Origin of the sequence: Allobosea sp. 117, assembly GCF_000702305.1 — a bacterium.
Lineage (GTDB): Bacteria > Pseudomonadota > Alphaproteobacteria > Rhizobiales > Xanthobacteraceae > Ancylobacter.
The window spans coordinates 846,635-904,069 of the sequence record NZ_JNLC01000010.1; the positions used below are offsets into that span (position 1 = coordinate 846,635).

Below are 57,435 nucleotides of genomic sequence, written 5' to 3' on the forward strand. Positions count from 1 at the left end.
GAGGTCGACGGCGCGCAGCGCCTCCACCTCGCCATAGATCTTGGAGATGCCGCGCACCTCGACGGCGGCCTCGTTCTCCGCCTCGGGACGGGCGATGGCGGCCTGCGCTGCGGCGGTGATGTTGCGCATCTTCAGCCTCTCCTCTTCTCGGGACGCAGCACGCGAAGCTCGAAGGCCTCCAGCGCGGCGAGCGTCAGTGTGGACACGACGATGATGGAGACGACCGCGGCGTACATTTCCGGGTAGTCCGCCACCGAGCGGTGATAGGTGATGAGGTCGCCGATCCCGGTAGGCGTGATCAGCAGCTCGGCGAGGATGACACCGATGAAGCCGGCAGCGAGCCCGAGCCGGAGCCCCGCGAAGATCACCGGACTGGCGTCCGGGATGATGACCTTGACGATCTGCTGCCAGCGCGTGCCCTGGAAGGAGCGGCACATGTCCACCAGCGAGGGATTGGCGTTGCGCACCGCCTTGTAGCCGTTGAGCACGATCACCGGCAAAGCGAGCATGATCACGGCCAGCGTCTTCGCCACCAGGCCGATGCCATAGGCGAAGGTGATGAGCGGGATCAGCGCCGCCATCGGCGCCGCCTGCAGCACGATGAACACCGGCGCGGCGAGCCATTCGACCTTGCGCGACAGCCCCATCACCACGCCGAGCCCGACGCCCAGCACCGCCGAGATGCCGATGCCGATGACGAGCGGCTGCAGCGTCGAGGCGTAGGCGGTGGCGAAGGAGCCGTCGAGCGTCATCCGCACGAAAGCTCGTAGCGTTTCGAGGAAGGTGGGAAAGGCGAAGCTGATCGGAATGCGCCCCGCGATCTCCCAGACGAGGAAGAACAGGCCGAGCGAGGCGAGGCGCCACAGGGAAGGGTGATCCGCCAGCAGCTTGCGCAGCGAGCCGCGCGAGCCGCCGTCGGAGTGAACGGCCCGCGAGGAGCCGTTCACGTGAGCGGGTGCCGACATCCGCCCTGCCTCAATTCGTGCCGATCTTGCCGAGCGCTTCGTTCAGCGGCCCGAGCTCCCAGAAATCGGTGACCTTCAGGCTGCCCGGCTCGCCCTGGAGCTGGCCGGAGAGCGTGTAGAAGGCGAAGTCGTCTTTCGCAGCCGCCTCGCCGCCGCCATTCATCGGGAAGGCCTTCGCCTTGGCCTGCTCGGTGAAGTAGGGCGTGATCTCGGCGACCTGGTCGGCCGGCAGGTCGGGCAGCAGCTTGTACTTGGTGCGCCATTCGGCGACGACCGCCGGATTGCCCTGCACCTCGCGCCAGGTCTGCAGCACCGACTCGGTGATGACGTTCACCTCCTTGGCGTTGCTCTTGAGGAGGTCCTCGCGGGCGAACAGCGCCTCGTCGGTGGCGGCGACGCCTTCCAGCGGCAGGATGATGAACTTGCCGGGGGCCTTGGCCTCGAGCATGCGGCGGCCGGCGGCATCGACGATGCTGGCCTTTACATTGCCCTGAAGCAGGGCGCCGGCGCGCACCTCCGAGCCGGGGATGTAGCTGATCTTGGAGAACTTGATGCCCTGCTTGGTCTCCATCAGCCGCATGATGGCCTCGGTGCCGGAGCCGCGCGAATGCACCGCGATCTCCTGGCCGTTGAGGTCCTTCCACGTCTTGTAGAACTCGGCGTTGACGACCGGATAGAAGCGCAACGTGGAGAGCTGAAGGAAGATGCGCACCGGCACCTTCACCTTCTGAATCAGCGCATAGGGGCCGCCGACGCCGATGTCGGCCTGCCCGCTGACCACCGCCTGCGCGGCGATGTCCTCGGACTTCAGATAGGTCATCTCGATCTCGACGCCCTTCTCCTTGGCGCGCTCCAGCGCGGCGAGGAGATGCAGCGTCTCGACGCTGGCGATGTCGCCGAAGACGACACGCACCTTGGCCTCGGCCTGCGAGGCGAGGCCGAGCGTCGCCGCGAGCGCGAATGCGGCGCCGGCGGCGAGGGGGGACAGTCGGCGGGATAGCGAGAATGAGGGCATTTCCAACTCCCATTGGAACGGGGCGGTTGACCGCCTCCGAGGTTGCACGATCAATGCAAAACCAATTTGTTCTTGGTTGTACATTGGCCGAATTCGCCGAGTCAAGGACGGCCTTCCGCAAAGGGAGAGGGAAATACGCTCTTGGGCACGAAGATGTGACAAATCCTTGCATATGTGTGCATTGCACATGTGGCGTTGACCGATGTCACGCTCATGGATAGATTCAACCAATTCGTATTTTGGTTGGAACCTTCCGATGCTCTCGACGAATGGCTCCGCCACCGATTCCGGTGTGCTGACCCAGCTCCGCGCCTTCCTCGCCCAGACCCGGCTGCCGGATGACGGGCGCCTGCCGCCCGAGCGCGAACTCGCCGGCACGCTCGGCGTCTCGCGCGCCGAGCTGCGCAAGGCGCTCGACGTGCTGGAGGCGGAAGGCGAGCTGTGGCGCCATGTCGGCAAGGGCACCTTCATCGGTGGGCGGCCGCTCGACACCTTCGCCGACATCGGCGCGCTGGCCCGGCGCAGCAATCCGGCGGAAGTGATGCGCGCGCGCCTCGCCATCGAGCCCGAGCTCGCCCGCAGCGCCGCCTTCATGGCGAGCCCGGACGACATCTCCGAGATGCGCTTCTGCCTCGCCCGCTCGCGGCAGGCCGAGACGTGGCGGCAATATGAGGGCTGGGACGCGCGCCTGCACCGCACCATCGCCGAGGCGACGCACAACAGCCTGCTGGTCGGCCTGTTCGACACGCTGAACGCGGTGCGCCGCGCCGTCACCTGGGGGCGGCTGCGCGCCAATCCGGTGCGGCCGGCGCCCGACCACCACAGCTTCGCCGAGCACGAGCGCATTGTGAGCCTGATCGAGGAACGCGACATGGCCGGCGCCGCCGAGGCGATGCGCGGTCATCTCTCGACCGTCGAGCGCAAGCTGCTCGCCCATCACGACCGCGTGGCGGGGTAGGGAGTCGGGGCGCCTGGATCCGGCGGTCCGGCCCGGGGCTTTTCCTCATCGCGCAACGTCATCCTGAGGCGCCCGGCCAACGGCCGAGCCTCGAAGGATGCTCGTATCGCGCGCGCGGGGGATGAGCATCCTTCGAGGCTCGCTGCGCGAGCGCCTCAGGATGACGTCGTTCTTACTCCCGCGATCGTTCCTGGCCGAGCTCCGCCTCTTGCGGCCCGTTAGTCCCGCGGAGATCCACCTTTGCCCGGTCGTCCCACCGAGCGGAGCAGGACCAGCTCGCCTTCCGTCCCACCACAAAGCTTCGACGCGATTCCGGTTCGGCCAGCGTCCGCCGGTCATGATGTGACGGCCAGTCGCAGCATTGGAACCGCCGACTTGCCATGACTCATCATGTGGTATAATGACTATATCAACAGATGAGCGGAACCCTGAAGTCCGCCGTTGGGAAACGCGTCGAGGGAAGCTGTCCTGGCCTGACGGAGCACCGCTCCGTTCGGGGTAGGTTCGCCGGCGCCAGCGATTGAGCAGGAACCGCGCGCAATGGCCCTTTCCGCCGCCCCCTCCCGTATCGAGGCCGACTACGTCATCGAGACCGCCTTCGACCCGCGCCTCGCCGCCGAGGCGATGGCCGGCGAGCAGTCGAGCGGAACCTTCGTGGCGATCCCCGGCGAGACGCCGGAACTGAAGGAGCGCTCCGCCGCCCGCATCGAGGCGCTGGAGGTGATCTGCACTGCGGATGAGCCTTCTCTACCCGGCGCCGGCAGGCCGAAGACCGGCGACGCCACAATCCGCCGCGCCCGCGTCACGCTCTCCTGGCCGATCGAGAACATCGGCCCTTCGCTGCCGAACCTGATGGCGACCGTCGCCGGCAACCTCTTCGAGCTGAAGCAATTCTCCGGGCTGCGCCTTACCGACATCCGCCTGCCGGAGGTGTTTGCGGAGGCCTATCCCGGCCCGAAATTCGGCGTGCCCGGCACCCGCCGCCTCGCCGGCGTCGAGGGGCGCCCGATCATCGGCACCATCGTCAAACCGAGCGTCGGCTTCGGCCCGAGGGAGACGGCCGATCTCGCGAAGCTGCTCTGCGAGGCCGGCATCGACTTCATCAAGGACGACGAGCTGCAGTCCGACGGCCCCGCCTGCCCGTTCGACGAGCGGGTGCGGGCGGTGATGCGTGTCATCAACGACCACGCCGACCGCACCGGCAAGAAGGTGATGTTCGCCTTCAACCTCACCGGCGAGTTCGACCAGATGCGCCGCCGCCACGACCTCGTGCTGGAGCAGGGCGGCACCTGCATCATGGCGAGCCTGAACTCGGTCGGCCTCGTCGGCATGATCGAGCTGGCGCGCTTCGCCGATTTGCCGATCCACGCCCACCGCAACGGCTGGGGCTATCTATCCCGCGCGCCGATGCTCGGCTGGTCCTATGTCGCCTGGCAGAAGCTCTGGCGCCTCGCCGGCGCCGACCACATGCACGTCAACGGCCTGTCCAACAAGTTCTCGGAAGCCGATGACAGTGTCATCGCCTCGGCCCGCGAGTGCCTGACCCCGATGTTCGCGGACAAGCCCTGCATCGCCATGCCGGTATTCTCCTCCGGCCAGTCGGCCAAGCAGGCGCCAGGCACCTATGCCGCGCTCGGCTCGGCCGACCTGATCTTTGCGGCCGGCGGCGGCATCATGGCCCACCCGGACGGCCCGGCGGCCGGCGTCGCGTCGCTGCGCGAGGCGTGGGAAGCGGCGATCGCCCGCGTGCCGCTCGCCGATTACGCCAGGGATCACCATGCGCTCGCCAAGGCGCTGGAGACCTATTCCTCATGAACGCCCCGGCGGCAAAGGACGGGGCATTGCCCGAGGGCCGGCTCGTCGCCTTCTATGGCGACGACTACACCGGCTCCTCGGCGGTGATGGAGGTGCTGAGCTTCGCCGGCATTCCCACCGTCCTGTTCCTCGGCCTGCCGACGCCCGGGCAGATCGCCCGCTTTCCCGAGGCGCGCGCCTTCGGCATCGCCGGGGTGGCCCGCTCGCAGTCGCCGGAATGGATGGAGGCGAACCTGCCGGCGGTGTTCCGCACGCTCGCCGCGCTGGATGCCCCGCTGTCGCATTACAAGGTCTGCTCGACCTTCGATTCCGCCCCGCATGTCGGCTCCATCGGCAAGGCCATTGAGCTCGCCGAGCCGATCCTCGGCGGCGCCTGGCATCCGCTGGTGGTCGGCGCGCCGGCGATCGCCCGCTATCAGGCCTTCGGCAATCTGTTCGCCGCCATCGAGGGCAACGGCTACCGGCTCGACCGCCATCCGGTGATGGCCCGTCACCCGGTCACGCCGATGCACGAGGCGGATGTGCGCCTGCATCTCGGAAAGCAGACCGACATCCCGATCGGTCTCGTCGATTTCGTCGCGCTGAAGAAGGGCGAGGGCGACATCCGCCTCGCCCGCGAGCACGCCGCCGGCGCGCGCATCCTCGCCATCGACGTGCTCGACGACGAGACGCTTGTCGAGGCCGGTCGGCTGATCTGGGAGCATCGCGGGAACCGGCTGTTCACGGTCGGCTCGCAGGGCGTCGAATATGCGCTGGTCGCCCATTGGCGGCAGGCCGGGCTCCTGCCCGCCGCCGGGCAGGACATCGCCGCCCCGGAGCGCGAGCGCATCGCTGTGGTCTCCGGCTCCTGCTCGCCGATCACCGCCGGCCAGATCGCCTTCGCGCTTGGCCACGGCTTCGAGGGCATCCGTCTCGACGCCACCCGCGCGGTGGACGCCTTGGCTTGGCAGAGCGAACTCGAGCGCGGCGCCCGCGAGGCGCTGCGGGCGCTGGGAGAGGGCCACGATCCGCTCGTCTTCACCGCCAGCGGCCCGGACGATCCGGCGGTACCGGCGCTGGGCGAGGCCATCGTGGCGAGCGGCGCCGAGGTCGGCGAGGTCAATGCCCGCATCGGCGACGGTCTCGGCAAGGTGCTCGACCGGCTGGTGCGCGACGCCCGCCTCAAGCGCGCGGTGATCTCCGGCGGCGACACCTCGGGCCATGCCGGCATGGCGCTCGGCATCTATGCGGTCACCGCACTGGCGCCGCTGGCGCCCGGCTCGCCGCTGTGCCGCGCCTATGCGGACGACGCTCATGACGGGCTCGAGATCGCGTTCAAGGGCGGCCAGATGGGCAGGCCGGATTTCTTTTTCGCCGCCAAGGCCGGCGGCGCCAATAGCCACTGACGAAGGGAGAGTGCCTCAATGAAGAAGATCGCCCTGCTGGGCGCCGGCGGCAAGATGGGCGTCCGCCTCGCCACCAATCTGAAGGACTCGCCCTACGAGGTCATGCATGTCGAGCCGACCGAGGAAGGCCGCAAGCGCCTGAAGGACCGCACCGGCCTCGACTGCGTCGACGGCGACAACGCGCTCGCCGACGCCGACGCGGTGCTGATGGCGGTTCCCGACCGGCTGATCGGCAAGATCGCCCACACCTTCATCGAGAAGGTGAAGCCCGGCACCGCCATCATCATGCTCGACGCGGCCGCCCCGCAGGCCGGCGAGCTGCCGAAGCGCGACGACGTCACCTATTTCGTCACGCACCCCTGCCACCCGCCGATCTTCAACGACGAGGTGACCGAGGAGGCGAAGAAGGACTTCTTCGGCGGCGTGCACGCCAAGCAGCACATCGTCTGCGCGCTAATGCAGGGCCCCGAGGAGCACTACGCCCAGTGCGAGCAGATCGCCCGCACCATCTACAAGCCGGTGATGCGCGCCCATCGCTGCACGGTCGAGCAGATCGCCATCATGGAGCCGGCGCTGGCCGAGACCATCGGCGCCACGCTCTGCCTCGCTCTGCGTGAGGCGACCGACGAGGCGGTGCGCCGCGGCGTGCCGCGCCAGGCGGCGACCGACTTCCTGCTCGGCCACCTCACCATCGAGCTCGCCATCGCCTTCGAGATTTTCCCGGAAGGCAAGTTCTCCGACGGCGCGCTCTACGCCATCGACCAGGCCCGCCCGCAGATCTTCAAGGATGGATGGCTCGACCGCATCTTCGATCCGAAGGCCGTGCAGCGCTCGGTCGAGGAAATCTGCAATCCCCCGAAGGCCGCCTGAAAGGGGAGGCGGGGCGACCCGCCTCCCTCCTTTTCGTCGCGCCGAAGAGCCGGAACGGCCGCGGCATCAACGCACCCATGAGGAAACGCCAATGACCATGACCACCGGTGCGCGCATCTGTGCCGCGCTCGTCGCCTCGCTGCTCGTCTCCACCGCCGCTTTTGCGCAGGATGTGCAGGAGCGCACCCTGAAATTCGGCTACTCGACCTTCGAGGCCCATCCGCTCGGGCAGGGCGCCAACAAGTTCGTCGCGCTCGTCGCCGAGAAGAGCGGCGGCAAGATCAAGATGAAGGTCTATCCGGCGACCCAGCTCGGCTCGGAGACTCAGACCATCTCGGCGACGCAGGGCGGCGTGCAGGACATCGTCGGCACCTCGACGGCGCCGCTGGTCGGCCTCGTCAAGGAATACGCGATCTTCGACTTCCCCTTCCTGTTCGCCAATGAGAAGCAGGCGGACGCGGTGGTCGACGGCCCGGTCGGCCAGACCCTGCTCGCCAAGCTCTCCGAGAAGGGCCTCGTCGGCCTGTGCTTCTTCGAGAACGGCTTCCGCAACGTGACGAACAGCAAGCGTCCGATCACCACCGCGGCGGATGTCGAGGGCCTGAAGATCCGCACCATGCAGAATCCGGTCTATCTCGACGCCTTCAAGACGCTCGGCGCCAATGCCGTGCCGATGCCCTGGCCGGAGGTCTATACCGCGCTCGAGAGCGGGGCGATCGACGCGCAGGAGAACCCCTACGGCATCATCTATGTGAACAAGCTGAACGAGGTTCAGAAATACGTCAGCGTGACCAAGCACGCCTATTCGCCCTGGGCGATGATCATGAGCAAGAAGCTCTGGGACAAGCTCTCGCCCGACGAGCAGAAGATCTTCGTCGATAGCTGCAACGAGGCGAAGGTTTACCAGCGCCAGGTCAGCCGGGCCGAGGACGCCAAGATCGTCGCCGATCTGAAGGCGAAGGGCATGCAGATCAACGAGCTCGCGCCCGAGGAGATCGCCAAGATCAAGGCGAAGCTGCAGCCGGTCGTCGACAAGTACACGCCGTCCGTCGGCGAGGACCTGGTCCGCCAGGCCAACCAGTCGATCGCCGCCACGCAGTGAGCGTGGGCGATGTCGTCTTCGGCCTCGTGCCGGGGACGACGATCATCGACGGCCGGGTCCGGCCCGGCCACGATGGAGCGTTATCCTCGCTCGCGCCGTCATCCTGAGGCGCGAGCGAGGCGAGCCTCGAAGGATGCTCAAGCAGAATACGGCCATCGGGGATGATCCTTCGAGGCCCGGCAGGCGCCGGGCACCTCAGGATGACGTTGTCCTGTATGCCGGCCAGACTCTGGAGGAAACGCCGTGACGCGTGTCGTCGATGCCTATTTCACGCTGCTGAAGGTGCTCATCGCGCTGCTGCTCGCCGCGATGGTGGTGCTGGTCTTCGGCAATGTCGTGCTGCGCTACGGCTTCAATTCCGGCATCACCCTCTCCGAGGAGGTGTCGCGCTGGATGTTCGTCTGGCTGACCTTCCTCGGCGCCATCGTGGCGGTGCGCGAGCATGGCCATCTCGGCGTCGATTCGCTGGTGCGCCGCCTGCCGCTGTGGGCCAAGAGGGCCTGCTTCATCCTCAGCCATGGCCTGATGCTCTACGCCACCGTGTTGCTGCTGATTGGAAGCTGGCAACAGTCGCTGATTAACTGGGACGTGGTGGCGCCGGCCTCCGGGCTCTCGGTCGCCGTCTTCTACGGCGTCGGTCTCGTCTTCGGCGTCTCGACCATCCCGATCCTCGCCATTGAACTGCTCAACGTGCTGCTCGGCCGCGCCCGCGAGGAGGACCTCGTCGCCATCCGCGAGTCGGAGGAGGAGGACGTTGACGAGATCCAGCGCCGGCATCTCGCTGCGCCGGAGGGCTTCGCCGCTGCCGCCCCGAGCCGGGCGGGAGGTGCGGCATGACCCTCGTCGTCTTCGCCGGATCGCTTCTCGGCTCCATGGCTATCGGCATGCCGATAGCCTTCGCGCTGCTGCTCTCGGGCGTGGCGCTGATGCACTATCTCGACATCTTCGACCCGCAGATCATCGCCCAGAACATCATCAACGGTGCCGACAGCTTCCCGCTGATGGCGGTTCCGTTCTTCATGCTCGCCGGCGAGCTGATGAACACCGGCGGGCTGTCGAAGCGCATCGTCAATGTCGCGCTCGCCGCGGTCGGCCATGTGAAGGGCGGGCTCGGCTATGTCGCCATCCTCGCCGCCTGCGTGATCTCTGCGCTGTCCGGCTCGGCGGTGGCCGACGCCGCCGCGCTCTCGGCGCTCTTGGTGCCAATGATGGTGCGTGCCGGACATTCCAAGGCGCGTTCCGCCGGCCTCATCGCCGCCTCCAGCGTCATCGGCCCGATCATCCCGCCGAGCATCGGCTTCGTGATCTTCGGCGTGATCGGCGGCGTGTCGATCACCAAGCTGTTCCTCGCCGGCCTGGTGCCGGGGCTGATCATCGGCCTCGCGCTCGCCGTCGCCTGGTGGTGGGAGGTGCGCAAGGAGAACGTCGCCCCGCCGCCGAAGCAGAGCGCGCGCGAGCTGTGGCGCGCGCTGGTCGACGGCGTCTGGGCGCTGATGCTGCCCGTCATCATCATCGTCGGGCTGAAGATGGGCGTGTTCACGCCGACCGAATCAGCCGTGGTGGCCGCCGTCTACTCTCTGTTCGTCGCCACCTGCGTCTATCGCGAGCTGAAGTTCTCCGAGCTGTTCGGCGTGTTCGTCACCGCCGCCCGGATGACGGCGGTGGTTATGTTCCTGGTCGCCGCGGCGCTGGTCTCGTCCTGGCTGATCACCGTCTCGGACATCGCCAACGATCTCGTCGCCATGCTCGAGCCGCTGATGGGCAACCAGACGCTGCTGCTGCTCGCCATCATGGCGGTGGTGATCATCGTCGGCACCGCCATGGACATGACGCCGACCATATTGGTGCTCACCCCGGTGCTGATGCCGATCATCAAGGCCGCGGGCATCGACCCGGTCTATTTCGGCGTGCTGTTCATCGTGAACAACTCGATCGGCCTGATCACCCCGCCGGTCGGCACGGTGCTGAACGTCGTCTCCGGCGTCGCCCGCATCAGCATGGAAGACCTGATGAAGGCCGTCTGGCCCTTCATGTTCGTGCAGTTCGTGGCGCTGCTGCTGATGGTGCTGTTTCCGCAACTGGTCATGTGGCCGCTCAGGCTGATGGGCCATTGACCGGTGCGGCCCGTCAAAGGGCGTGGTATGCTGAATGTACCATGCGAGGGCATGCGCCAGCATGCCCGGAGATGGCGGTTGGGACGGTGAAGGAGCGTGCGGATGGCGAATGCTTCGGAGACCATAGTTCGCAGGAAGCTGTCCCACGAGGTCTTCGATCGGCTGAAGGCCATGATCACTGGCGGCGAGCTGGGGCCTGGCGACGCCATGCCCTCCGAGCGCGACCTGATGGACCGCTTCGGCGTCGGCCGCCCGGCGATCCGCGAGGCGATGCAGGCGCTCGCCAATATGGGGCTCATCTCGATCACCCATGGCGAGCGGGCGCGCGTGCAGCAGCTCACCGCGCGCTCGATCTTCCAGCAGGTCGACCTCACGGCGAACATCCTGCTCTCCGCCTCGCCGGACAGCCTAGAGCACCTGAAGCAGGCGCGCCGCTTCTTCGAGCGCGGCATGGTGCGCGAGGCGGCGCTGCGCGCCACGCCCGAGGACATCGTCCGGCTCCGTGCCACGCTGGAGCAGCAGGCGAGGGGCGTCGGCGATCCGAACGCCTTCATCTCCGCCGACATGCGCTTCCACACCCAGATCGCGGCGATCTCCGGCAATCCGATCTTCGAGGCGGTGAGCGAGGCGATGCTGAGCTGGCTGCGCCAGTATCACACCGAGATGCTGCTGTGGTCCGGCAAGGAGAATCTGACGCTGGTCGAGCACAACCAGATCGTCGACCACATCGAGCGCCACGAGCCGGATGAGGCCGAGGCGGTGATGGTGAAGCATCTCGACCGTTCGAGCGTGCTCTACACCCACGGCTGAGGGTGGGCTGGAAGCGGTTTCATCCCGGCAACCAAAAAGCAGCGCCGTCATCCTGAGGTGCATCGTGAGCTGGACAGCTTGCGCCGCCGTTCAGCCCGTCACCCGCGCTATCGCATAGGGCCTCAGCTCCAGCGGCCCGTCGAGCGGCGCCTCTGCCGGCAGCGCGCCGCCGCGTGCACCGGCAAGCGTGGTCTCGTCGAGCACGGCGGCGCGGACCCCGAAGGGCAGGCGCACTGCCTGCGTTTCGCCGGTGATGTTGGCGAGGAGCAGCGCCCGCTCGCCATCCGGGCCGCGTGCGGCCAGCGCCAGCACACGGTCCTCGGCGCTGGAGCGGCAGTCGAGCGCGTCCCAGCCCGCCATCGCGGCGAGCATCCGCGCGGCGTGGAAGGCGGGGCGCACGGCGCCGTCCGCCTCGATCAGCCCGAAATCCCCGGTCAGCGCCGCTCCGGTGAAGCTCGCGACGCCCGCCGCCGCCAGCCGCGCCGCGTAGCCGATCATCCATGCCGCCGCGAACAGGCCACGCTGGCGCGGATCGCGCCCCGTCATGGTGATGCGCCGCTCATAGGGGTTCGGCATGGTGCGCGAGCCATAGGGGTTATGGCGCATGCCGATGGTCGAGGGGCCGACGCGGTAGGGCTTGTCCGCACCGATGATGGCGCGCGCCGAGCGCAGCACGAAGGGCAGCGCCTCCAGCGACTGCATCACGCTGCGGTCGTCCGCGTCATGCACGATCGGGCAGGTGCAGTGGGTGACGAAATCGAGCTTTTCGGTCGGCGGACGCTTGCGGTTCAGCTCGGTGAAATAGCTGAACATGCCGCCGCCGAGGGCGAGCGAGGGGAAGGCGCGCCGCGCGGCGACATAGACCTCGTCCAGCGGCGGGCAGTCCGGCCAGACGCTGCCGGGCGGCGTCGAGCCGCGGTCGACCGAGGGGCTCACCGCGATGGCATCGAGCACGAGGCCCGCCTGCGCCACCTGTTCGGCGAGCTCGGCGAACTCGTCGGCGAGCGGCCGCTCGCAGGGCGCCACGCATTCGAGCGCGACCTCCGCCGGCTGCTGGCGGGCGATGCGGGCGAGCGCGACCAGCTCGGCGGCGCCGTGGCCGGCGGTCGGGTCGAAAGGACAGAGCAGGAGCTGCGGCGCGATCTCCGTCAGCCGTCCGATATGCGCCAGCGTCGCCTCCGCTTCGCCTGGCGCGAGGACGAGGCCGAAGCGCGGCACCGCGCCGATCGCCTCGCCGATCTGGATGCTCACCTCCGGGCTCGCCTCTGCGGCGACGGCGACGGCACCCGGCGCGGCCTCGATGCTCAGCCGCACCGCCTGCCGGTTCATGACACCTGCCGGCATCGCATAGGGCCAGGGCAGGGCGAGCGGGCGGACATAGGTCTTGTAGGAGGCGTCGGTCCAGTTGCGCTGGTCCTCCATCTCGAAGCTGTCGCCCTCCATGCGGCAGGTCGCGGTGACACCCGGCATCACCTCATGGGTGATCGCGCGCATCGCCTTGAAGGGCTGGTACGGGTCGATCAGGTCCGGCAGCACCGCATGCTCGACGCTGCCGTCGACATGCTCGACCTCGACCGCCCGGCCCGCCACCCCGACGATCGGGTGCAGGATTGTGAAGCCGCAGCGATTGGTAAGGAAGTCCTGCTCGGGCACCGCCTCGGCCTCGAAGGAGAGCCCGTCACCGGTGGCGCGGATCGTGGCGCGGTAGGCCAGCCGCTCGCCTTTCGCCCCGTGGCAGGTCGCGTCATAGGAGACCGTGAAGCCGTCCGCGTCCTCGGCCACGGCGAGATTTTCGAGCCGCGGCGCATAGGTGCCCCAGTCCTTGTCGCGCACCACATAGGAGACGGCGCGGATCACCTCGCGCCCGGCGAAGCGGATGTTGCGCAGATTGCCGCCGATCAGCTCGGCGCTGAGCGGACCCGCGGTCAGTCGGCGCGGCGCCGGCACCTCCTCGTCGGTGCCGAACAGCGCGAGGCACCGCTCGATCTCCGAGGCGGGCCGGTCAAGCACGGCCGGCACCCAGAGCGGCAGCCGGGGGTACTGCCGCGCGGCGGCGACGCACCGCGCCCCCACCGGCCAGCGCCAGCACGGCGATCACTGCGAGGCCCTGCACGATGTCCTGCGTGCCCGGCGGTAGGCCGGCGATCTGCATGGTGGTGACGATCAGCACCAGCAAAAGGCTGCCGAAGAAGGTTCCGAGCGCGGTGGAGGAGCCGCCGAAGATCAGCGAGCCGCCGAGCACCACCGCGCCGACCGATTGCAGCAGATAGGGCGTGCCCATCTCCAGGAAGGCGCCGCCGACATAGGCGCCGAGCAGCAGGCCGGTCAGCGCTGCCAGCACGGAGGAGGCGAGGAAGGCGGCGGTGATCACACGCCCCGTCCTTATCCCGGCGAGCTCGGCCGCCCGCTCGTTCTGCCCGACCGCCGAGAGCCGGCGGCCATAGACGGTGCGGCGGAGCAGGAAGCCGGCACCCGCCACGGCGATGAGAGCGATGATCAGCATGATCGGCACGCCCTCGACGCGCCCGGCTGTCAGCGTCTTCAGGAGCGGGCTCACCGAGAAGCCGGCTGCCCAGCGATTGGCGATCAGCGTGCCGGTGGCGAGGATGTAGCCGGTGGCAAGCGTCGCGATGATCGCCGGTATGCGCACCGCCACCACCAGCAGCGCGTTCACCGCGCCGGTGACGAGACCGATGCCGACGACGGTGGCAAGCGCCAGCGGCAGCCGGCCGTCGACGCCCTGCGTGACGACGATGCTGGCATAGGCCGAGAGCGTCAGCACGCTGGCGATGGAGAGGTCGATATTGCCGCGCCCGGTCGTCACCACCAGCATCTGGCCGAGTGCCACGATGGTGAGGAAGCTCGCCGAGACCGCGACGCCGGAGAGCGAGTGCAGGCTGAAGCGGCTGGTGAGCGCCGAGAGGATCGCCCACAGCACCAGCACGCCGATGAGCGACCAGACCCAGCGGTTGCGCTCCAGCCAGTCGGAGAGCTTCATCGCGCATCCTCCCGGCGGGCGGCGGCCGCCCGCAGCACCAGCATGCCGATCAGCAGGCAGCCCTGAACCGCCGCATTGTAATCGGTGCTGACGTTGAGCGCGCCGAGCAGCGCGCCGATCAGGGCCAGCGTTAGCGCGCCGGCCACCACGCCGAGCGGCGAGATCAGCCCGCCGAGCAGCGCGCAGCCGCCCATCACCACGGCGGCGACGCTGATCAGCGTGAAGGGACCGCCGGCATTGATGTCGCTCGCCGTGTTGATGGCGGTGAGCGCGAGGCCTGCCGCCATGGCGAACAGCCCGGCGATCATATAGCGCGCCACCGCGTAGCGCAGCGGCGACCAGCCGCCGAGCTTCATCGCATTGGCGTTGTTGCCGAAGCCGCGCAGCGTGACGCCGAGCGGCGAGCGGTCGATGGCGAGCGCTACAAGCCCCGCCACGCCGATCAGCACCAGCGCCGCCGGCACGCCGAAAAGCTGCCAGCCGAACAGCGCGGTGAGCCATTCCGGGCTCGACCCGCCGGGGGTCGGCTGCAGCGTGTAGCCGATGCCGATCCAAATGAAGGAAGCGCCCAGCGTCACCACGATCGCCGGAATCCGGCGGACCTGGATGGTGGCGCCGATCAGCCCGTAGGCGGCGATGCCGGCCAGCAGGCAGAGCAGGCCGAGCGCGGGACTGTCGACGAGCAGCGTTGCGCTGACGACATTGACCAGCCCTGCGAAGGCACCGACCCCGAGGTCGATCTCGCTGCCGCCGACCACGAACATCTGCGCGAGCGCCACCAGCACCAGCGCGATGGCCGGCCCGAGCAGCAGGTCGAGCCCGAACAGCGAGACGACGAGCGGATTCACATAGGCCATCAGCGCGAAGACGGCGGCCAGGCTCGCGAAGGGCGCGAGGTCGACGATCCATTCGGCGAGGCCTCGCCCGCCCGCGGTGGCGTCGCGCTCCAGTGCGCCGGCATGGGCGAAGGAGGCGTCGACGATCGCCTTTTCGCTGATCTGATCGCCCGTCAGCTCACGCACGATCTTCCCGCCGGAGAACACCAGCACGCGGTCGCATTCGAGGAACTCGATGTCCTCGGTCGAGTGCCACACCACGAGCCGCCCGGCGCGGGCGACGTCGGAGACGAGGGCGTAGAAGTCCTCCTTCGCCGCCACGTCGACGCCGCGCGTCGGGTCGTCGAACAGGATGGTGGCGGCGTCGCCGACCAGGGCGCGGGCGACCAGCGCCTTCTGCTGGTTGCCGCCGGAGAGATCGAGGATCGGGGAATCGAAGCGTGCCGGGTCGAGCTTCAGCCGCTCCGCCGCCCCGCGCGCTGCCGATCGCTCGGCGGGCTCGGAGACGAGACCGAGCGGGGGCCGCCCGCTCTGGCGCCCGAGCGCAATGTTGTTGAGCACGCTCCACAGCGGGAAGACGCCTTCCTTCTGCCGGTCGCCGGAGACGAAGCTCGCCTTGCCCTGCCGCGCGATGCCGTCCTGCACGCGCCCGAACAGACGATGCAGCAGCTCGCGCTGGCCGGAGCCCTCCAGCCCCGCGAGCCCGACCACCTCGCCGGCGCGCAGCACCACGTCGCGGCCGAGCGGGGCGACCACATCGCCGGAGATGCGCACGATCCCGGCGGCGTCGGCGGCGACCGCCGGCCGCGCGGCGCGCCGGCTCCTCAGCGCGCCCTCGGTCGGCCCGCCCATGGCGGCGACCAGCGCGGCGACCGAGGCCTCGGCGCTCGATCCGGTCCAGGCGACGCGCCCGTTGCGCAGCACCAGTATGGCGGTAGCGATCTCCACCACCTCCTGCAGCTTGTGGCTGATGAAGATGAAGGCGAGGCCGGCGGCCGCGCGCGCCCTGATGAAGGCGCGAAGCTGGCGCGAGCGCTCCAGCCCGAGCGAGGACGTGGGTTCGTCGAGGATGATGAGGCGCACCTTCGGCGCGGTGACAGCGCGGGCGATCTCCACCATCTGCCGCTGGCCGATCTGCAGGTGGCCGACCGGCGCGTCCACATCGATGCCGTGGCCGGGAAACACCTCGTCGAGCGCGGCATGCGCCCGCGCGCGGTAGATGCGGCGCCAGCCGGGCAGGGGCTGCGCCGCCTCCGGCGCTTCGAGGAAGAAGTTCTCCGCCACCGAGAGGTTGTCGCACAGCGACAACTCCTGATGGACGATGCGGATGCCGCCGGCCTGCGCCAGCCGCGTGTCGTAGAGCCCGGTGTCGATGCCGACGCCGCCGATCTCGATGGTTCCGGCGTCGGCGCGGGTGACGCCGCACAATATGCGCATCAGCGTCGACTTGCCGGCGCCGTTGCCGCCGACGAGGCCGAGCACGTCGCTGGCCTCCACCACGAGATCGATGCGGTCATTCGCCTGCGTCGGGCCGAACGCCTTCGAGATGCCGCCGAGCCGGGCGACCGCCGTGCCGGCGCTGCGCGTGGCGGGCTCGGTGTCGGCTTCGGTGGGAAGTGCGATCGCGTCCATGGCATCTCCCGCCGGACGGGCATCAGGGATCGACATGCCAGGATCGCGCCCCGGCATGTCGCGGCTCGGACGAAAGGCGGCGGTCATCGTCGGCGCTCCGACGGGTCAATTGCCGGCCTTGGCCTTGATCAGATTATCGACAACCCACTGCTGGGAGTAGCTCGGGCTGACGATGACGCCGGCCGGCAGGCTGGCATAGTCCTTGAGGTTGTCGTCGGTCACGGTGGCGACGGGCATGATCATCAGCTTGGGCGGGTTGGCGCCCTTGACGATCTCATAGGCCAGCCAGAACGCCGCGCCGCCGATGCCGGGCGTGGTGTTCATCGAGATGGTGGAATAGTTGTTCGCTTCGCGCTGCTTGGCCCACCACTGGATGAAGTTCGACGAGCCGCCGCCCTCGATGACCGGCATCTTCTTGGCGTAGTCGCCGCCATACTGCTCGAAAGCCTGCGCGATGCCGGTGTCGTCCGAGCCGCCCTGGCCGAGCACGGCGTCGACGCGCGGCAGGCTGGGTAGCGCGTTGGCCACCGCCGACTGCGCCACCGAGGCGGTCGCCTGTCCGTAGACGGTCGCGACCACCTTCACGTCCGGATAGTTCTTCAGCACCGCTTCCTGCGCGCCATACATGTCGGCGTCCGGCGCCGAGCCCTTCACGCCGCGCACGACGATGACGTTGCCCTTGCCGCCGATCTTCTTCAGCACCCACTCGGCCTGGTCGCGCTTGTAGCCCTTGAAGTCGAAGTTGAGCTGGTAGTTGCAGGGCGCTGAGGCGATGGAGTCGAACGAGACGACCTTGATGCCGGCCTTGCACGCCTTCTCGATGATGCCGTTCACGGCGGTCTCGGAGGCGGCGTCGACGGCGATGGCGTCGACCTTCTTCAGGATCAGCTCGGCGATCTGCGCGTTCTGCTGCGCGACCGTGCCGTCGCCGTTCAGGATGATGTAGTCGGCGATCCTGCCTTCCGCCTTGGCCTTCTCGGCTTCCGCCTTGAAGGCGTCGACCATCTGGTGGCGCCAGGTATTGCCGAAATAGGCGTTGGCGAGGGCGATCACCGGCTTGTCGGGCGTCGCGGCCGCGGGCGCGATGGCCGAGGCGGTCATCAGGGCGGCGGCCGCGCAGGCAAGCGCAAGGGTCTTCACATTCATCGGTTTCCTCCCATGGCGGCCCGGTTTCCGGGCTCTTGCTGTGGCGATGCGGGCGGGTGGGCCCGCTGCACGATGAGGATCACATTATCTCATTATACCAGTTGCGCAAGCCTCCCCGCCGGAGCATCGTCCGATCCATCACAAGGCCGCATGAACGGCCAAGAGGAAACGATGGGGTGGAACGCCATGGCCTATGCCGATCCGTTCGAGATCGTCGACCCGCGCTTTCGCGCCTATGCCATTCCCATCGCCGGGCTGGAGACGCTGCACACCGGCATGCGCTGGGCCGAGGGGCCGGTCTATTTTGCCGATATGCGCTGCCTGATCTGGAGCGACATCCCCAATAATCGTCTCATGCGCTGGTGCGAGGAGACCGGCGCGGTCAGCGTCTTCCGCGCCGATTCCAACTTCGCCAACGGCAATGCGCGCGATCCTCAGGGCCGCCTCGTCACCTGCGAACATCGCACCCGCCGCGTCACCCGCACCGAACCGGACGGCACGATCACCGTGCTGGCGGACAGCTATCGGGGAAAGCGGCTGAACTCGCCCAACGACGTGGTGGTGAAGTCGGACGGCACCGTCTGGTTCACCGATCCGACCTACGGCATCAGCGCCGATTACGAAGGCGGCAAGGCGACGAGCGAACTCGACGGGCGCTACGTCTTCCGCCTCGACCCGCGCGACGGCACGCTCACCGTGGTCGCCGATGATTTCGTGCAGCCGAACGGGCTCGCCTTCTCCCCCGACGAGAGCCGGCTCTACATCGCCGATTCCGGCTGGATCGGGGTCGGCGAGGGGCCGCGCCACATCCGCGCCTTCGAGGTGCGCGCGGACAACACGCTTGCCGGCGGCGCGGTGGTCACGCAGGTGTCCCCGCACGCACCGGACGGCTTCCGCGTCGATGGCGACGGCAACATCTGGTCGAGCGCCGGCGACGGCGTGCACTGCTACACACCGTCGGGCGATCTCATCGGCAAGATCCTGGTGCCGGAACGGGTCGGCAATGTCGCTTTTGGCGGCCCCGCCCGCAACCGGCTGTTCATCTGCGGCCACACCTCGCTCTACGCGGTGTTCCTCAACACGCGCGGCGCGGTGCGGCCGTGATGGCGAGCGCGATCAGCTCCGGATCGCGCGTGCGCCCCAGATGAGGATGCAGGCCCCGATGATGCCGGCGACGAGATAGCCGAGCCAGCCGCCGAAACCGATGCCGAGAAAGCTGAAGATGAAGCTTGCCACCGCGGCGCCGATGATGCCGAGCACGATGTTCATGAAGAGGCCGGTGTCGCTCTTCATGACCCCCGAAGCGATCCAGCCCGCGAGGCCGCCGATGATGATGGCGGCGATCCAGCCGATCTGAGCGTCTTCCATGCGAATCCCCCGTATGGTCGATGTGCTCCCACGCCGGGAGCCTATGCCGGTGGCGGGATAACGCAACCGGCATAGGCTCTAACGCCGAGGTGGATTGTTTGTGCCGCAGTGGAGAGGGCCTTTGCGCGAATTGACAGTCCCGCGACACGGTACGATCCTCGCTTGAAGCCTAGGGTTGTTGCGCGGGAAGGGATTGAAGTTGAGTCCGCAGCGGTTTGTGATCGATACGGCAGCCGTGGCGGCCGAGAAGTTCGACGACGAGACGGTGGTCCTGCATTTCGAGAGCGGACGGTATTTCAGTCTGGGCGGCGCGGCGTCGTGGATCTGGCAGGCATTCGAGCAGCCGAACGACGTTGCAACGCTCGCGACCGCCGCGCCGGGCGGCGCCTTGGGGCCGGCGCTCGCGGACATCGAGCGCTTCGTCGCGGAACTGGAGGCACTGAAGCTCCTGCTGCCTGTCTCCGGCGGCGCCGCATCCGCTCCGCTCGCGCCCGCGCCCGAGCTGTGGGCCGCGCCGTCGCTCGAGGTGTTCTCCGATCTCTCGGACCTCATCGCGCTTGATCCCGTCCACGAGGTCGACGCGATGATGGGCTGGCCGCGCCGTCCCGATCCGGGCATCGGCTAGTACCGTGTCGTGACCGCACTCACCGCACGGACGACGCATCCGACCGCACTCAACGCACAGCCTCCTTTCGATCTCCTGCCGGAAGGCGTGTTGGACACGCTGCTCGCCGGTCCGCCGGCGCTCCGCGCCGCGATCGGGCCGCTGTTGCTGGACATCCACGCCTCGGACGCAGAGACCGCGCGGCTCGCCACCCGCGCGCTCGCCCATGCGCGGGTCGAGCGGCATCATGATGGCCCCGACCGCCAGCATGTCCGCGTCGCCTTCATCGACTGCGCCCGTGCCGGCCTGCCGCCGCCGCGCGGGGTGCCCGGCACCGAGCATCTGCTGGCCCCGCATGACGAGGTGAACCTGCGCGAGGGAAATCGCATCGTCGCCATCCACCAGGCGGAGTCCCGTACCTGGGAAGGCTTCGATCCCCCTCGCGGAATCGGGGTGGTCTACACCGCCGACGCCGGCCGCATCGCGCCATGGGAATGGGCCTCGCCGGCCAAGCGCATCATCGAATGGGCGACCTTGGATCGTCCCTACGGGCTGCTGCACGGCGCGGTGCTGGCACGCGGCGGCGAGGGCTTCCTGCTCGCCGGCAATTCCGGGGTCGGCAAGTCGACCACCACCGCCGCCGCCATGCTGCGGGGCATCCAGACGGCCGGCGACGACGTCTCGCTGCTCGAATGGCGCTCCGATGGCGGGGTGACGGCGCATGCGGCCTATGACTCGCTGAAAGTCGGCGAGGCCTCGCTGGCGCTGCTCGGCGGCCGGATCGCGGCGGCCGGCGAGGCGGTCGGCCCCGGCATCGCCAAGCACATGCTGCGCATCACCGACATCGCGCCCGAAACTCTCGTGCAATCGGTCGATCTGAAGGCGATTCTCCTGCCGCGCCTGGCCGGTCTCGCGCGCACCGCGATCCGCCCCGCCGAGCACGGCGCGGCGCTGCGCGCGCTCGGTCCGGTGTCCAGCTTCGTGATGCGGGTGGCGCCCGAGGCGACCTTCGCCCGCGCCTCCCGGCTGGTGCGCAGCCTGCCGTGCTATGCTCTCGACCTGTCGGTCGATCCGCTGGAGGTCGCCGACACAATCGGCGATCTGCTGGAGCGCCCCGGGAGCCTTCCATGAGCCTGCAGCCGGGCGTGCCGCGTGGCGGCTGCCGGATATCCGCAGTCGTCACCGCCTACCGCTTCGAGCGCTTCATCCGGGCCGCCATCGCCTCGATCCAGCGCCAGAGCCGGCCAGTCGACGAGATCGTCGTGGTCGACAACCAGTCGGACGACGCGACCCCGGTGATCCTCGCCGAGCTCGCGGCGCAGGATGCGCGCATCGTGCTCGTCGACGTGCCCCCGCGCGGTCCCGCCGCCGCCCGCAACCGCGGCCTCGCTGCGGCTCGCGGCGACATTATCGCCATGCTGGACGGCGACGACGCCTGGCCGGCGGACAAGATCGCCCGGCAGATGGCGCGTCTCGAAGCCGAACCCGTCATCGACATGGTCACCGGCCCGACCAGCTTCACCGACGCCATCGACGACCACACGCTGGCCCCGCCGCCCGGCGCGCGCGTCGAGACCGTGCTGCAGCCGAACATCGGCGCCTGCCTCTATTGCCGCGCGGTGTTCGAGCGCCTCGGCGGCTTCGACGAGAGCTACCGCTACGCCGACGATCTCGACCTGCTGCTGCGCTTGCGCGATGCCGGCATCGCCTTCGACACGCTGCCGGAGGTCGCGTTGTATCACCGCCGCTATCCCGGCTCGCTGCTGACCACCGTGGACCCCCGGCGCTCGCAGGAGTTCGTCCGCGCGGTCGCCGCATCGCGGCGCCGGCGGCGCGAGCGCGGTTTGCCGCCGGCCGAGCCGCTGCTGGCGGGAGGCGTCGCATGAGCGGCATCTCGGTCGTCATCCCGGCCTTCAACGCATCGGCGACCATCCTGGAGACCCTTGCCAGCGTCGCCGCCCAGAGCCTGCCGCCGGACGAGGTGATCCTGATCGACGACGGCTCGACCGACGGCACCGCCGATCTGGTGCGCCGGTCCTTTCCGTCGGTCGCGGTGATCGCCCAGCCGAATGCCGGCGCCGCCGCCGCGAGCAATGCCGGTGTGCGACGGGCGCGCGGCGCCCTGATCGCGCTGCTCGATTCGGACGATCTGTGGCCGGCCGGGCGGCTGGAGCGGCAACAGGCGGCGCTCGCCGCCGCACCGGGGCTGGCGGGTGTCGGCGGCCATGTCGAGAGTTTCGTCTGCCCGAGCCTCGGACCCGAGGAGGCGGCGCGCTTCCACGTGCCCGACGTGCCGCAGCCCTCGCTGCTCTCCACCGCGCTGCTGCTGCGGCGCGAGGCCTTCGACGCGGTCGGACCCTATGCGGAGGACCTGCGCGTCGGCTTCGCCATCGATTGGATGCACCGGGCGCAGAAAGCCGGGCTCGGCTTCCTCACCTTGCCGGATGTCGTGCTGAGGCGGCGGTTGCGCCCCGGCTCGCTCTCCCGGCGCACCCCGGCGCGTGACAGCGGTTATCTCGAAATGGCGCGCCGCGCCATCGCCCGTGCGCGCTCGGCCGAGGGGCGGTCATGAGCCTGCCGGTCGAGCGCTACTGGCCCCCGCACGCCACCGCCCTTCTGCTGGCGGCGGCGCTGCACCCCTCGTCCGAGGCCGCCCGCGCAGCCTGGAGCGATTGGGAGGCGCTGCAGATATTCGAGGACGGGAACTGGGCCGAGCTGCGCATCTTCCCGACCGTGGCGCGGCGGCTGACGCAGCTCGGCATCGAGAGCTCGCTGGTGCCGCGCCTCGTCGGCGTGCGGCGCTTCATGTGGTCGAAGATGCAGAACCGCATCGTCGCGGTGCGGCCCTATCTCGCCGCCCTCGCCGAGGCCGGCATCGTGCCGATGCTGACCAAGGGTGCCGCGCGGGTGGCGCTCGACCCGCGCGAGGCGGCCGAGCGCTACAGCCACGACATCGACACGGTGATACCGCCCGGCCGATGGGCGGAGGCGGTCGACATCCTCGTCGGGCGCGGCCTCGTCTGCGAGTATGACTGGTCGCGCGACCGGCTGGTGAACCGCATGCGCGAGGCCCGCCATGCGCTGTCCTTCCGCATGGGCGAGGCCGATATCGATCTTCACCAGTCGGCGCTGATGCCCAACCGCCTGATCGGCGACGACGACGCGTTGTGGGCGCGCGCGGTTCCGGCGAGCTTCGCCGGCGTCCCGGTGGTGGCGCCATGCGCTCCCGACCGTTTGATGATGTCGCTCGCCCATGGCCTGCTCTACGACCCGGCGCGGCCGGGCGACTGGGCGCTCGACGCGGTCTCCGCCCTGCGCGCCCCGGCGTTTGACTGGACCGTGTTCGAGCGCGAGGTCCGCGCCCGCGGCCTTTCCGCCTTCGCCGATGCCGGCCTTTCCTTCCTCGTGGATGGGCTCGGGCAGGAGGTGCCGCCGGAGGTGCGCTCCCGCCTCGCGCAGGATGCGACGCCGGCTTTCCGCGAGGAGCTGGAATCGCTCTTCCACAGCCATCATCCGCGCACCGAGCGCGAGGAGGGCGCGCTCTGTTTCGCGCAGCTCGAACGGCTACGCGGCTCCGTGGAGCGTTCTTCGCCGAAGGGCGGCATCATGGTCGTGCAACGGGAATGGCGGCCGGCCCGTCCGACCAGCCTGCGTGACGCGCACATCCCTGTTCCCGCCGATCTCTCCGCCGTCGGCGAACTGCGGCTGCACCTACGCCTGCCGGCGAAGCTGCTCGCCGGCGATGGACCGCAGCGCTTCCGGCTGTTCGCGCTGGCCATCGTCGAGATCGTGCTCGCAGACTGGTTCGAGCCGCCCCTCCAGCCCGATGCGCCGCCCCGCGATGTGTGGATCGGCATTCCCGCCGCATTGCTCGCCCTGCACGAGGCGGGCGAGCTGCGCCTCTATCTCGCCGGTTCACTCCCCGCCGATCCCGAGGTGCCCGAATATCGCTGGGAGCAGATCCCCGCGTCGCCCGATGCGCCGGCGCTGGCGGTGCCGGCGCCCCCGCACGTCGAACCTCTGCAGGCCGCGGGGCCGGTGCGCGCGCTCCGCCGGCACGTGAAGGTCATGCTGCCGATCCTGAACCACCCGCTGCTGCGTCATCCCCGGCGCCTGCTGCCGCGGCTGGGCGACCGGCGTCCGACGCCATCGGAAAGAAGCTAGCGCTTCAGTCGCCTGGCGACGCCGCTCGCCTTCACGCCTTCCAGCGCGACCAGCAGCGCCGCATTGACGCCGAGCGCCAGCGCGATGCCCTCGAGGCCCAGCGGTCCGAAGCGGAACAGCGCCGCTGCCTGCGGCACGCCCAGCACGATCAGCAGCATGGCGAGCACGAAGGCCATCACCAGCGTCAATGCGAGGTTCGGCCGCGTCAGCGCGGTGACGAGCGAGGAGGAGAAGGAGCGGTCGACGACGATCAGCCCGACGCTGGCCAGCACCAGCGTCAGGAAGGTGCGGCTGCGCACCACCTCCGCCGGCAGCCCCTCGTGCAGCGAATAGAGATAGACGCCGGCGACCACCGCCAGGGCGGCGAAGCCCTGCACCACGCTCCAGCCCATCAGGCTCCCCGGCAGCAGGGGATCGCTGGGCTGGCGCGGCGGGCGGCGCATCAGGTCCGGCTCTTCCGGCTCCGCCTCGAAGGCGATCGAGCAGGCCGGATCGATGACCATTTCGAGGAACGCGATGTGCAGCGGCCCGAGCAGCGGCGGCAGGCCGAGCAGCAGCGGCAGGAAGGCGAGGCCGGCGATTGGCACGTGCATCGCCAGCACATAGCTCATCGCCTTGCGCAGATTGTCGAAGGTGCGCCGGCCGAGCCGCATGGTGCGCACGATCGAGTTGAAGTCGTCGTCGAGCAGCACCATCGCCGCCGCCTCGCGCGCCACGTCGGTGCCGCGCCCGCCCATGGCGATGCCGATATGCGCCGCCTTGAGGGCCGGGGCGTCGTTCACCCCGTCGCCGGTCATGGCGACGATGGCGCCGTCCGCCTTCAGCGCCTCGACGATGCGCAGTTTCTGCTCGGGCAGGATGCGCGCGAAGATCGCCGCCTCGCGGACCATGCGCCTGAAGCCGGCCTCGTCGAGGCCGGCGAGCTCGCTCCCGGTCACCGCTGGCGCGTCGTCGAGCCCGGCGTCGCGGGCGATGGCGGCGGCGGTCGCCGGATGGTCGCCGGTGATCATGGCGATGCGGATGCCGGCGGTCCGGCAGTCGGCGACCGCCTCGCGCACACCGGGGCGCAGCGGGTCGGCGAGTCCGACCAGCCCGGCGAAGGCGAGCGATTGGTCTTCCAGCCGCCCGGTCGGCGTGGGTGAGAGCACGCCCTCCGCCAGCCCCAGCACGCGCAGCCCGCGCGCCGCCATGTCCGCCGCCGCCGCGAGAACGGCCTCGGTGCGCGCCGGCGGCAGGCGGCAGAGCCGCACGATGGCTTCCGGCGCGCCCTTGGCGGCGAGCCACGGCGGCCGGTCGCCGGCCCCGGCATCCCAGGCGCGGGCCATCGCCGGCAGGTCGTCCCGCAGGCTGAACTCGTGGAGTGCCGTGCCGGTCCAGCCATCAGCCGGCAGCTCGGTGGCGAGCGCATGCAGCGCCCGCTCCATCGGGTCGAAGGTCTCGTCGCGGCTGGCCCGGCTCGCCAGCATCGCGAGCGCGGCGGCTGCGCCGTCCCTTGCCTTGCCGTCTGGCAGCGCTACCGGCGTACCTTCGGCGTCGCGCAGTTCGATCACCGTCATGCGGTTCTGTGTCAGCGTGCCGGTCTTGTCGGTGCAGAGCACAGTAGCCGCGCCCAGCGCCTCGATGGCGGCGGCGCGGCGCGTCAGCACGCGGGCGCGGGCGATGCGCACCGCCCCCATCACGGTGAACACGGTGAGGATGAGCGGGAACTCCTCCGGCAGCATCGCCATGGCGAGCGCGATGGCGCCCAAAGTCGCCTGCCACCAGTCGCCGCCTATGAAGCCGTACAGCAGGCCGGCCAGCACGGAGATGCCGATGCCGACCACGGCGAAGACCCGCACCATCTGGCGGGTCTGCGCGCGCAGGCGCGGCGGCTCGCGCTCGATGTCGCCGAGGTTCTGGCCGATGCGCCCCATCTCGCTGCGCGGGCCGGTGGCGAGCACCAGCGCGCGGCCTTGTCCGCGCACGATCAGCGAGCCGGAGAACAGCGCGGTCGCATCCTCCGCGCCGGCATGCACCTCCCGTCGGCCGGCAATGGTAGCGGCCGCCGCCTTGGCGACGGGCACGGATTCGCCGGTGAGCAGGGATTCGTCCGCTTCGAGCCCGCTGGCGGCGAACAGCACGCCGTCCGCCGGCACGCGGTCGCCCTCGCCGACCAGCATGACGTCACCGCACACCACCTCGCGGCCGGGAATGCGCCGCGCCTCGCCGTCGCGCAGCACCAGCGCGCGCGGGCTTGAGAGGTCGCGCAGCGCCTCGAGCGCCCGTTCGGTGCGCAGCTCCTGCACCACGGCGATGGCGACGGAGAGCGTGGCGAAGCCGAACAGGATCGCCGCTTCCGCCGGGTCGCCGAGCAGGAAATAGAGGAAGCCGGCGGCCAGCAGCAGCGCGAACATCGGCTCGCGCATGGTGTCGAGCACGATGCGCAGCGCCGAGCGGTGCTCGCCGCGCGGCAGCTCGTTCGGCCCTTCCCGCTTCAGCCGCAGAGCCGCCTCGCGCGACGAGAGACCGGTTTCCGCAAAGCTCGAATCCGGCGCGGTCTTCGGCGCCGTTCGCTCGATCAGGGCCATCGTTCCACAGGTCTCCGCCGCAGACTGCTCACTCTAGGGAAGCGGGCGGCCATAGGCATCCGTGGAACAGCGCATTGGGGCGCGGCAGCGCCCGGCATATATCGGCCGACCCGAGGCCGAGATCGGCATCCCGCTCGCGCCGCGAGGTCAGATGATGCCCGCGGCCCTCAGCCTCGCGCGTTCCTCAGTGGGGAGGCCGAGCACGGCCTCCAGCACCGAATCCGTGTGCTCGCCGAGCATAGGCGGGGCGAGTGCCGCGCCGGGGGGAGAGCCGCTCAGCCGCAGCGGGCTGCGCACGCCCGGCGCCGTCCCGCCGAGCGCGTGCGGAAGTGCGAGCGCGAGGCCACGCGCCAGCGCCTGCGGCTCGGCGAAGGTCTGCTCGATGCTGTTGATCGGCCCCGCCGGTATTCCCGCCGCATCCAGCATGGCGAGCCACGCCGCGGTGGTCTGCCGCTTCAGCGCCGCAGCAAGCACGGGAACAAGCGCCTCGCGATGGGCGACACGGCCGGCATTGGTGCCGAAGCGCGCATCGGCCGCGATCTCCGGCAGCTCGGCGATGCGGCAGAAGCGGGAAAACTGCCCGTCATTGCCGACCGCGAGGATGAGGTGCCCGTCCGCCGTCTCGAACACCTGATAGGGCACGATGTTGGGGTGGGCGTTGCCGAGCCGGCGCGGCGCCGTCCCGCCGACCAGATAATTCAGCGCCTGATTGGCGAGGCTCGCCACCGCGACGTCGAACAGCGCGATGTCGATATGCTGACCCCGCCCGGTCCGGTGGCGCTGCTCGAGCGCGGCCAGCACTGCGATGACGGCGTGCAGCCCGGTCAGCACATCGACGAGGGCGACGCCGATCTTCTGCGGCTCGGTCTCCGGGCTGCCGGTCACCGACATCAGCCCAGACATGCCCTGGATCATGAAGTCGTAGCCGGCCCGGCCGGCTTCCGGCCCGTCCTGCCCGAAGCCAGTGATCGAGCAATAGACGAGGCGTGGATTGAGCGCTGCGAGGCTCTCATGGTCGAGCCCGTAGCGCTTCAGCCCGCCCACCTTGAAGTTCTCGATGACGACGTCGCTGGTCGCGGCGAGGCGGCGGATCAGCGCCTGCCCCTCCGGCTGCGCCATGTCGATGGTCACCGAGCGCTTGTTGCGGTTGGCGGACAGGAAATAGGCGCTCTCGCGCGTCTCGCGGCCCTCACCGTCCTTCAGCCAGGGCGGTCCCCAGCCGCGCGTGTCGTCGCCGGCGCCGGGCTTCTCGATCTTGATGATCTCGGCGCCGAGATCGCCCAGCATCTGCGTCGCCCACGGCCCGGCCAGCACGCGCGAGAGGTCCAGCACCCGGATTCCGGTCAGCGCCTGCGCCGCCGGTGTTTTGGCATCGTCATCAGTCATGGAACGCGTCTTCCCCGTCACGCGGCGCAAGCTAGCCGGCGCGCGCCGCGTGGCAATCGGAAAATGGAACGGATCAGCGCAGCAGCCGGCGCCGGCGCAGATAGTCCGCTGCCACGCTGCGCGGGTCCTCGTTCGCGAACTGCACGCGCGCGTTCAACTCCTGCAGCGTCTCGACGGTGAGCGTCTCGAAGGTCGGCGCCAGCATCTTGGGCAGGTCGGGATAGGCTTCCAGCACCGCCGCCCGGACCACCGGCGTCGGCTGGTAGACCGGCTGCACGCCCTTGGTGTCGCGCAGCACCTTCAGCCCGGCGGCGGCGATGGCGCCGTCGGTGGCGTAGACCATGGCGGCGTTGACGCCGTATTTGCCAACCGCCGCCGCCTTGATGGTGTCGGCCGTGTCGCCGCCGGAGACCAGCAGAATCTGCTTCGACGAGAGGGTGAAGCCGTAGGCCTTCTGGAAGGCCGGCAAGGCGGCCGGACTGGAGACGAACTCCGGCGAGGCGGCGAGCCGCACCCGCCCGCCGCCGGAGACCCAGCGTGCGAAGTCGTCGAGCGTCGGCGACTTGTTGGAACCGGCCACCTCTTGGCGCACCGCCACCGCCCAGGTGTTGTTGGCCGGCGCCGGCGTCAGCCAGACGATCCCGTTCGGCGCGTCGAGCGCGCGCGCCTTGGCGATGGCGCGGCCGGGATCGCGCCACGCCGGATCGTCGGGGAGGTTGAAGAACAGCGCCGCGTTGCCGGTATATTCCGGGTAGATGTCGAGGTCGCCGACGGTGATGGCCTGGCGCACCGCCGGGGTCGGCCCGAAATAGAGCCGGTACTGCACGGGAATGCCGGCGCGTTCCAGAATGAGGCCGATCATGCTGCCGAGCAGCGCGCCCTCGGTGTCGCTCTTGGAGCCGACCTTGACAATGGGAGGGGGACGCTCGGCGCGCGTAGCCCCGCCCTCTCCGCTCGCTGTGCCGGCGAGGGAAAGCGAAACAAGCGTCGAGAAGGCCGCGATGACGGCCAGAACACCCCAGGGCCGTTGGCCCTTGTTGCGCCGGTTCATGTTGCCCCGCCGGCGTTTATCGGCATGCCTCCCCACAAGGCACGCTGACTAAAGACAATCATAGCACGAAAGGTCAGGCCTTGCCGCCACCTCTGAGACGGGCCAGCACCGAGGCGGCATCCGCGCCCCTCGGCACCACCAGCCATTCGCCCGGCGCGTCCGCGGCAAGCGCGACGACCGCGTTCTTCGGACAGACGTCGAGGCAACCGACTTCGATGACGGCGGTCCGCGTACCCCTGCGCTTCGGCTTGCCCGAGCTCGCCTCGCGCCGCAGCGCCTTGGCGAGCGGAAGTCCGCCGTCCTCGCCGAAGCCGCCCTTCATGCGGCGTGAGCATTTGCGGCAGACGAGGATGACCTCCGTCCAGTCGGACCTGACACGCTTCATCCCGGCAAGCGCGGCTATTCCGCCGCCGCGCGGCCGTGGCCAAGGCGCTTGCCGATCTTGGCGATCAGTTCCTCGGCGGCGTCGGCGATCACCGTGCCGGGCGGATAGATCGCCTCGGCGCCGGCAGCCCGCACCGCCTCGTAATCCTGCGGCGGCACCACCCCGCCGACCACGATCATGATGTCCGGCCGGCCCTGCGCGGCGAGCGCGGCGCGCACCTGCGGCACCAGAGTGAGATGGCCGGCGGCGAGCGAGGAGATCCCGATCACGTGCACGTCGTTCTCCACCGCCTGCCGCGCCGCCTCCTCGGGGGTGGCGAAGAGCGGGCCGATGTCGACGTCGAAGCCGAGGTCGGCGAAGGCCGAGGCGATCACCTTCTGGCCGCGGTCATGACCGTCCTGCCCGACCTTGGCGACGAGGATGCGCGGGCGCCGGCCTTCCTCGGCCTCGAAGGCCTCGATCGCCGCGCGCACGCGGCCGAGCTTGTCGGTCATGGCTCCCGCCTCCCGCCTGTAGACGCCGGAGATCGCCCGGATCTCCGCCTTGTGCCGGCCGAACACGCGCTCCAGCGCCGAGGATATCTCGCCGACCGTCGCCTTGGCACGCGCCGCGTCGATGGCGAGCGCCAGGAGATTGCCGTTCCCCGCCGCGCCCTTCTCGAGCGCGTCGAGCGCCGCCTCGACGCGCGCGGGGTCGCGCTCCGCCTTCAGGCGCGTGAGCTTGTCGATCTGCGCCGCGCGGACGGCGGAATTGTCGACCTTGAGCACGTCGATCGGCATTTCGCGCTCGGGCTTGAACTTGTTGACGCCGACCACCGTCTGCGCACCCGCATCGATCCGCGCCTGCGCGGTGGCGGCCGCCTCCTCGATCCTGAGCTTCGGAATGCCCGCCTCGATCGCCTTGGCCATGCCGCCGAGCTTCTCGACCTCGGCGATATGCGTGAGCGCGCGGGCCGCGAGGTCGGCGGTGAGCTTCTCGACATAGAAGGAGCCGCCCCACGGGTCGATCGCCCGGGTGGTGCCGCTCTCCTGCTGCAGCACGATCTGCGTGTTGCGGGCGATGCGGGCGGAGAAGTCGGTCGGCAGCGCCAGCGCCTCGTCGAGAGCGTTGGTATGCAGCGACTGGGTGTGGCCTTGCGTCGCCGCCATCGCCTCGATCGCGGTGCGGATCACGTTGTTGAACACGTCCTGCGCGGTGAGGCTCCAGCCGGAGGTCTGCGAATGGGTGCGCAGCGGCAGCGACTTCGGGTTCTTCGCGCCGAGATCGGCCATCAGCTTCGCCCAGATCAGGCGGGCGGCGCGTAGCTTTGCGACCTCCATGAAGAAGTTCATGCCGATCGCCCAGAAGAAGGACAGACGCGGCGCAAACGCGTCGATGTCGAGCCCGGCCTGCATGCCGGCGCGCACATATTCGACGCCGTCGGCGAGCGTATAGGCGAGCTCCAGGTCCTGCGTCGCCCCCGCCTCCTGCATGTGATAGCCGGAGATCGAGATCGAGTTGAACTTCGGCATCTCCTTGGAGGTGAAGGCGAAGATGTCGGAGATGATCCGCATCGAGGGGCGGGGCGGGTAGATGTAGGTGTTGCGGACCATGAACTCCTTGAGGATGTCGTTCTGGATGGTCCCCGAAAGCTGGCGCGGCGAGACGCCCTGCTCCTCGGCCGCCACCACGAACAAAGCGAGGATCGGCAGCACCGCGCCGTTCATGGTCATCGACACGCTCATCTGGTCGAGCGGAATGCCCGAGAACAGGGTGCGCATGTCGTAGATCGAGTCGATCGCCACGCCCGCCATGCCGACGTCGCCGGCGACGCGCGGATGGTCGCTGTCGTAGCCGCGATGGGTGGCGAGGTCGAAGGCGACCGAGAGCCCCTTCTGCCCGGCGGCGAGGTTGCGCCGGTAGAAGGCGTTGGAATCCTCCGCCGTGGAGAAGCCGGCATATTGCCGGATGGTCCAGGGCTGGGTGACGTACATGGTCGGATACGGCCCGCGCAGGAACGGCGCGATACCGGGATAGCTGTCGACGATGCTGAGGCCGGCGATGTCCTCCGCACCATAGACTGGCTTCACCCGCAACCCCTCGGGCGTGAGCCAGTCGGCGGCCGCATGTCCTGCAGCCCCATCTCCCGCGACGGCCGGCGCCGGGGTCGCCGGTGCGAAGGCGAGGGATGCGAAATCGGGAATGCGGCTCATCGCTTCGTCTCCATTCACGTCGCGCGGACCCCGTTCAGGCCCGCCGCGCCACCCACGAGCCCGAGCAGGCCGGTTGGGGCGAGGTCCAGTCGCCCGAGGCGCTATCGCCCCGCACGAGGCCGGTGGCGGTGACGCGCCGGCTGCCATGCGAGATGTCCATATTGATCAACCCGACGGCGTTGACGCCGCCCTTGGCCTTCACCGGCCACATGCCGGCATAGGAGACCTTGCCGTTCTTCACCGCCAGCTTCAGCTCGTAGTTCGTCGCGCACTGGCCCGTCTCGGCCGAGGTCTTGACCGACCACGTGCCGTCATGCGTCGAGGCCGCTGCGGCGGGAAGCGTCGCGGCGCCGGCGACAGTCGCGGCAGCGATGGCGGCAAGGGCCGCCCTGTGTAGCAAAGCCGTCATGTCTCCCTCTCGTTCCACGTAAGGGTTACGGAGACCGATCAACTTACCCGGTCCTGTTCCGGCCCGCGGCGCGAATGCCCAGGACGGAATGAACCTCTTCAAGCACCTGCAAGGCATCGCAGCCGGCGAAGACAAGGCCGTCGACGCCCGCCGCGCGCAGCTCCGTCTCGTTCTCCGGCCGTCCGGCGAGATAGACCGCCGTGGCGCCGGCGGCCTTCAGCACCCGCGCGGCCGTCGCGCCGACTTCCGCATAGAGTGCATCCGACGCGCACAGGCACGCAATGCGCGCGCCGGAGGCGTGGAAGCCGGTGTCGAGCGCGCCGGCATCGCCGTAGCCGTCATTGGTCGGCGCGGCGATGCCGCCGGCCTCGAACAGCGAGGTGGCGAAGCCGGCGCGTGCCGTGAAGTCCGCCGCCGTGCCGAGATTGGCGAGGAAGACGCGTGCCCCGCCGGCTCGTATGGCCGCATCGCGCAGCCGTTCGAAGGGCTCGGCGAGGCGCTGCGGCTCCAGCGGCTCGCAGGCGATGGCGCCTTCCGCCGGCACGACGGGGGCAGGGGCCGGCGCGGGGGCCAGTACGGCCACCGGCGTCTCGGCCAGCAGCGGATAGTCGGAGGTGCCGGTGATCGGCAGGCGCCGGGTGGCGACGTCGCGGGCGCGGGCCTCGCGGGCGCTCGCGATCCTCGCCTGCCATGCGCCGGCGAGCAGTGCCTCGACCATACCGCCCGTGCGCTCGATCTCGCGGAACAGCTCCCAGGCCGCTTCGGCGAGCTTCTCGGTGCGCTCCTCGATGGCGCCGGCACCCGCCGCCGGATCGGCGACGCGGTGGACGTTGGATTCCTCGATCAGGATGACTTGTGTGTTGCGTGCGAGCCGCCGCGCGAAGCTGTCCGGCAGGCCGAGCGCCTGTGTGAAGGGCAGCACCGTCACGCTGTCGGCGCCGCCCACCCCGGCGGCGAAGGCGGCGATGGTGCCGCGCAGCAGGTTCACATGCGGATCGTGGCGCGTCAGCGCGCGCCAGGCGGTCTCCATGTGCAGCTTCAGCGGCGCAGGGCCCGCGAGCCCGCAATGGCGCAGCGCCTCGGACCAGAGCAGCCGGATGGCGCGTGCCTTCGCGGTGGTGGCGAACTGGTCGACATCGGCGGCGAGCGTCGCCTCGATGCTGCCGGCGGCCTCCTCGATGGAGAGGCCGGCCGCCTCCAGCGCCCGCAGATAGGCTACCATGGTGGCCAGCACCGCCGCGAGCTCCTGCGCATCCGTCGCGCCGGCCGCGTGATGGATGCGCCCGTCGGCGCGGGCGAGCGGCGCGGTGAAGCCGCGCGAACGCAGCGTCGTCGCGGTCTGGCCGAGGCGGGCGGACAACGCGTCCCATTCGATCGGGGCAGCGCCGGAAGCCGCGAAATCGCCGATCGGGTCGAGGCCGAAGCGGATGTCGAGGCTTGCCGGATCGAACTTCTCATAGAGCCGGGCGATCGCCAGCGCGATGTCGCGGGCCTGATAGGCGCCGGCCTCGATGCGCAGCATCACCAGCTCCGGCATCACCCCGTCGAGCACCGCAACCAGTTCCTCGAACCGGTTCGGCAGGCCGAATCCGCGCGCCGAGGCGGCCGAGGCGAAGACCAGTGCCGCGCCGTCGGCACCGCCATCGAGGTCCTGCAGGAGCTGCGCATTGGCGGCGGCCGGATCGTTGTGTTCGATGCGCTGGATCACCCGCCACGGCGCGCCCGCTGTGCGCCCTGCCACCGGCTGCGCCTCCGGCCGGCGGGCGGGCAGCGCGTCGAAGATGAGGCCGTCGAGCGTCCGCGCCACCATGCGCTTGTCGTAGGGCGCGCCCTTCAGCACGCCCTCGACCAGCTTCAGCCAGTCCTCGCGGCTCGCGCGGGGGAAGGCGGCGAGATCGATGCTCATCAGGCGAATTCCAGGATCACGGCGTCCACCGCGAGGCTGTCGCCGGGCTTGGCCAGCACCTTCTTCACCGTCGCGTCGCGCTCGGCGCGCAGCACATTCTCCATCTTCATCGCCTCGACCACGGCGAGCGTCTCGCCGGCCTTCACCTCCTGCCCCTCGGAGACGGCGATCGAGACCACGAGGCCCGGCATCGGGCAGACCAGATGCTTGCCGCTGCCCGACGCCTGCTTCTCCGGCATCAGCGCGGCGAGCACCGCCTCGCGCTCGGTGTAGACGACCGCCCCGACGGAGACGCCGCGATGGCCGAGCGTCACCCCGTTGGGACGCGGGCGCACCTGCACATGGATCAGCTCGTCGTCATAGGCGCCCTGCCACACCGGCTCGCCGGGGTGCCAGCCGGAACGCAGCTCATGCGTGCCGAGTGGGGCACCGGTCTCGTCCAGGAACGTGACGATGTAGCCGCCGGCCGCCCGGTCCACCTCGCAGGTCAGCGTCGCGGCGCCGATGCGCACGACGCGCCGATGCTCGAACACCACCGGCCGTCCGGCGAGCTGCTGGCTGATCTTGCGCTTGCGGGCATTGCCGACATTGTCGATCACCGCCGCCACCGCCGCGAGCTTGCGGGCTATGGCGGGCTCCAGCGGCGCGCCGTGGAAGCCGTCCGGATATTCCTCGGCGATGAAGCCTGTGGAGAGCTTACCCGAGCGCCAGCGCTCATGGCCCATCAGCGCCGAGAGGAAGGGGATGTTGTGCTGGATGCCGTCGAGCGCGAAGGCGTCGAGCGCGTCCACCTGCGCATCGATCGCCTGAAGCCGCGTAGGCGCATGCGTCACCAGCTTGGCGATCATCGGGTCGTAATAGAGCGAGATTTCCCCGCCCTCGAACACGCCGGTGTCGTTGCGCACGGTGACGCCGTCCTGCTCGCCTTCCGCCGGCGGGCGGTAGCGCGACAGCCGGCCGATTGAGGGCAGGAAGTTGCGATAGGGGTCCTCGGCATAGATGCGGCTCTCCACCGCCCAGCCGTTCAGCTTGACGTCGACCTGGCGGATGGCGAGCGTCTCGCCCGCCGCGACGCGGATCATCTGCTCGACGAGGTCGATGCCGGTGACGAGCTCGGTCACCGGGTGCTCGACCTGCAGGCGCGTGTTCATCTCGAGGAAGTAGAAGGACTTGTCCTGCCCGGCGACGAATTCCACCGTGCCGGCGCTGTCGTAGTTCACCGCCTTGGCCAACGCGACGGCCTGCTCGCCCATCTTCCGGCGGGTGGCCTCGTCGAGAAGCGGCGAGGGCGCCTCCTCGATGACCTTCTGGTTGCGACGCTGGATCGAGCATTCGCGCTCGCCGAGATAGATGACGTTGCCGTGCTTGTCGCCGAGCACCTGAATCTCGATGTGGCGCGGCTGGACGATGAACTTCTCGACGAAGACGCGATCGTCGCCGAAGGAGGACCTGGCCTCTGAAGTTGCGCGCTCGAAGCCTTCCTTCACCTCCTCGCGCGAATTGGCGACGCGCATGCCCTTGCCACCGCCGCCGGCCGAGGCCTTGATCATCACCGGATAGCCGATCTCGTCGGCGATCTTTGCTGCGTGCTCGGCATTCTCGATGACGCCGAGGAAGCCGGGCACGGTCGAGACCTTGGCGGCCGCCGCCGCCTTCTTGGATTCGATCTTGTCGCCCATCGCCTCGATGGCCCCCGGATTGGGGCCGATGAAGACGATGCCCTCGGCGGCGAGCGCGGCGGGGAAGGCGGCGCGCTCGGAGAGGAAGCCGTAGCCGGGATGCACCGCCTCGGCGCCGGTTTGCTTGCAGGCGGCGATAATCTTGTCGATCAGCAGGTAGGACTGTGCGGCGGCCGGCGGGCCGATATGCACCGCCTCGTCCGCCATGGCGACGTGCAGCGCGTCCTTGTCGGCGTCGGAGAACACGGCGACGGTCTTGATGCCCATCTTCCGGGCGGTCTTGATGACCCGGCAGGCGATCTCGCCACGGTTCGCGATGAGGATCTTGGAGAACATCTTTGTTGGCCTTGGGTTCAGGGCCGCGTCAACAATCTGCGCCGGGCTCTTTTGGACACGTTCTTTAATGAAGTCGTCGCTAACCCTATGTGATCGGAGTCCCCAGAATCCGTACCCAAGGTGTACGAATAGATCATCATATTTAAAGACGTCGGAATTTGATGAGTGCTCTTCGATGTTTCGTCTGATAATTGCTTGCCAACTGGGGGGTAGGTCTCTATCGGTTGTCCTCTCGAAGAATTCATAAAGATCAGGATATCGCGCGGCGCCACCGAGTGCGTGCATTGCTTGAACGATTTCGTCTATCCAGCGCATCGCAGTTGCTCACTTACAGCGGCAGATTGTCGTGCTTCTTGAGCGGCGCCTCGATCTTCTTCGAGCGCAGCATGGCGAAGGCGCGGGCGATGCGCTTGCGGGTCGAGCGCGGCGTGATGACCTCGTCGATATAGCCGCGCTCGGCCGCCACGAAGGGCGAGAGGAAGCGCGCCTCGTATTCCTTGGTCTTCGCCGCGATTTTTTCCGGATCGTCGATGTCGGCGCGGAAGATGATCTCCACCGCCCCCTTGGCGCCCATCACCGCGATCTGCGCGGTCGGCCAGGCATAGTTCACGTCGCCGCCGACATGCTTGGAGGCCATCACGTCATAGGCGCCGCCGAAGGCCTTGCGGGTGATGACGGTGACGAGGGGCACAGTGGCCTGCGAATAGGCGAACAGCAGCTTGGCGCCGTGCTTGATCAGGCCGCCATATTCCTGCGCGGTACCGGGCAGGAAGCCGGGCACGTCGACGAGGGTGAGGATCGGGATCTCGAAGGCGTCGCAGAACCGCACGAAGCGCGCCGCCTTGCGCGAGGCGTCGCTGTCCAGCACGCCGGCCAGCACCATCGGCTGGTTGGCGACGATGCCGACCGTGCGCCCCTCGACGCGGGCGAAGCCGGTGATGATGTTCCCGGCGAAGCCCTGCTGGATCTCGAAGAAGTCGCCCTCGTCGACGATCTTCAGGATCAGCTCCTTCATGTCGTAGGGCTTGTTCGGATTGTCCGGCACCAGGGTGTCGAGCGAGGCGTCGAGCCGCTCGCCGTCGTCGAAGGACGGCCATTCCGGCACGCCGGAGATGTTGTTGGCGGGCAGGAAGTCGATCAGCCGGCGCATCTGCAGGAGCGCCTCGACATCGTTGTCGAAGGCGCCGTCGGCGACCGAGGACTTGGTGGTGTGCACCCGCGCGCCGCCGAGCTCCTCCGAGGTGACGGTCTCGTTGGTCACCGTCTTCACCACGTCCGGGCCGGTGACGAACATGTAGGAGGTGTCGCGCACCATGAAGATGAAGTCGGTCATCGCCGGCGAATAGACGTCGCCGCCCGCGCACGGCCCCATGATCAGCGAGATCTGCGGGATGACGCCGGACGCCGCGACGTTGCGCCGGAACACCTCGCCATAGCCGCCGAGCGCGGCGACGCCCTCCTGGATACGCGCGCCGCCGGCATCGAACAGGCCGATGATCGGCGCCCGGGTGCGGATGGCGAGGTCCTGGATCTTCACGATCTTCTCGGCATGCGCCTCGGAGAGCGAGCCGCCGAACACGGTGAAGTCCTTGGCGAAGACGAACACCTTGCGTCCGTTCACCGTGCCCCAGCCGGTGATCACGCCGTCGCCGGGGATCTTGGTCTTCTCCATGCCGAAGTCGGTGCAGCGGTGCTGCACGAAGGTGTCGAACTCCTCGAAGGAGCCGGTGTCGAGCAGGAGCTCGATGCGCTCGCGGGCGGTGAGCTTGCCGCGCCTGTGCTGGGCCTCGATGCGGCGCTCGCCGCCGCCGAGCCGGGCATCGGCCCGGCGCTGTTCGAGTTCGTCGAGTATGTGCTTCATCTGTCGCCGTCCCGAGAGCTGGCTGTCACCGCCATGTTGCACTGCTTCTAGGAGCTTGCCCGAGAAAAGATAAGCTGTGAAAATGCGGATCGTGAAATTGTAAAAAATTCACAACTTCGAAGCGCAAGAGTCTTTCGGTCGTCCACGCAGCCCGCCGTCATCCTGAGGTGCCCGGCGCTGGCCGGGCCTCGAAGGATGTTCGCAGCAGCGCGCATTGTTTCAGCATCCTTCGAGGCTCGCTTCGCTCGCGCCTCAGGATGACGAGGCGGAATGGGATTGGCCGGAGAGGCAGTATGTCCAAGAAAATCTATGCCGGCCACGCCGTGCGCAATGTCCGCGAGCGTCTCGGCCTCACGCAGATCGATTTCGCCCGGCGCCTGTCGCTCTCGCCGAGCTACATCAACCAGATCGAGAGCAACCAGCGCCCGGTCACCGCCGCCGTGCTGCTCGCCATCGGCCGCACCTTCGACCTCGACATCACCCGCTTCGGCGCCGACGACCTCGACCGCATCGTCGCCGACCTGCGCGAGGCGCTGGCCGATCCGGTGTTCCGCGGCCTCGAGCCGAGCCTGCAGGACCTGAAGAACGCCACCACCCATGCGCCGAGCTTCGCCCATGCCTTCCTGCGCCTGCACGGGGCGATGCGCCGGCTGATGGAGCGCAGCGTGGCGTTGGACGACGCCGTAACCTCCGTCGCCAGGGAAGTGGACGGCGAGGCGCGCAACCTCGCGCCCTATGAGGAGGTACGCGATCATTTCCACTACATCGACAATTACGTAGACGGCCTCGACCGCGCCGCCGAGGCGCGCAGCGCCGCGCTCGACCTGTTCGGCCGGTCGGACGGGGCGCGGGTGCTGGCGCGCTACCTCAAGGAACAGCACGACATCGCCGTCGACATCGCCCCGAACACCCTCGCGCCGGAGGGCGCGGGGCAGGGCGGGACAGCCGAGTCAGCCGAGCCGCTGCTCCATTACGACGCGCGCCGGCGCACCGTGACGCTCTCCCCCGCGCTCGATCCGGCGGCCCAGCTCTTCCGCCTCGGCACGCTGCTCGCCCGCTTCGAGCAGGCGGAGATGGTCGGCCAGCATGTGCGCGACGCCGGATTCCGCAGTGCCGCCGCCGGCGAGGTGTGCCGCCTCGCCTTGCAGAATTACTATGCCGGGGCGCTGATGCTGCCCTATCGCCGCTTCGCCCGCCTCGCCCGCGAACGGCGGCACGATCTCGACCTCCTGGCGACGCTGGCCGGCGCCAGCCTGGAACAGGTCTGCCACCGCCTCTCGACGTTGCAGCGGCCCGGCGAGAAGGGCGTGCCGTTCTATTTCCTGAAAGTCGACCGCGCCGGCAACGTCATCAAGCGCCATAGCGCGACGCGCTTCCAGTTCGCCCGCTATGGCGGCGCCTGCCCGGTGTGGAACGTGCACGAGGCCTTTGAGCAGCCGCTGCGCATGCTGGTGCAGGTCGGTGAGATGCCGGACGGCGTGCGCTATCTGTGTCTCGCGCGCGGCGCGGTGACGCCGCCGCAGGGCTTCGGCCAGCGCGAGCGGCGCTTCGCGCTCGGCATAGGCTGCGAGATCTCCTATGCCGGCGAGCTCGTCTATGCGGACGGGCTGGACCTGAAGGCGGCGAACGTCGCGCGGCTCGGCGTCAATTGCCGCATCTGCCCGCGCACCGCCTGCCCCGAGCGGGCCTTCCCGCCGCTCGACCGCGACATCGTGCTCGACCCCGACCGGCGCGGCGTCGTACCCTTCACCGTGCGGGAGTGACGAGGCGGTTCCGGTTGATCGTCATCCCGCCCGCAGCCGAAGGCGGAGAACCGGGATCGCGTGCCATATGTTTCCCCGATCCCGGATACGGCCTGACGGCCGTTCCGGGATGACATCTGGGGGTGGGCGAAACGCCCTCAGATATCCAGCGTATTGTCGCGCTCCCACTGGGTGAGGTGGCGCGAATAGGCATTCCATTCCTCGTGCTTGAGCTTGAGGAAGCCGTCCACGAAGGGGTTGCCCAGCGCGCTGCGCAGGATCGAGGACTTGTCGAGCGCGCGCAGCGCGTCGAGCAGGTTCAGCGGCAGCTTCTTGGCGCCGCGCACCTTGTGCCCGTCGGTGTACATGTTGATGTCGAGCCGCTTGCCCGGGTCGCGCTGGTTCTGCACGCCGTCGAGGCCGGCCGCCAGCACCGCCGCCGGCAGCAGATACGGGTTCGCCGCGCCGTCGGCGAGGCGGAACTCGAAGCGCCCGGCATCCGGGATGCGGATCATGTGGGTACGGTTGTTGCCGGTATAGGTCACCGTGTTCGGCGCCCAGGTGGCGCCCGAGATGGTGCGCGGCGCGTTGATGCGCTTGTAGGAGTTCACCGTCGGGTTGGTGATGGCGCAGACGGCGTCGGCCGAGTGGATCAGGCCGCCGATGAAGTTGTAGCCCAGCGCCGAGACGCCGAGTTCGCCCTTGGGGTCGGCGAAGACGTTGGTCTTGCCCTGCCACAGCGAGGTGTGCACGTGGCAGCCCGAGCCGGTCAGGTCGATGAAGGGCTTGGGCATGAAGGTCGCGCGAAGGCCGTGCTTCTCGGCGATCGAGCGGACCATGTATTTGAAGAAGACGTGCCGGTCCGCGGTGATGAGGGCGTCGTCATAGTTCCAGTTCATCTCGAACTGGCCGTTGGCGTCCTCATGGTCGTTCTGGTAGCCGGCCCAGCCGAGCGTCAGCATGGAATCGCAGATTTCCTTGATGACGTCGTAGCGGCGCATCAAGGCGGACTGGTCGTAGCAGGGCTTGATCGCGTTGTCGGCCGGGTCGGAGATCTTCGAGCCATCCGGCGTGGTGAGGAAATACTCGCACTCGACGCCGGTCTTCATCTGGTAGCCGATCGAATCGGCGCCGAGCATGATGTTCTTCAGCACGTTGCGCGGGGCCTGCGCGACCAGTTCGTCGTTCATCACCAGGTCCGAGGCGAGCCAGCCGATCTCCGGCTTCCAGGGAAGCTGGATGAGGCTTTCCGGGTCCGGCACCGCGAACAGGTCCGGATCGGCGGGGGTCATGTCGAGCCAGGTGGCGAAGCCGGCAAAGCCCGCTCCCGCCTTCTGCATCTCGCCGATCGCCGGCGCCGGCACCAGCTTTGCGCGCAGCGCGCCGAACAGGTCGACATAGGAGATGAGGAAATACTTGATGCCGAGCTCTTTGGCGGCATGAGCGAGATCGTTTGCCATATGCATCCGGTTCCGTGCTGTTCCCCCGGCCCGTTCGGGCTCGTTGGTCTCAAGATGTGCAAATGCCGCGCCGAGGCGCGGCATCTGGTTCAGAAATTCCCGTTGCGGCCCGGGATCCAGTCGGTGCCGGCGAGCGGCACGTTGGCCATCGCCGCCGCCTCGATGGTGAGGGCCACGAGGTCCTCGGGCTCAAGGTTGTGGACATGGCTCTTGCCACAGGCGCGGGCGATGGTCTGCGTCTCCAGCGTCAGCACCGCGAGGTAGTTGGCGAGGCGGCGGCCGGCCGCGACCGGGTCGAGCCGCGCCATCAGCGCCGGGTCCTGCGTGGTGATGCCGGCCGGATCGCGCCCCTCGTGCCAGTCGTCATAGGCGCCGGCGGTGGTGCCGAGCTTCTCGTATTCGCCCTGCCAGTGCGGGTCGTTGTCGCCGAGCGCCACCAGCGCGGCCGTGCCGATGGCGACCGCATCGGCGCCGAGCGCCAGCGCCTTCGCCACATCGGCGCCGTTGCGGATGCCGCCGGAGACGATGAGCTGCACCTTGCGGTGCATGCCGAGATCCTGCAGCGCTTTGACCGCCTGCCGCACCGCCGCCAGAGTCGGGATGCCGACATTCTCGATGAACACTTCCTGCGTCGCCGCGGTGCCGCCCTGCATGCCGTCGACGACCACCACGTCGGCGCCCGACTTCACCGCCAGCGCGGTGTCGTAATAGGGGCGCGCGGCGCCGACCTTCACATAGATCGGCTTCTCCCAGTCGGTGATCTCGCGCAGCTCCTCGATCTTGATCTCGAGGTCGTCCGGCCCGGTCCAGTCCGGGTGGCGGCAGGCGGAGCGCTGGTCGATGCCGGCGGGCAGGGTGCGCATCCTGGCGACGCGCTCGGTGATCTTCTGGCCGAGCAGCATGCCGCCACCGCCCGGCTTGGCGCCCTGGCCGACAACCACCTCGATGGCGTCGGCCTTGCGCAGGTCGTCCGGGTTCATGCCGTAGCGCGAGGGCAGGTACTGATAGACGAGCGTCTTGGAATGCCCGCGCTCCTCCTGCGTCATGCCGCCGTCGCCGGTGGTGGTGGAGGTGCCCATCGCCGAGGCGCCGCGTCCGAGCGCTTCCTTGGCGTTGGCCGAGAGCGAGCCGAAGCTCATGCCGGCGATGGTGATCGGGATCTTCAGCTCGATCGGCTTCTTGGCGAAGCGGGTGCCGAGCACGATCTCGGTCGAGCACTTCTCGCGATAGCCTTCGAGCGGGTAGCGGGAGATCGAGGCGCCGAGGAAGAGCAGGTCGTCGAAATGCGGCACCTTGCGCTTCGCGCCGGCCCCGCGGATGTCGTAGATGCCGGTCGCCGCCGCGCGGCGGATCTCCGAGAGCGTATATTCGTCGAAGGTCGCCGAGACGCGGGGCAGGGTGCGCGGCGTGTTGGTCAGGTCGTTCATCGCACGCCTCAGTAGCTGGACACGTTGTCGACGTGGAAATGGTAGAGCGTGCGGGCCGAGCCGTAGCGGCGGAATTCGCCGATATCGACCTCGCCGAGGATGCCGACGGCCGTGAGCTTCTCGGCCAGCAGCGCCTTGTGCTCCTCGCGCATCTCCTTCTCGATGCAGTCGGCCCCGAGGCTCGCCACCGAACCGCGCACGAACAGCTTAGCCTCGTAGAGGCTGTCACCGAGCGCATCGCCGGCATCGCCCAGCACGACGAGGGCGCCGGCCTGCGCCATGAAGGCGCTCATATGGCCGACCGAGCCCTTCACCACGATGTCGATGCCCTTCATCGAGATGCCGCAGCGGGCCGAGGCGTTGCCGTCGATGACCAGGAGGCCGCCGCAGCCGGTGGCGCCGGCCGCCTGGCTGGCGTCGCCCTTCACATGGACAAGGCCGCTCATCATGTTCTCGGCGACGCCGACGCCGGCATTGCCCTCGACGATCACGCTGGCCTGCTTGTTCATGCCGCCGCAGTAGTAGCCGACATTGCCCTCCACCTCGATCGTCACCGGAGCGTCGACGCCGGCGGCGATGGCGTGCAGGCCGCGCGGGTTGATGACCCGCCACAGCGTGGCGTTGGTGTCCGGGGGGAGCGCGTGCAGCGCTGCGTTCAGTTCGCGCACCGGCGCGGCGGAAAGGTCGAACACGCGCGCGCCGGCGTCGGCCGAGGCGGTGCTTCTCATCTGAAGGCTCATGCTGCGCGATCCCAGAAATAGACCTTCGCCGGCTCCGGCTCCCACACCCGCGCGGCGTCGATGCCGGGCAGGTCGACGAGGGCGCGGTATTCCGAACCGAAGGCGACGTAGCGGTCGGTCTCGGCCATCACGGCCGGCTTGCAGGCGATCGGATCGCGCAGCACGCCGAAGCCGCTCTCGGTGCCGACGACGAAGGTGTAGAAGCCGTCAAGGTCCTTCAGCGAATGGTCGAGCGCCGCGCCGAGGCTCTCGCCCTCGCGCATGCGATGGGTGAGATAGGCGGCCGCCACCTCGCTGTCGTTGTCGGTCTTGAGCTGCAGCCCCTCGCGCTCCAGCTCGCGGCGCACGCCGGCATGGTTGGAGAGCGAGCCGTTGTGCACCAGGCACTGGTCGAGGCCGGTCGAGAAGGGATGCGCGCCAGCGGTGGTCACCGCGCTCTCGGTCGCCATGCGGGTGTGGCCGATGGCGTGGGTGCCGCGCATGGTCTCCAGCTTGAAGCGGCGGGCGACGTCGACCGGCAGGCCGACCTCCTTGTAGAGCTCCATGCGGGTGCCGGCACCGACCACGGCGATCTCGGGGGCGATCGCCGCGAGCCTGGCGCGCACCGCGGCTTCCTCCGCCGCCGGCACCGCGAGCACCGCATGGGTGTCGCGCGGGACGACGGGATGGCCGAGCTTTGCGCCGAGCACGGCGAAATCGGTGCCGGCAGGGCCGCGCAGGGTGAGCTTCACCAGGCCGGGCGTGCCCTCGCCATAGACCGCGAAGCCCGCCGAATCCGGGCCACGGTCGCACATCACGCCGAGCATGACCGAGAGGAGACCGCCCAGTTCCGGCTCCAGCTTCGGGTCCTTGAGGAACAGGCCGACGATGCCGCACATGGGGCCGTGTCTCCTTCCGTGAGAGGGTGCCGTCGAAGGCGTGCGTTCCTCTTACGACCGTCCCGGATGGGCGTCAATCAGGAGAATATATTTTTCTTGAGGAGAAAATATCGCAGTCGTCGGATTCGACATCCCGGGATGAGCAACCCGGGACGCGCCTTCGCGCTCAGCGCGGATCGCGCGGATACATGATGATCGACAGATAGGTCATCGGCCGCACCACCAGCTCCGCCGGCCCGTGAGGGGCGGCGCTGTCGAACAGCAGCGAGTCGCCGGGCTTCAGGCGATAGGTGCTGTCGCCGTGGCGATAGACCACCTCGCCGGTGAGCATGTGGATGAACTCGACCCCGGCGTGGCGGAAGCCGGTATAGGGCACCGCCTCCTCGCTCAGCGTGATGAGATAGGGCTCCACCGCCACCTCGCCGCCGATGGCATGGCCGAGCAGCTCGTATTGGTGGCCGACCTTGGTGCCGCGCCGCTCGATGTGCACGCCCTGTCCGGCCGGCACATAGGAGCAGTCGCGCTTCTCCTCGAAACCGGCGAACAGGTTGGAGAGCGGCACGTTGAGCGCGGTGCCGATCGCCTGCAGCGTGCCGAGCGAGGGCGATATCAGCCCGTTCTCGATCTTCGACAGCATGCCGACCGAGATACCGGCGGCGCTCGCGAGGTCGGATACGGTCAGGTCCAGCTCGCGGCGGATGGCGCGCACCTGCTGGCCGAGGGCCTGCTCCAGCGTGCGCTCCGGCAGCGAGGGCGCGCCGGACCCGGTGCTCAGCTCCTCCGCCGTGGCGGCCGTCTCCGCCCCGCCCGACCCCTTCTCGCTCCCGTCGCGTTCCGCCACCCGCCCGTCTCCCTGTTCCCCGCCGCAGTCTAGGGCTCAATCGCTCGTGCCGATATGGCGTCGGCGGGACGCGTTGTCACGCTGTCATGTCACGCGGCTTTGGCATTCATCGTGCATCGAACCGTGATGGCGCACCGCGCCGGACCCTTCGCACAGACGGCGTGAACACCCCCATGTATGACTACGACATGATCGTTATCGGCAGCGGCCCCTCAGGTCGCCGCGCCGCAGTGCAGTCCGCCAAGATCGGCAAGTCGGTGCTGGTGGTCGAGAAGGGCCGTCGCGTCGGCGGCGTCTCGGTGCACACCGGCACCATTCCCTCCAAGACGCTGCGCGAGACCGTGCTGAACCTCTCCGGCTGGCGCGAGCGCGGCTTCTATGGCCGCTCCTACCGGGTGAAGCAGGACATCGGCGCCGCCGACCTGATGGCCCGGCTGCACAAGACGCTCGATCACGAGGTCGAGGTGCTGGAGCATCAGTTCAGCCGCAACGCGGTGAGGACCGCGCGCGGCGAGGCGCGCTTCGTCTCGCCGCACACCATCGAGATCCTCGCCGAGGGCGGCGAGCTGTCCAGCGTCACCGCCGCGCATGTCCTCATCGCCTGCGGCACGCGCCCGTTCCGGCCGGACTATGTGCCGTTCAACGGCACCAATGTCTTCGACAGCGACGAGATCGTCGAATTGCCCAAGCTGCCGCGCAGCCTCGCGGTGATCGGCGCCGGCGTCATCGGCGTCGAATACGCCACCATCTTCTCGGCGCTCGACGTCGCGGTGACGCTGATCGAGCCGCGCCCGAGCTTCCTCGATTTCATCGACAAGGAGCTGATCGAGGAGTTCACCCACGAGCTGCGCGACCGCAACGTCGCGCTGCGGCTCGGCTCGGCGGTGTCCTCCATCCATCTCGGCAATGACGGGCGGCCGACCTGCAAGCTCGCCGACGGGCGCACCGTCGCCTCCGACATGCTGCTCTTCGCCGCCGGCCGTGTCGGCGCCACCGACCGGCTGAACCTCGACGCGGCGGGGCTCAAGGTCGACCATCGCGGGCGCATCGCGGTCGATCCCAAGACGCTGCAGACCGCCGTGCCGCACATCTATGCCGCCGGCGACGTCATCGGCTTTCCGAGTCTCGCCTCCACCTCGATGGAGCAGGGGCGGGTCGCCGCCTGCCACGCCTTCGGGCTCGAGCCGCCACCGCCGCCGGAATTCTTCCCCTATGGCATCTATTCGGTGCCGGAGATCTCCACCGTCGGCATGACCGAGGAGGAGGTGCGCAAGCGCGAGATTCCCTACGAGTGCGGCATCGCCCGCTTCCGCGAGACCTCGCGCGGCCACATCATGGGGCTCAACACCGGCATGATGAAGATGATCTTCTCGGTGAAGACGCGCCGCCTGCTCGGCGTGCACATCGTCGGCGAGGGCGCCACCGAGCTGATCCACATCGGCCAGGCGGTGCTGAACCTCAAGGGCACGATCGACTATTTCATCGAGAACACCTTCAACTATCCGACGCTCGCCGAGGCCTACAAGATCGCCGGCCTCGACGCCTGGAACCGCATGGTGCGGGCGTGAAGCCAGCTGCCTCCTAGCCACATGTCGTGTCGTGCCCGGCCTTGAGCGGGACGACGGGCAAGTCCGCGCAATCTTCTGTCGTCGCGGCTCCTACTTTGGCCATAGAATTATCAGCCATGCGCTGAGCGCGGTTCATTCCGCCGGAAGGTCGGTATATGACGGCGCCGATCGCGCGGGGTGCGGGCCGTCAGGCTCCGCCCCGCTTTCGTCTGGCGCGAGGCCCGGCATGGGCGCGCGCCGCCTACGGAGCCTTTGTTACGATGTCCTTCGCCGCCACCGCGCCGGGCCCGGGCGCGTCCGTCGCCAATCCGCGCTCGCGCGTCATCCTCGCCAGCCTCGTGGGCACCACCATCGAGTTCTACGACTTCTACGTCTACGCCACCGCAGCGGTGCTGGTGTTCCCGCATCTGTTCTTCCCGGCCGGCAACGACACCGTGGCGCTGCTCGCCTCGCTCGCCGTGTTCGGCGCGGCGATGGTGGCGCGCCCGCTCGGGGCGATCTTCTTCGGCCATCTCGGCGACAAGCGCGGCCGCAAGGCGACCCTCGTCGGCGCGCTGCTCACCATGGGCATCGCCACCTTCGCCATCGGCCTGCTGCCCACCTACGAGATGGCCGGTTGGCTGGCCCCGGCGCTGCTGACGCTGTTGCGTCTCGCTCAGGGCTTCGCGCTCGGCGGCGAATGGAGCGGCGCGGCGCTGGTCGCCACCGAGAACGCCCCGCCCGGCAAGCGCGCCGTTTACGGCACCTTCCCGCAGCTCGGCGCGCCGATCGGCTTCATCATCGCCAACGGCCTGTTCCTGATCATCGCCGCGATGATGCCGTCCGGCGATCCCTCGCGCCCCTCCGAAGGCTTCCTCGACTGGGGCTGGCGCATCCCGTTCCTGTTCTCGGCGGTGATGGTCATCGTCGGCCTGTGGGTGCGCCTCAACCTCGTCGAGAGCAGCGCCTTCGCCAAGACCGTGAAGCGCGGCGAGGTGAAGCGGGTGCCGCTGGCGGCCGCCTTCCGCGACCACTGGAGGGAGCTGATCCTCGGCACCTTCTACATGCTCGCGACCTATGTTCTGTTCTACCTGATGACCACCTTCTCGCTGAGCTATGGCCGCGCCGCGCCGACCGCTGCGGTGCCGGGTCTCGGCTACGACTACCGTACCTTCGTGCTGATGATGATCGTCGGCGTCGTCTTCTTCGGCATCTTCACCATGCTCTCCGGCCCGTGGGCGGATCGCTGGGGGCGCCGGCGCACGCTGATCGTCATCACGCTTGGCATCATCGCCTTCGGCCTCTGCTGGGTGCCGATGCTGGCGGCCGGCCCGGTCGGCGTCATGGCGTGGCTGATCCTCGGCTTCAGCCTGATGGGCATGACCTTCGGCCCGATGGGCGCGCTGCTGCCGGAGCTGTTCCCGGCCAGCGTGCGCTACACCGGCTCGGGCATCTCCTACAACGTCTCCTCGATCCTCGGCGCGGCGGTGGCGCCCTTCATCGCGGTCGAGCTGTGGCGGGTCGGCGGCGGCAGCCCATTCTGGGTCGGCGTCTATCTCTCGGCCATGGCCGGGCTGACGCTGATCGCGCTGCTGCTCGGCAAGGAAACCCAGCACGTCGACATTGAGGCGTGAGGGGCCGCTGCCCCCCGGCGTCATCCCGGGTGGCCCGTGGCCGTCCGGGGGTGACGGCCACCGCTTTACTCGAAGACGCTGAGCCGCATCTGGTCGATCAGGTGCTCGACCGGCTGCTCGCCGGCGATGACGTCGATGAATATCTCGGCATAGTACGGGTGATCCTGGTTCTCCAGCGCGAGGCCGTTCAGTGCGAAGAAGGCCAGCATGGCGGCCCACGCGGTCTGTTCGTTGCCTTGCGCGAAGGGATGGTTGCGGGCGATCGCCATAGCCAAAGCGAGCCCCAGGATTCCGGGGTCGTCCAGCCGCTCAGTGCGCCAGCGGTCCCGCGGCGCCATGGCCGCGGATTCGAGCACGCCACGGTCGCGCAGCAGGAAAGGCCCGCCGGAATGAAGGGCGAACCGTTCGTTCAGTTCCATGATGAAGGCGGGTTCTACCCAGACAGGCTCTGTCACTCGCCGAGCTTCGCCATCACGCGCGGCCAGCGCTTCAGCGCGGCATCGGCGAATGCCTCGGCATCGAACGGTCCGTTCGGCCCGACCTGATAGCCGAGACCGCCGGCGCGCAACGCGGCGTTGGTACGCTCCACCTCGCGGATGCGCGGGCCGGCACCGCTCTCCTGCCCACCCGCTGTCTTCGACGCCCGAGCCATGGTTTCACCTCTCGGCAGGAAGGTAGCGCCCGCAGCCTCCGGCTTCAACGCACCGCCGGTTTACATCCCCACTTGTCGCCGCGCGGCGGTCAGCGTGTTCTGCAGCAGGCAGGCGATGGTCATCGGGCCGACGCCGCCGGGCACCGGGGTGATCAGCCCGGCGACCCCTTGCGCCTCCGCGAAGGCGACGTCGCCGACGAGGCGCGACCTGCCGTCCGTGCCCGGCACGCGGTTGATGCCGACATCGATCACCGTCGCGCCGGGCTTGATCCAGTCGCCGCGCACCATCTCCGGCCGGCCGACCGCCGCGATCAGTATGTCCGCCTGCCGGCATTCGGCCGGCAGGTCGCGGGTGCGCGAATGCGCGATGGTCACCGTGCAGTCCTCGCGCAGCAGGAGCTGGGCGATCGGCTTGCCGACGATGTTCGAGCGCCCGACCACCACCGCCTTCGCACCGGCGAGACTACCGAGATGGTGCTTCAGCAGCATCACGCAGCCGAGCGGCGTGCAGGGCACCAGCGCGTCGAGCCCGACCGCGAGGCGCCCGGCATTCACTACATGGAAGCCGTCGACGTCCTTGGCCGGGTCGATGGTGGCGAGCACCTTCTGCGCATCGATGTGGCCGGGTAAGGGAAGCTGCACGAGGATGCCGTGCACTTCCTTCTCGCCATTGAGCGTAGCGATCAGCGCCAAAAGCTCCGCCTGCGTGGTCGAGGCCGGCAGCTTGTGCTCGATGGAGGCCATGCCGGCCTCGACCGTCTGCTTGCCCTTGTTGCGCACATAGACCGAGCTGGCCGGATCCTCGCCGACCAGCACCACGGCGAGGCCCGGAGTAACGCCGGTCGCGGCATGGAAGGCCGTGACCTCGCTTGCCACGCGCTTGCGCAGCGCCTCGGCGAAGCCCTTGCCGTCGATGATCCTGGTTTCGACCATGACGCTCAGTCCCGGAACACGACGGTCTTGCGCCCGTTCGGGAGCACCCGGTCGTCGAGGTGCCAGGCGAGCGCGCGGGCGAGCACGCGCCGCTCGATGTCGCGGCCCTTGCGCACCAGGTCCTCGGCCGAATCCTGATGGGTGATGCGCTCGACGTCCTGCTCGATGATCGGCCCCTCGTCGAGGTCGGAGGTGACGTAATGGGCGGTGGCGCCGATCAGCTTCACCCCGCGCTCATGCGCCTGATGATAGGGCTTGGCGCCCTTGAAGCCGGGCAGGAAGGAATGGTGGATGTTGATGCACCGCCCGGAGAGCTTCGCCGACAGCCCGTCCGAGAGCACCTGCATGTAGCGGGCGAGCACCGCGACCTCGGATTTCGTCTTCTGGAACAGCTCCCAGATCTGCGCCTCCTGCTCCATCTTGGTCGCCTTGGTGACCGGGAGATAATGGAAGGGGATGCCGTCGAAATCGAGATGGGCGTAGGTCTCGCGCGGATAGTTGGCGACGATGGCGGTGATCTCCATCGGGATCTCGCCGATGCGCCAGCGATAGAGCAGGTCGGCGAGGCAATGGTCGAACTTGGAGACCAGCAGCATCACGCGGCGCTTCTCGGCGCGTGGGCGCAGCGTCCATTTCAGTGACAGCCGCTCGGCGACCACCGCGAAGCCCTCGCGGATGCCGGCGAGGTCGGCCTCGCCCTCCACCTTGTTGAACACCACCCGCATGAAGAAGCGGCCGCTCTCGGTGTCGTCATATTGCTGCGCCTCGAGGATGTTGCAGCCTTCCTCGAACAGATAGGTGGCGACGCCGGCGACGATGCCCGCGCGGTTGGGGCAGGAGAGCGTGAGGACGAAATGCTGCGATGTGTCGGTCATGTCGGTCTCGTCGGAATGCCCGCGTCGGCGCGGCGCGATGCGGCGCGGCATCTTACGGGGCGGGTTGTACGGAAAAGGTCGGCGGGAGGGAAGCGCGCGCCGCGCCGCCGTCAACCTCGCCTCGACCAGCCGATCCCGTATTCCGCGCCGCCGGCGATCAGGAAGCGCGCGAAGGCCGGCGCGAAGGAGCGCGCGACGAGCGCGCGGTAGGCGATCTCCTCGCCCGGCCGCCACAGCGTGACGCCGACATGGGCGATAGCGGTGACGGCGACGTCGCCGGGGCGGAAGACCTCCGGATCGAGATCGATCGTCGCGCCCTTCGCCAGCAGGTCAAGCACGCGCGGGCCATTGATTTCGAACAGGATATTGGCGTCGCTCTGGTCGGTGACGGCGGCGAGCCCGTCGAGCGTCGAGGCGAGCTCGGCGGCGAGGCCGGGCCGCGTCTGCGCGAGCGTCAGCCAGCGCCCCGGCCCGGTTCCGAGAACGGCAAGCGCGTCGTCTCCCGCCATGCGCGGGCCGTCGGAAAGCGTGAGGCCGAAGCGCGCCTGGACCACGTCGGCGAGACGGACGCCAGCCCCGCGCCGTGCCACCAGTGTCGCCGCCGCGACATCCTCGCGCAGCGCGACCGTGACGCCGGGAGCGCCCGTCCTGCCGTAGCTCCCCGGCGCGGGAAGGCGGGTGAGCGGGAGCGTGTCGAGGATATGGGTCATGATGCTCACCTCATCCGCGCAGCTTTTCGCCATCGGGATCGACGAAGCCCGGCGCGCAGACTTCGACCTCGATGTCGCCTCCGCGTACCGGATCATAGGCGCGCACGCGCTCGCCGATCCGCTCCGGCCCGCGCTTCAGCAGGCCGAGGCCGATCCAGTGCTGAAGCGTCGGCGAGTAGCACACCGAGGTCATGTAGCCCTCGTCATTCGCGGTGTCGGCCGGCGCGCCGACTTTGAGGAAGTGCGCGCCCGCGCGCAGGCGCGACGTGCCGTCGACCGGCTTGAAGCCGACAAACGTCGGCCGCTCGGGATCGGTGAGGCCGGGACGGCCGGCCATGGTGCGGCCGACATAGTCCTTCTTGGTCGAGGCCATGCGCCCGAGCCCGAGATCGCGCGCCGTGGTCTGGCCGGACAGCTCGTTGCCGGAGACATGCCCCTTCTCGATGCGCATCACACCGAGCGCCTCGGTGCCGTAGGGGGTGATGCCGAACTCGGCACCCGCCGCCATCAGCGCCCGCGCCAGCGTCTCGCCGTGACGCGCCGGTACCGCGATCTCGTAGCCGAGCTCGCCCGAGAAGGAGAGGCGGAACAGCCGCGCCGGAATTCCGCCCATCACCGTGCCGATGATCGCGCCCATATAGGGCAGCGCTTCGTTCGACACGTCGACGCTGTCATCGACCACACGGGCCAGCACGTCACGCGAGCGCGGGCCGGCGAGCGCGATCTGCGCCCATTGCTCGGACACCGAGGCGATGGCCACATCCAGCTCCGGCCACAGCACCTGCAGGCAGAATTCGAGGTGCTGGTAGACCTTGGCGGCATTCGCCGTGGTCGTGGTCATCACATAGTGCTCAGGCGCAAGGCGCGCGGTGGTGCCGTCGTCCATCACCATGCCGTCCTCGCGCAGCATCACCCCGTAGCGCGCCTTGCCGACGGCGAGCGCGGAAAAGCCGTTGATGTAGACGCGGTCGAGGAACGCGCCGACGTCCGGCCCCTGCAGGTCGATCTTGCCGAAGGTCGAGACGTCGATCAGCCCGACCGAGGCGCGCACCGCGCTCACCTCGCGGTTCACCGTCGTAAGCCAGTCGGCTTCGCCGGGGCGCGGGAAATATTGCGCGCGCAGCCACAGCCCGGTCTCGACGAACACCGCGCCCTGCTCGGCCGCCCATTCATGGGTCGGCGTCGGCCGGGTCGGGCGGAAGTCCTTGCCCCGGTGATGGCCGGCCAGCGCGCCGATGGCGACCGGCGTGTAAGGCGGGCGGAAGATCGTCGTGCCGGTCTCGCTAATCCCGGCGCCGGTCAGCTCCGCCATGATGGCGAGGCCGGTGACGTTGGAGGTCTTGCCTTGGTCGGTCGCCATGCCGAGCGTGGTGTAGCGCTTTAGCAGCTCGACCGAGCGGAAACCCTCCTTGAAGGCGATGCCGACATCCTTGGCGGTCACGTCGTTCTGCGGGTCGACGAAGGCCGGCCCTTTCGAATCCGCGACATGCCAGAAGGCGGCGATTGCCGGCTCGGCGTCGTCCGCGATCGGAATCTCCGGCGTCGCCGTCGCGAAGCCGAGATCGGAGGCGGCGGCGGTGCCCGCCTGCACGCCGTCGCGCAGCGCGCCCGACAGGCTGAAATGCCCGCGCGCCGCGCCGGCGACGCTCAGCCCCGGCGGCGTCGCGCCGGGCACGAAGGCGGCGATGTCGGCATTCCAAATCGGCTTGCCGCCATGGTGGCAGGTGAGGTGGACATTGGGCGACCAGCCGCCGGACACGGCGAGCGTGTCGATGGCGAGCGCCTCCGTCGTCCCACCGTGGCGAACCTCGATCCCCGACAGCGTTTTCCCGCGCGTGCCGATCACCTGTCCGCCGGCGATCACGCGGATGTCGCGCCGTTCCGCTTCTGCGGTAAGGGCGGGAGAGATCGTCTCGCGCACATCGACGATGGCGGAAACGGCGATGCCGGCCTGCGCCGCGTCGAAGGCCGCGCGCCAGGCCTCGTCATTATTGGCGAAGACGGCGAGGTTCTTGCCCGCCGCCACGCCGAAGCGGTTGGCATAGGCCTGCACCGCGCCGGCCGCCATCACGCCCGGCCGGTCATTGCCGCCAAACACGATGGGGCGCTCGGTGGCGCCCGCCGCCAGCACGGCGCGCTTGGCAACGATCCGCCACAGCCGCTGGCGCGGCGCGAAAGGCGCGGGCTCGGCGAGATGGTCGGAGACCCGCTCCAGCGCGCCATAGGTGCCGCCGTCATAGACACCGAATACCGTGGTGCGGGTCATGATCCGCACTTTGGGGTTGCTCGCCAGCTCGGCGGCGAGCCGCGCAGCGAAGGCGTGGCCGGCCTCGTCGCCGACCGTGTGGCTTTCCGCGTTCAGCCGCCCGCCGGGCAGGAAGTCCTCGTCGGCGAGGATCACCCGCGCGCCGGCGCGGGCGGCCTCGCGCGCCGCCATCAGCCCAGCCGGGCCGGCGCCGATCACCAGCACGTCGCAGAAGGCGTTGGCCTTCTCATATTCGTCGGGGTCATTGCCGTCGGCGGCGCGGCCGAGGCCGGCGGCGCGGCGGATGACCGGCTCGTAGAGCTTTTCCCAGAAGCTCGCCGGCCACATGAAGGTCTTGTAGTAGAAGCCGGCGCCGAGGAAGGGCGCGACGAGCCCGTTCACCGACAGGAGGTCGAAGCCGAGCGAGGGCCAGCGGTTCTGGCTCGCGGCAATGAGCCCGTCATGGAGCTCGACGACGGTCGCCCGCGTATTCGGCTCGCGCCGAGCGCCCGCGCGCAGCTCGACGAGGGCGTTCGGCTCCTCCGGCCCGGCCGAGACGATGCCGCGCGGGCGGTGATATTTGAACGAGCGACCGACCAGCTTCACGTCATTGGCCAGCAGCGCCGAGGCGAGGGTGTCGCCCGCGAGTCCCGAATAGCGCTTGCCGTCGAAGGAGAAGGACAGCGCGCGCGCGCGGTCGACCAGACCGCCCTTGGCGAGGCGGCTCATGCGGCGTCTCCCGCAGGCTTGCGCGCCAGCTCGGTGCCGAGGATCGCGTGGGTACGGGTGTCGCGCGCGACCCTCACCCACTGCCGGCAGCCGCTGGCGTGGTACCACCATTCGCTGTGCGGCCCGGCCGGATTGTCGCGCAGATAGACGTAATCGAAGAACGTGTCTTCCGCGTCCGGCGCCGCCGGATCGGGTCGCGTCACCGTCGCGTCGCCGAGATAGGCAAATTCATGCGCGTCGCGCGCGCCGCAATAGGGGCAGGGGATGCGCATCAGTGCAGGTTCGGCTGGGCGCCGACTCCCTTCTCGTCGATCAGATGGCCGGTGCGGAAGCGGTCGAGCCGCATCGCCGCGGCGGTCTCGTGCGGCTCGTCCTTTGCCAGAAGATGCGCGAAGCACCAGCCCGAAGCCGGCGTCGCCTTGAAGCCGCCATAGCACCAGCCGGCATTGAGATAGAGCCCCGGCACCGGCGTCGCGTCGATGATCGGGGAGCCGTCCATCGACATGTCCATGATGCCGCCCCAGTGGCGCAGGAGGCGCAACCGGCCGATGCGCGGCATCAAGGCCATGCCGCCCTCGCAGACATCCTCGATGACCGGCAGGTTGCCGCGCTGGGCATAGGAATTGTAGCCGTCGATGTCGCCGCCGAAGACGAGGCCGCCCTTGTCGGACTGGGAGATGTAGAAATGTCCGGCGCCGAAGGTGACGACGCCGTCGATCAGGGGTTTAAGCCCCTCGGAGACGAAGGCCTGCAGTACATGGCTCTCGATCGGCAGGCGCAGCCCCGCCTGCCGGGCGACGCGCGAGGTCGAGCCCGCCACCGCGAGGCCGACCTTGCCGGCCCGGATCGGCCCGCGCGTGGTTTCGACGCCGACGATGGCGTCGCCCTCGCGCAGGAAGCCGGTGACCTCGCAATTCTGCACGATGTCGACGCCGAGCCGGTCCGCCCCGCGCGCATAGCCCCAGACCACCGCGTCGTGCCGCGCCGTGCCGCCGCGCCGCTGTAAGAGCCCGCCCTGGATCGGGAAGCGCGCATTGTCGAAGTCGAGGAAGGGGTACATCGCCCGCACCCCCTCGCGGTCCAGCAGCTCGGAATCGACGCCGGCTAGCCGCATCGCGTTGCCGCGCCGTGCATAGGCGTCGCGTTGCGCGTCGGAGTGGTAGAGGTTCAGCACGCCGCGCTGGCTGACCATCGCGTTGTAATTGAGCTCCTGCTCCAGCCCTTCCCAGAGCTTCATCGACCATTCGTAGAAGGGCTCGTTGCCGGGCAGCAGGTAGTTGGAGCGGATGATTGTGGTGTTCCGCCCGGCATTGCCGGAACCGATCGTGCCCTTCTCGATCACCGCCACGTTGCGGATGCCGTGAACCTTCGCGAGGTAATAGGCGGTCGCCAGCCCGTGCCCGCCACCGCCGACGATGATCACATCGTAAGAAGGCTTCGGCGCCGCGTCGCGCCAGGCCGGTTTCCAGCCGGACTGGCCGGTGAGCCCGTTCTTGAGGATGCTCAGGAAGGAATAGCGCATGGGGCCGCTCGCGAGACTAGGCGAGAAGCTATAGCCGGGCGACGAATGGCAGATAATATAAATTTTGCTTATAGTGTGCGCTGCTGGGAAATGACGGATATGCGTGGCCGCCCAAGACTTCGCGGGCGAAGGCGGTCGAGGAACCGAAACATACATGGCACCGCCCGACACGCTCCCCTTCGACCTGCGTTCGCTGGAGCTTTTCCTCACCGTCTGCGATGCCGGCACCATGGCGGAGGCCGCGCGCCGGCTCGGGCTCACCCAGCCGGCTATCTCGCAGGCGGTGGCCGATATGGAGCGGCGCATGGGGGTAGCGCTGTTCGACCGCCGCGCCCGGCCGATGGCGCTCACAGCCGCCGGCGGAGCGCTGCGCCAGCGCGGCAGCGCTCTGCTGTCCGAAGCCCGGCAGATCGCCCCACTCTTGCGCGAAACCGAGAACAGCCGGCTGCCGCTCCTGCGCGCCGGCCTCGTCGATTCGCTGTCGCGGGTGCTGATGGCGCCGCTCGCCGGGCGGCTGAACGAGCTCGCCGAGCAGGTCTCGGTGCTCTCCGGCCTCACCGCCTCGCATGCCGGCGCGCTGCTCACCCGGCAGCTCGACCTGCTGATCGGCGCCGACGACCTCGAGGAGATCGAGGGGCTGGAACGCTGGCCGCTGGTCACCGAGCCCTATCTTCTGCTACTGCCGGCCGACGTTCCGGCCCCCATGCGCCCCGCCGATCTGGAGGCGCTGGCGCGCGCGATGCCGCTGGTGCGCTTCTCCGCGCGCTCGCGCACCGGCATGGAGGTCGACCGGCATCTCAGGCGCCTGCGGCTCGACCTGCCGCGCCGGCTGGAGTTCGACACGCCCTATGGGGTGACGGCGAGCGTCGCCGCCGGGGCGGGCTTCGCCATCACCACGCCGCTATGCCTGATCGAGGCCGCGCTGCCGCTCGACGGGCTCACCTGCCGGCCGCTGCCCGGGCCGGGCTTCACCCGGCATCTGACGCTGATCGCGCGGCGCCACGAACTCGGCCGCCTGCCGCGCGAGATCGCCGCCTTCTGCCGCGATCGGCTGACGGGTCAGGCAGAGACGGGACGTGTGCTCGTCGGAGATTGGCTAGGCGAGGGGTTCCGGGTCGAGCCGTGATCAGCCCGGCCAGCGCCGGAGCGCCAGTACGGCGTTGAGCCCGCCGAAGGCGAAGCTGGAGGACAGCGCCACCTCGATCGCCGCCGGACGCGAGGCGTTCGGCACGCAGTCGATGTCGCAGTCCGGGTCCGGCTCGTTGTAGCCCATGGTCGGGGGCAGGAAGCCCTCGCGCAGGGCAAGCACGGTGGTGACGAGGTCGAGCGCCCCGGAGGCGTTCATCGTATGGCCGTACTGCGACTTCGACGAGGAGACCGGCAGTCGGCCGAGATGGTTGCCGAACACGTGGCGGAGCGCCGCCGTCTCGGTCTTGTCATTGAGCTGCGTCGCGGTGCCGTGTGCGCTGACATAGTCGACCGCCTCCGGCGCGAGGCCGGCATCCTCCAGCGCGAAGCGCATCGAGGCCGCAGCACTCGCCATGTCGGGGGCGGTGATGTCCATGCCGTCGGCGCTCATGCCGAAGCCGATCAGCTCGGCATGGATGGTGGCGCCGCGGGCGATGGCGCGGTCCATGTTCTCCAGAACCACGGCGCCGGCGCCCTCGCCGATGACGAGCCCGGCGCGGTCCTTGGAGAACGGCCGGCAGGCCTCGGGGGCGAGCACGCGCAGCGCTTCCCAGCTCTTCAGCATGCCGTAGGTGAGCTGGGATTCGCCGCCGCCGGTGATGGCGACGTCCAGCATGCCGGAGCGGATCATGTGGAAGGCGGTGCCGATGGAATGCGAGGCCGAGGAGCAGGCCGAGGCGATGGAGAAGGCGGGGCCGTGGATGCCGAGATCCATGGTCACATGGCTCACCTGCCCGCTCGGCATGGCGCGCGGCACG

General features: G+C 69.1%; 49 protein-coding genes (2 of these 49 only partly in view). 18 read left to right on the forward strand and 31 right to left on the reverse strand.

The annotated features are described in order from the left end of the window. The 3 genes in view from U742_RS0106070 to U742_RS0106080 are tightly spaced (at most 10 nt apart) and all read right to left on the reverse strand, a layout consistent with a single transcriptional unit that may run on beyond the window. Positions 1-129, reverse strand: the 5' end (the start) of a protein-coding gene (locus U742_RS0106070) for an ABC transporter ATP-binding protein (RefSeq protein WP_029351049.1). The gene continues 681 nt to the left of window position 1, outside the view; only the first 129 of its 810 coding nucleotides appear in the window; its start codon is at positions 127-129; the stop codon falls past the left edge of the window. A 2-nt stretch (positions 130-131) separates the two neighbouring features. Next, positions 132-965, reverse strand: coding sequence for an ABC transporter permease (locus tag U742_RS0106075; protein ID WP_029351050.1), 834 nt, complete (start codon positions 963-965; stop codon positions 132-134). 10 nt (positions 966-975) lie between these two features. Beyond that, complete coding sequence (locus U742_RS0106080; protein ID WP_051660888.1) at positions 976-1,980, reverse strand: ABC transporter substrate-binding protein; 1,005 nt, start codon at positions 1,978-1,980, stop codon at positions 976-978. 256 nt (positions 1,981-2,236) lie between these two features. Here U742_RS0106080 and U742_RS0106085 point away from each other — a divergent pair, with 256 nt between their 5' ends. The 8 genes from U742_RS0106085 (at position 2,237) to U742_RS0106120 (ending at position 11,034) form a co-directional block, all read left to right on the forward strand. Beyond that, positions 2,237-2,938 (forward strand): FadR/GntR family transcriptional regulator, encoded by a 702-nt coding sequence (locus tag U742_RS0106085; protein WP_029351054.1) that lies wholly within the window; start codon positions 2,237-2,239, stop codon positions 2,936-2,938. Positions 2,939-3,478: 540 nt separating this feature from the next. After that, on the forward strand, positions 3,479-4,753 hold the full coding sequence (locus U742_RS0106090) for a ribulose-bisphosphate carboxylase large subunit family protein (RefSeq protein ID WP_029351056.1): 1,275 nt from the start codon (positions 3,479-3,481) through the stop codon (positions 4,751-4,753). Next, a complete protein-coding gene (locus U742_RS0106095) occupies positions 4,750-6,138 on the forward strand; it encodes a four-carbon acid sugar kinase family protein (protein WP_029351058.1) in 1,389 nt (462 codons plus the stop codon). Before U742_RS0106090 ends, U742_RS0106095 begins: the two co-directional genes overlap by 4 nt. 18 nt (positions 6,139-6,156) lie before the next feature. Continuing rightward, on the forward strand, positions 6,157-7,008 hold the full coding sequence (locus U742_RS0106100; protein WP_029351059.1) for a phosphogluconate dehydrogenase C-terminal domain-containing protein: 852 nt from the start codon (positions 6,157-6,159) through the stop codon (positions 7,006-7,008). 91 nt (positions 7,009-7,099) lie between these two features. Next, a complete protein-coding gene (locus tag U742_RS0106105; protein WP_029351061.1) occupies positions 7,100-8,110 on the forward strand; it encodes a TRAP transporter substrate-binding protein in 1,011 nt (336 codons plus the stop codon). 243 nt (positions 8,111-8,353) lie between these two features. After that, positions 8,354-8,947: a TRAP transporter small permease gene (locus U742_RS0106110; protein ID WP_051660889.1), complete on the forward strand. Its 594-nt coding sequence runs from the start codon at positions 8,354-8,356 to the stop codon at positions 8,945-8,947. Continuing rightward, positions 8,944-10,224, forward strand: coding sequence for a TRAP transporter large permease (locus tag U742_RS0106115; protein ID WP_029351066.1), 1,281 nt, complete (start codon positions 8,944-8,946; stop codon positions 10,222-10,224). The genes U742_RS0106110 and U742_RS0106115 overlap by 4 nt, the downstream gene beginning before the upstream one ends. 102 nt (positions 10,225-10,326) lie before the next feature. Beyond that, on the forward strand, positions 10,327-11,034 hold the full coding sequence (locus U742_RS0106120; RefSeq protein WP_029351067.1) for a transcriptional regulator NanR: 708 nt from the start codon (positions 10,327-10,329) through the stop codon (positions 11,032-11,034). Positions 11,035-11,124: 90 nt separating this feature from the next. Here the strand turns inward: U742_RS0106120 and U742_RS0106125 are convergent, their stop codons facing one another. The 4 genes from U742_RS0106125 to U742_RS0106140 all read right to left on the reverse strand — a co-directional run bounded on the left by U742_RS0106125 (position 11,125) and on the right by U742_RS0106140 (position 17,646). After that, positions 11,125-13,107: a D-apionate lactonase gene (locus U742_RS0106125; protein WP_348981009.1), complete on the reverse strand. Its 1,983-nt coding sequence runs from the start codon at positions 13,105-13,107 to the stop codon at positions 11,125-11,127. Further along, the gene (locus U742_RS0106130; RefSeq protein ID WP_029351071.1) at positions 13,037-14,032 is read right to left on the reverse strand and encodes an ABC transporter permease; all 996 of its coding nucleotides are present in this window, start codon (positions 14,030-14,032) and stop codon (positions 13,037-13,039) included. Before U742_RS0106130 ends, U742_RS0106125 begins: the two co-directional genes overlap by 71 nt. Then, entirely contained in the window at positions 14,029-16,500 is a 2,472-nt protein-coding gene (locus tag U742_RS0106135) for an ATP-binding cassette domain-containing protein (RefSeq protein ID WP_038360478.1), read from the reverse strand. The genes U742_RS0106130 and U742_RS0106135 overlap by 4 nt, the downstream gene beginning before the upstream one ends. A gap of 105 nt (positions 16,501-16,605) precedes the next feature. After that, positions 16,606-17,646: an ABC transporter substrate-binding protein gene (locus U742_RS0106140; protein ID WP_029351075.1), complete on the reverse strand. Its 1,041-nt coding sequence runs from the start codon at positions 17,644-17,646 to the stop codon at positions 16,606-16,608. 171 nt (positions 17,647-17,817) lie between these two features. On the opposite strand from U742_RS0106140, the gene U742_RS0106145 reads away from it, so the two are divergent. Next, positions 17,818-18,750, forward strand: coding sequence for an SMP-30/gluconolactonase/LRE family protein (locus tag U742_RS0106145; RefSeq protein ID WP_248310272.1), 933 nt, complete (start codon positions 17,818-17,820; stop codon positions 18,748-18,750). A gap of 12 nt (positions 18,751-18,762) precedes the next feature. On the opposite strand, the gene U742_RS0106150 is transcribed toward U742_RS0106145, so the two are convergent. Next, a complete protein-coding gene (locus U742_RS0106150; RefSeq protein ID WP_029351078.1) occupies positions 18,763-19,014 on the reverse strand; it encodes a GlsB/YeaQ/YmgE family stress response membrane protein in 252 nt (83 codons plus the stop codon). 217 nt (positions 19,015-19,231) lie between these two features. Between U742_RS0106150 and U742_RS0106155 the strand changes: the two genes are divergently transcribed. The 5 genes from U742_RS0106155 to U742_RS0106175 are packed head-to-tail and all read left to right on the forward strand — an operon-like array spanning position 19,232 to position 23,782. Then, on the forward strand, positions 19,232-19,639 hold the full coding sequence (locus U742_RS0106155; protein WP_029351079.1) for a PqqD family protein: 408 nt from the start codon (positions 19,232-19,234) through the stop codon (positions 19,637-19,639). A gap of 9 nt (positions 19,640-19,648) precedes the next feature. Further along, a complete protein-coding gene (locus U742_RS0106160) occupies positions 19,649-20,749 on the forward strand; it encodes a phosphoenolpyruvate carboxykinase (ATP) (protein ID WP_156034138.1) in 1,101 nt (366 codons plus the stop codon). Then, on the forward strand, positions 20,746-21,504 hold the full coding sequence (locus U742_RS0106165; RefSeq protein ID WP_029351084.1) for a glycosyltransferase family 2 protein: 759 nt from the start codon (positions 20,746-20,748) through the stop codon (positions 21,502-21,504). The genes U742_RS0106160 and U742_RS0106165 overlap by 4 nt, the downstream gene beginning before the upstream one ends. Beyond that, positions 21,501-22,190: a glycosyltransferase family 2 protein gene (locus U742_RS0106170; RefSeq protein ID WP_029351086.1), complete on the forward strand. Its 690-nt coding sequence runs from the start codon at positions 21,501-21,503 to the stop codon at positions 22,188-22,190. Before U742_RS0106165 ends, U742_RS0106170 begins: the two co-directional genes overlap by 4 nt. Continuing rightward, a complete protein-coding gene (locus U742_RS0106175; protein WP_029351088.1) occupies positions 22,187-23,782 on the forward strand; it encodes a nucleotidyltransferase family protein in 1,596 nt (531 codons plus the stop codon). The genes U742_RS0106170 and U742_RS0106175 overlap by 4 nt, the downstream gene beginning before the upstream one ends. Here the strand turns inward: U742_RS0106175 and U742_RS0106180 are convergent. The 9 genes from U742_RS0106180 to U742_RS0106220 all read right to left on the reverse strand — a co-directional run bounded on the left by U742_RS0106180 (position 23,779) and on the right by U742_RS0106220 (position 37,554). Further along, entirely contained in the window at positions 23,779-26,349 is a 2,571-nt protein-coding gene (locus U742_RS0106180) for a cation-translocating P-type ATPase (RefSeq protein WP_038360481.1), read from the reverse strand. The genes U742_RS0106175 and U742_RS0106180 overlap by 4 nt on opposite strands. 147 nt (positions 26,350-26,496) lie before the next feature. Beyond that, on the reverse strand, positions 26,497-27,735 hold the full coding sequence (locus tag U742_RS0106185) for a CaiB/BaiF CoA transferase family protein (protein ID WP_029351091.1): 1,239 nt from the start codon (positions 27,733-27,735) through the stop codon (positions 26,497-26,499). A 73-nt stretch (positions 27,736-27,808) separates the two neighbouring features. After that, complete coding sequence (locus U742_RS0106190; RefSeq protein ID WP_051660890.1) at positions 27,809-28,786, reverse strand: glycine betaine ABC transporter substrate-binding protein; 978 nt, start codon at positions 28,784-28,786, stop codon at positions 27,809-27,811. A 73-nt stretch (positions 28,787-28,859) separates the two neighbouring features. Next, positions 28,860-29,171, reverse strand: a complete 312-nt coding sequence (locus U742_RS0106195) for a thioredoxin domain-containing protein (RefSeq protein ID WP_029351096.1) — start codon at positions 29,169-29,171, stop codon at positions 28,860-28,862. Between the two features lie 14 nt (positions 29,172-29,185). After that, entirely contained in the window at positions 29,186-31,363 is a 2,178-nt protein-coding gene (gene scpA, locus U742_RS0106200) for a methylmalonyl-CoA mutase (RefSeq protein WP_029351098.1), read from the reverse strand. A 34-nt stretch (positions 31,364-31,397) separates the two neighbouring features. Further along, positions 31,398-31,772: a hypothetical protein gene (locus tag U742_RS0106205; protein WP_029351100.1), complete on the reverse strand. Its 375-nt coding sequence runs from the start codon at positions 31,770-31,772 to the stop codon at positions 31,398-31,400. Between the two features lie 43 nt (positions 31,773-31,815). Further along, on the reverse strand, positions 31,816-33,678 hold the full coding sequence (locus U742_RS0106210) for a methylmalonyl-CoA mutase family protein (protein WP_029351102.1): 1,863 nt from the start codon (positions 33,676-33,678) through the stop codon (positions 31,816-31,818). Then, complete coding sequence (locus tag U742_RS0106215) at positions 33,678-35,693, reverse strand: acetyl-CoA carboxylase biotin carboxylase subunit (RefSeq protein ID WP_029351104.1); 2,016 nt, start codon at positions 35,691-35,693, stop codon at positions 33,678-33,680. The genes U742_RS0106210 and U742_RS0106215 overlap by 1 nt, the downstream gene beginning before the upstream one ends. A gap of 328 nt (positions 35,694-36,021) precedes the next feature. Next, positions 36,022-37,554 (reverse strand): acyl-CoA carboxylase subunit beta, encoded by a 1,533-nt coding sequence (locus U742_RS0106220; RefSeq protein ID WP_029351106.1) that lies wholly within the window; start codon positions 37,552-37,554, stop codon positions 36,022-36,024. A 293-nt stretch (positions 37,555-37,847) separates the two neighbouring features. On the opposite strand from U742_RS0106220, the gene U742_RS0106225 reads away from it, so the two are divergent. Then, complete coding sequence (locus tag U742_RS0106225) at positions 37,848-39,317, forward strand: helix-turn-helix domain-containing protein (RefSeq protein WP_029351108.1); 1,470 nt, start codon at positions 37,848-37,850, stop codon at positions 39,315-39,317. Between the two features lie 137 nt (positions 39,318-39,454). On the opposite strand, the gene glnT is transcribed toward U742_RS0106225, so the two are convergent. The 5 genes from glnT to U742_RS0106250 form a co-directional block, all read right to left on the reverse strand. After that, the gene (gene glnT, locus U742_RS0106230) at positions 39,455-40,756 is read right to left on the reverse strand and encodes a type III glutamate--ammonia ligase (protein WP_029351110.1); all 1,302 of its coding nucleotides are present in this window, start codon (positions 40,754-40,756) and stop codon (positions 39,455-39,457) included. 89 nt (positions 40,757-40,845) lie between these two features. Beyond that, positions 40,846-42,183, reverse strand: a complete 1,338-nt coding sequence (locus U742_RS0106235) for an FMN-binding glutamate synthase family protein (RefSeq protein WP_029351112.1) — start codon at positions 42,181-42,183, stop codon at positions 40,846-40,848. Positions 42,184-42,191: 8 nt separating this feature from the next. Further along, positions 42,192-42,911, reverse strand: coding sequence for a GltB/FmdC/FwdC-like GXGXG domain-containing protein (locus U742_RS0106240; RefSeq protein WP_248310273.1), 720 nt, complete (start codon positions 42,909-42,911; stop codon positions 42,192-42,194). Positions 42,912-42,919: 8 nt separating this feature from the next. Next, positions 42,920-43,801, reverse strand: a complete 882-nt coding sequence (locus tag U742_RS0106245; protein WP_029351115.1) for a class II glutamine amidotransferase — start codon at positions 43,799-43,801, stop codon at positions 42,920-42,922. 166 nt (positions 43,802-43,967) lie between these two features. Further along, on the reverse strand, positions 43,968-44,642 hold the full coding sequence (locus U742_RS0106250; protein ID WP_038360487.1) for a helix-turn-helix domain-containing protein: 675 nt from the start codon (positions 44,640-44,642) through the stop codon (positions 43,968-43,970). A 173-nt stretch (positions 44,643-44,815) separates the two neighbouring features. Here U742_RS0106250 and sthA point away from each other — a divergent pair, with 173 nt between their 5' ends. Then, entirely contained in the window at positions 44,816-46,210 is a 1,395-nt protein-coding gene (sthA, locus tag U742_RS0106255; protein WP_029351119.1) for a Si-specific NAD(P)(+) transhydrogenase, read from the forward strand. A gap of 260 nt (positions 46,211-46,470) precedes the next feature. Beyond that, on the forward strand, positions 46,471-47,823 hold the full coding sequence (locus tag U742_RS0106260; RefSeq protein ID WP_029351121.1) for an MFS transporter: 1,353 nt from the start codon (positions 46,471-46,473) through the stop codon (positions 47,821-47,823). 65 nt (positions 47,824-47,888) lie between these two features. Here the strand turns inward: U742_RS0106260 and U742_RS0106265 are convergent, their stop codons facing one another. From U742_RS0106265 to U742_RS0106300, 8 genes are all read right to left on the reverse strand, one after another. Further along, complete coding sequence (locus tag U742_RS0106265; RefSeq protein WP_029351123.1) at positions 47,889-48,278, reverse strand: Fic family protein; 390 nt, start codon at positions 48,276-48,278, stop codon at positions 47,889-47,891. Then, on the reverse strand, positions 48,275-48,475 hold the full coding sequence (locus tag U742_RS0106270; RefSeq protein ID WP_029351125.1) for a hypothetical protein: 201 nt from the start codon (positions 48,473-48,475) through the stop codon (positions 48,275-48,277). The genes U742_RS0106265 and U742_RS0106270 overlap by 4 nt, the downstream gene beginning before the upstream one ends. Positions 48,476-48,535: 60 nt before the next feature. Then, entirely contained in the window at positions 48,536-49,408 is an 873-nt protein-coding gene (folD, locus tag U742_RS0106275; RefSeq protein WP_029351126.1) for a bifunctional methylenetetrahydrofolate dehydrogenase/methenyltetrahydrofolate cyclohydrolase FolD, read from the reverse strand. Positions 49,409-49,413: 5 nt separating this feature from the next. Next, positions 49,414-50,283, reverse strand: a complete 870-nt coding sequence (purU, locus tag U742_RS0106280) for a formyltetrahydrofolate deformylase (protein WP_029351128.1) — start codon at positions 50,281-50,283, stop codon at positions 49,414-49,416. 110 nt (positions 50,284-50,393) lie between these two features. Continuing rightward, positions 50,394-50,993 carry a sarcosine oxidase subunit gamma gene (locus U742_RS0106285; RefSeq protein WP_029351130.1) on the reverse strand — a complete coding sequence of 200 codons (600 nt, stop codon included), beginning with the start codon at positions 50,991-50,993 and terminating at the stop codon, positions 50,394-50,396. A gap of 10 nt (positions 50,994-51,003) precedes the next feature. After that, positions 51,004-53,967: a sarcosine oxidase subunit alpha family protein gene (locus U742_RS0106290; RefSeq protein WP_029351131.1), complete on the reverse strand. Its 2,964-nt coding sequence runs from the start codon at positions 53,965-53,967 to the stop codon at positions 51,004-51,006. Further along, complete coding sequence (locus tag U742_RS0106295; RefSeq protein ID WP_029351133.1) at positions 53,964-54,239, reverse strand: sarcosine oxidase subunit delta; 276 nt, start codon at positions 54,237-54,239, stop codon at positions 53,964-53,966. The genes U742_RS0106290 and U742_RS0106295 overlap by 4 nt, the downstream gene beginning before the upstream one ends. After that, the gene (locus tag U742_RS0106300) at positions 54,239-55,489 is read right to left on the reverse strand and encodes a sarcosine oxidase subunit beta family protein (RefSeq protein ID WP_029351135.1); all 1,251 of its coding nucleotides are present in this window, start codon (positions 55,487-55,489) and stop codon (positions 54,239-54,241) included. Before U742_RS0106300 ends, U742_RS0106295 begins: the two co-directional genes overlap by 1 nt. Positions 55,490-55,643: 154 nt before the next feature. Between U742_RS0106300 and U742_RS0106305 the strand changes: the two genes are divergently transcribed. Beyond that, positions 55,644-56,615, forward strand: a complete 972-nt coding sequence (locus U742_RS0106305) for a LysR family transcriptional regulator (protein WP_029351137.1) — start codon at positions 55,644-55,646, stop codon at positions 56,613-56,615. Here the strand turns inward: U742_RS0106305 and U742_RS0106310 are convergent, their stop codons facing one another. Continuing rightward, positions 56,616-57,435 carry the 3' portion of a beta-ketoacyl-[acyl-carrier-protein] synthase family protein gene (locus U742_RS0106310; RefSeq protein WP_029351139.1) on the reverse strand. The gene runs 395 nt beyond the window's last position, so the window shows 820 of its 1,215 coding nt (coding positions 396-1,215); its start codon lies beyond the right edge, outside the window; its stop codon occupies positions 56,616-56,618. It abuts the gene before it with no gap.

Bases quoted from the DNA above. Each gene is read 5' to 3' on its own strand.
- U742_RS0106075 (WP_029351050.1), bottom strand. From the start codon at position 965: ATGTCGGCACCCGCTCACGTGAACGGCTCCTCGCGGGCCGTTCACTCC.
- U742_RS0106080 (WP_051660888.1), bottom strand. From the start codon at position 1,980: ATGCCCTCATTCTCGCTATCCCGCCGACTGTCCCCCCTCGCCGCCGGC.
- U742_RS0106085 (WP_029351054.1), top strand. From the start codon at position 2,237: ATGCTCTCGACGAATGGCTCCGCCACCGATTCCGGTGTGCTGACCCAG.
- U742_RS0106090 (WP_029351056.1), top strand. From the start codon at position 3,479: ATGGCCCTTTCCGCCGCCCCCTCCCGTATCGAGGCCGACTACGTCATC.
- U742_RS0106095 (WP_029351058.1), top strand. From the start codon at position 4,750: ATGAACGCCCCGGCGGCAAAGGACGGGGCATTGCCCGAGGGCCGGCTC.
- U742_RS0106100 (WP_029351059.1), top strand. From the start codon at position 6,157: ATGAAGAAGATCGCCCTGCTGGGCGCCGGCGGCAAGATGGGCGTCCGC.
- U742_RS0106105 (WP_029351061.1), top strand. From the start codon at position 7,100: ATGACCATGACCACCGGTGCGCGCATCTGTGCCGCGCTCGTCGCCTCG.
- U742_RS0106115 (WP_029351066.1), top strand. From the start codon at position 8,944: ATGACCCTCGTCGTCTTCGCCGGATCGCTTCTCGGCTCCATGGCTATC.
- U742_RS0106120 (WP_029351067.1), top strand. From the start codon at position 10,327: ATGGCGAATGCTTCGGAGACCATAGTTCGCAGGAAGCTGTCCCACGAG.
- U742_RS0106130 (WP_029351071.1), bottom strand. From the start codon at position 14,032: ATGAAGCTCTCCGACTGGCTGGAGCGCAACCGCTGGGTCTGGTCGCTC.
- U742_RS0106135 (WP_038360478.1), bottom strand. From the start codon at position 16,500: ATGGACGCGATCGCACTTCCCACCGAAGCCGACACCGAGCCCGCCACG.
- U742_RS0106140 (WP_029351075.1), bottom strand. From the start codon at position 17,646: ATGAATGTGAAGACCCTTGCGCTTGCCTGCGCGGCCGCCGCCCTGATG.
- U742_RS0106145 (WP_248310272.1), top strand. From the start codon at position 17,818: ATGGGGTGGAACGCCATGGCCTATGCCGATCCGTTCGAGATCGTCGAC.
- U742_RS0106150 (WP_029351078.1), bottom strand. From the start codon at position 19,014: ATGGAAGACGCTCAGATCGGCTGGATCGCCGCCATCATCATCGGCGGC.
- U742_RS0106165 (WP_029351084.1), top strand. From the start codon at position 20,746: ATGAGCCTGCAGCCGGGCGTGCCGCGTGGCGGCTGCCGGATATCCGCA.
- U742_RS0106170 (WP_029351086.1), top strand. From the start codon at position 21,501: ATGAGCGGCATCTCGGTCGTCATCCCGGCCTTCAACGCATCGGCGACC.
- U742_RS0106175 (WP_029351088.1), top strand. From the start codon at position 22,187: ATGAGCCTGCCGGTCGAGCGCTACTGGCCCCCGCACGCCACCGCCCTT.
- U742_RS0106180 (WP_038360481.1), bottom strand. From the start codon at position 26,349: ATGGCCCTGATCGAGCGAACGGCGCCGAAGACCGCGCCGGATTCGAGC.
- U742_RS0106185 (WP_029351091.1), bottom strand. From the start codon at position 27,735: ATGACTGATGACGATGCCAAAACACCGGCGGCGCAGGCGCTGACCGGA.
- U742_RS0106190 (WP_051660890.1), bottom strand. From the start codon at position 28,786: ATGAACCGGCGCAACAAGGGCCAACGGCCCTGGGGTGTTCTGGCCGTC.
- U742_RS0106195 (WP_029351096.1), bottom strand. From the start codon at position 29,171: ATGAAGCGTGTCAGGTCCGACTGGACGGAGGTCATCCTCGTCTGCCGC.
- scpA (WP_029351098.1), bottom strand. From the start codon at position 31,363: ATGAGCCGCATTCCCGATTTCGCATCCCTCGCCTTCGCACCGGCGACC.
- U742_RS0106205 (WP_029351100.1), bottom strand. From the start codon at position 31,772: ATGACGGCTTTGCTACACAGGGCGGCCCTTGCCGCCATCGCTGCCGCG.
- U742_RS0106210 (WP_029351102.1), bottom strand. From the start codon at position 33,678: ATGAGCATCGATCTCGCCGCCTTCCCCCGCGCGAGCCGCGAGGACTGG.
- U742_RS0106215 (WP_029351104.1), bottom strand. From the start codon at position 35,693: ATGTTCTCCAAGATCCTCATCGCGAACCGTGGCGAGATCGCCTGCCGG.
- U742_RS0106220 (WP_029351106.1), bottom strand. From the start codon at position 37,554: ATGAAGCACATACTCGACGAACTCGAACAGCGCCGGGCCGATGCCCGG.
- U742_RS0106225 (WP_029351108.1), top strand. From the start codon at position 37,848: ATGTCCAAGAAAATCTATGCCGGCCACGCCGTGCGCAATGTCCGCGAG.
- glnT (WP_029351110.1), bottom strand. From the start codon at position 40,756: ATGGCAAACGATCTCGCTCATGCCGCCAAAGAGCTCGGCATCAAGTAT.
- U742_RS0106235 (WP_029351112.1), bottom strand. From the start codon at position 42,183: ATGAACGACCTGACCAACACGCCGCGCACCCTGCCCCGCGTCTCGGCG.
- U742_RS0106240 (WP_248310273.1), bottom strand. From the start codon at position 42,911: ATGAGAAGCACCGCCTCGGCCGACGCCGGCGCGCGCGTGTTCGACCTT.
- U742_RS0106245 (WP_029351115.1), bottom strand. From the start codon at position 43,801: ATGTGCGGCATCGTCGGCCTGTTCCTCAAGGACCCGAAGCTGGAGCCG.
- sthA (WP_029351119.1), top strand. From the start codon at position 44,816: ATGTATGACTACGACATGATCGTTATCGGCAGCGGCCCCTCAGGTCGC.
- U742_RS0106260 (WP_029351121.1), top strand. From the start codon at position 46,471: ATGTCCTTCGCCGCCACCGCGCCGGGCCCGGGCGCGTCCGTCGCCAAT.
- U742_RS0106270 (WP_029351125.1), bottom strand. From the start codon at position 48,475: ATGGCTCGGGCGTCGAAGACAGCGGGTGGGCAGGAGAGCGGTGCCGGC.
- folD (WP_029351126.1), bottom strand. From the start codon at position 49,408: ATGGTCGAAACCAGGATCATCGACGGCAAGGGCTTCGCCGAGGCGCTG.
- purU (WP_029351128.1), bottom strand. From the start codon at position 50,283: ATGACCGACACATCGCAGCATTTCGTCCTCACGCTCTCCTGCCCCAAC.
- U742_RS0106285 (WP_029351130.1), bottom strand. From the start codon at position 50,993: ATGACCCATATCCTCGACACGCTCCCGCTCACCCGCCTTCCCGCGCCG.
- U742_RS0106290 (WP_029351131.1), bottom strand. From the start codon at position 53,967: ATGAGCCGCCTCGCCAAGGGCGGTCTGGTCGACCGCGCGCGCGCGCTG.
- U742_RS0106295 (WP_029351133.1), bottom strand. From the start codon at position 54,239: ATGCGCATCCCCTGCCCCTATTGCGGCGCGCGCGACGCGCATGAATTT.
- U742_RS0106300 (WP_029351135.1), bottom strand. From the start codon at position 55,489: ATGCGCTATTCCTTCCTGAGCATCCTCAAGAACGGGCTCACCGGCCAG.
- U742_RS0106305 (WP_029351137.1), top strand. From the start codon at position 55,644: ATGGCACCGCCCGACACGCTCCCCTTCGACCTGCGTTCGCTGGAGCTT.